59 protein-coding genes, 2 tRNA genes and 1 pseudogene (1 of these 62 only partly in view) are annotated in these 56,646 nt (G+C 64.0%); 23 read left to right on the plus strand and 39 right to left on the minus strand.

Annotated features, from left to right (window positions below; all coding sequences use genetic code 11):
• The 3 genes in view from PT931_RS13395 to PT931_RS13405 are tightly spaced (at most 40 nt apart) and all read left to right on the plus strand, a layout consistent with a single transcriptional unit that may run on beyond the window.
• Positions 1-320 carry the 3' portion of a hypothetical protein gene (locus PT931_RS13395; RefSeq protein ID WP_456246047.1) on the plus strand. 19 nt of this gene lie to the left of the window's left edge, so only the last 320 of its 339 coding nucleotides appear in the window; the start codon falls outside the window, past its left edge; the stop codon is at positions 318-320.
• The gene (locus tag PT931_RS13400) at positions 317-994 is read left to right on the plus strand and encodes a response regulator transcription factor (RefSeq protein WP_456246048.1); all 678 of its coding nucleotides are present in this window, start codon (positions 317-319) and stop codon (positions 992-994) included. The genes PT931_RS13395 and PT931_RS13400 overlap by 4 nt, the downstream gene beginning before the upstream one ends.
• A gap of 40 nt (positions 995-1,034) precedes the next feature.
• Entirely contained in the window at positions 1,035-2,261 is a 1,227-nt protein-coding gene (locus tag PT931_RS13405) for a sensor histidine kinase (protein WP_456246049.1), read from the plus strand.
• Positions 2,262-2,392: 131 nt separating this feature from the next.
• On the opposite strand, the gene PT931_RS13410 is transcribed toward PT931_RS13405, so the two are convergent.
• Entirely contained in the window at positions 2,393-4,618 is a 2,226-nt protein-coding gene (locus tag PT931_RS13410) for a S8 family serine peptidase (protein WP_456246050.1), read from the minus strand.
• Between the two features lie 117 nt (positions 4,619-4,735).
• On the opposite strand from PT931_RS13410, the gene PT931_RS13415 reads away from it, so the two are divergent.
• Positions 4,736-6,403 carry a glycerol-3-phosphate dehydrogenase/oxidase gene (locus PT931_RS13415; protein WP_456246170.1) on the plus strand — a complete coding sequence of 556 codons (1,668 nt, stop codon included), beginning with the start codon at positions 4,736-4,738 and terminating at the stop codon, positions 6,401-6,403.
• A gap of 733 nt (positions 6,404-7,136) precedes the next feature.
• Here the strand turns inward: PT931_RS13415 and PT931_RS13420 are convergent.
• The gene (locus PT931_RS13420) at positions 7,137-8,489 is read right to left on the minus strand and encodes an FAD-binding oxidoreductase (protein ID WP_456246051.1); all 1,353 of its coding nucleotides are present in this window, start codon (positions 8,487-8,489) and stop codon (positions 7,137-7,139) included.
• Between the two features lie 31 nt (positions 8,490-8,520).
• Here PT931_RS13420 and PT931_RS13425 point away from each other — a divergent pair, with 31 nt between their 5' ends.
• On the plus strand, positions 8,521-9,015 hold the full coding sequence (locus PT931_RS13425) for a hypothetical protein (protein WP_456246052.1): 495 nt from the start codon (positions 8,521-8,523) through the stop codon (positions 9,013-9,015).
• Positions 9,016-9,026: 11 nt separating this feature from the next.
• On the plus strand, positions 9,027-9,545 hold the full coding sequence (locus PT931_RS13430; protein ID WP_456246053.1) for a hypothetical protein: 519 nt from the start codon (positions 9,027-9,029) through the stop codon (positions 9,543-9,545).
• 129 nt (positions 9,546-9,674) lie between these two features.
• Here the strand turns inward: PT931_RS13430 and PT931_RS13435 are convergent, their stop codons facing one another.
• On the minus strand, positions 9,675-11,093 hold the full coding sequence (locus tag PT931_RS13435; RefSeq protein WP_456246054.1) for a DUF4153 domain-containing protein: 1,419 nt from the start codon (positions 11,091-11,093) through the stop codon (positions 9,675-9,677).
• 39 nt (positions 11,094-11,132) lie between these two features.
• On the minus strand, positions 11,133-12,785 hold the full coding sequence (locus tag PT931_RS13440; protein ID WP_456246055.1) for a DNA repair helicase XPB: 1,653 nt from the start codon (positions 12,783-12,785) through the stop codon (positions 11,133-11,135).
• A gap of 99 nt (positions 12,786-12,884) precedes the next feature.
• Here PT931_RS13440 and PT931_RS13445 point away from each other — a divergent pair, with 99 nt between their 5' ends.
• Both PT931_RS13445 and PT931_RS13450 read left to right on the plus strand, forming a co-directional pair.
• Positions 12,885-15,167, plus strand: coding sequence for a helicase-associated domain-containing protein (locus PT931_RS13445; RefSeq protein WP_456246056.1), 2,283 nt, complete (start codon positions 12,885-12,887; stop codon positions 15,165-15,167).
• A 295-nt stretch (positions 15,168-15,462) separates the two neighbouring features.
• On the plus strand, positions 15,463-16,452 hold the full coding sequence (locus PT931_RS13450) for a hypothetical protein (protein WP_456246057.1): 990 nt from the start codon (positions 15,463-15,465) through the stop codon (positions 16,450-16,452).
• 27 nt (positions 16,453-16,479) lie between these two features.
• On the opposite strand, the gene PT931_RS13455 is transcribed toward PT931_RS13450, so the two are convergent.
• From PT931_RS13455 to PT931_RS13545, 19 genes are all read right to left on the minus strand, one after another.
• Entirely contained in the window at positions 16,480-16,878 is a 399-nt protein-coding gene (locus PT931_RS13455; RefSeq protein ID WP_456246058.1) for a peptidoglycan-binding domain-containing protein, read from the minus strand.
• A gap of 8 nt (positions 16,879-16,886) precedes the next feature.
• Positions 16,887-18,806: a hypothetical protein gene (locus tag PT931_RS13460; protein ID WP_456246059.1), complete on the minus strand. Its 1,920-nt coding sequence runs from the start codon at positions 18,804-18,806 to the stop codon at positions 16,887-16,889.
• On the minus strand, positions 18,790-19,449 hold the full coding sequence (locus PT931_RS13465; protein ID WP_456246060.1) for a hypothetical protein: 660 nt from the start codon (positions 19,447-19,449) through the stop codon (positions 18,790-18,792). Before PT931_RS13465 ends, PT931_RS13460 begins: the two co-directional genes overlap by 17 nt.
• A gap of 48 nt (positions 19,450-19,497) precedes the next feature.
• Entirely contained in the window at positions 19,498-20,913 is a 1,416-nt protein-coding gene (locus tag PT931_RS13470) for a hypothetical protein (RefSeq protein ID WP_456246061.1), read from the minus strand.
• A 2-nt stretch (positions 20,914-20,915) separates the two neighbouring features.
• Complete coding sequence (locus PT931_RS13475) at positions 20,916-21,815, minus strand: phage adaptor protein (protein WP_456246062.1); 900 nt, start codon at positions 21,813-21,815, stop codon at positions 20,916-20,918.
• A gap of 360 nt (positions 21,816-22,175) precedes the next feature.
• Positions 22,176-23,015, minus strand: a complete 840-nt coding sequence (locus PT931_RS13480) for an IPT/TIG domain-containing protein (RefSeq protein WP_456246063.1) — start codon at positions 23,013-23,015, stop codon at positions 22,176-22,178.
• A 177-nt stretch (positions 23,016-23,192) separates the two neighbouring features.
• Positions 23,193-23,453 carry a hypothetical protein gene (locus PT931_RS13485; RefSeq protein ID WP_456246064.1) on the minus strand — a complete coding sequence of 87 codons (261 nt, stop codon included), beginning with the start codon at positions 23,451-23,453 and terminating at the stop codon, positions 23,193-23,195.
• A 182-nt stretch (positions 23,454-23,635) separates the two neighbouring features.
• Positions 23,636-24,598: a N4-gp56 family major capsid protein gene (locus PT931_RS13490; protein WP_456246065.1), complete on the minus strand. Its 963-nt coding sequence runs from the start codon at positions 24,596-24,598 to the stop codon at positions 23,636-23,638.
• Positions 24,599-24,625: 27 nt separating this feature from the next.
• On the minus strand, positions 24,626-25,150 hold the full coding sequence (locus tag PT931_RS13495; protein WP_456246066.1) for a hypothetical protein: 525 nt from the start codon (positions 25,148-25,150) through the stop codon (positions 24,626-24,628).
• A 118-nt stretch (positions 25,151-25,268) separates the two neighbouring features.
• Positions 25,269-25,339 (minus strand) — tRNA-Trp (locus tag PT931_RS13500).
• Positions 25,340-25,343: 4 nt separating this feature from the next.
• A tRNA-OTHER gene (locus PT931_RS13505) sits at positions 25,344-25,417 on the minus strand.
• Between the two features lie 8 nt (positions 25,418-25,425).
• A complete protein-coding gene (locus PT931_RS13510; protein ID WP_456246067.1) occupies positions 25,426-26,274 on the minus strand; it encodes a hypothetical protein in 849 nt (282 codons plus the stop codon).
• Positions 26,271-27,137 carry a hypothetical protein gene (locus PT931_RS13515; RefSeq protein ID WP_456246068.1) on the minus strand — a complete coding sequence of 289 codons (867 nt, stop codon included), beginning with the start codon at positions 27,135-27,137 and terminating at the stop codon, positions 26,271-26,273. Before PT931_RS13515 ends, PT931_RS13510 begins: the two co-directional genes overlap by 4 nt.
• A gap of 4 nt (positions 27,138-27,141) precedes the next feature.
• Positions 27,142-28,065: a hypothetical protein gene (locus tag PT931_RS13520; RefSeq protein WP_456246069.1), complete on the minus strand. Its 924-nt coding sequence runs from the start codon at positions 28,063-28,065 to the stop codon at positions 27,142-27,144.
• A gap of 348 nt (positions 28,066-28,413) precedes the next feature.
• Positions 28,414-34,110, minus strand: coding sequence for a hypothetical protein (locus PT931_RS13525; protein ID WP_456246070.1), 5,697 nt, complete (start codon positions 34,108-34,110; stop codon positions 28,414-28,416).
• A complete protein-coding gene (locus PT931_RS13530) occupies positions 34,111-34,395 on the minus strand; it encodes a hypothetical protein (protein ID WP_456246071.1) in 285 nt (94 codons plus the stop codon).
• A 472-nt stretch (positions 34,396-34,867) separates the two neighbouring features.
• Positions 34,868-35,059 (minus strand): holin, encoded by a 192-nt coding sequence (locus PT931_RS13535; RefSeq protein WP_456246072.1) that lies wholly within the window; start codon positions 35,057-35,059, stop codon positions 34,868-34,870.
• A 241-nt stretch (positions 35,060-35,300) separates the two neighbouring features.
• Positions 35,301-37,151: a hypothetical protein gene (locus PT931_RS13540; RefSeq protein WP_456246073.1), complete on the minus strand. Its 1,851-nt coding sequence runs from the start codon at positions 37,149-37,151 to the stop codon at positions 35,301-35,303.
• Positions 37,152-37,155: 4 nt separating this feature from the next.
• On the minus strand, positions 37,156-39,012 hold the full coding sequence (locus PT931_RS13545) for a hypothetical protein (protein WP_456246074.1): 1,857 nt from the start codon (positions 39,010-39,012) through the stop codon (positions 37,156-37,158).
• A 2,037-nt stretch (positions 39,013-41,049) separates the two neighbouring features.
• Here PT931_RS13545 and PT931_RS13550 point away from each other — a divergent pair.
• From PT931_RS13550 to PT931_RS13605, 12 genes are all read left to right on the plus strand, one after another.
• A complete protein-coding gene (locus PT931_RS13550; protein ID WP_456246075.1) occupies positions 41,050-41,340 on the plus strand; it encodes a hypothetical protein in 291 nt (96 codons plus the stop codon).
• Between the two features lie 93 nt (positions 41,341-41,433).
• On the plus strand, positions 41,434-42,093 hold the full coding sequence (locus PT931_RS13555; RefSeq protein ID WP_456246076.1) for a hypothetical protein: 660 nt from the start codon (positions 41,434-41,436) through the stop codon (positions 42,091-42,093).
• 340 nt (positions 42,094-42,433) lie between these two features.
• Positions 42,434-42,670 (plus strand): hypothetical protein, encoded by a 237-nt coding sequence (locus PT931_RS13560; protein ID WP_456246077.1) that lies wholly within the window; start codon positions 42,434-42,436, stop codon positions 42,668-42,670.
• Positions 42,671-42,765: 95 nt separating this feature from the next.
• On the plus strand, positions 42,766-43,080 hold the full coding sequence (locus PT931_RS13565; protein ID WP_456246078.1) for a hypothetical protein: 315 nt from the start codon (positions 42,766-42,768) through the stop codon (positions 43,078-43,080).
• Positions 43,081-43,154: 74 nt separating this feature from the next.
• The gene (locus PT931_RS13570; protein WP_456246079.1) at positions 43,155-43,424 is read left to right on the plus strand and encodes a hypothetical protein; all 270 of its coding nucleotides are present in this window, start codon (positions 43,155-43,157) and stop codon (positions 43,422-43,424) included.
• Positions 43,421-43,663, plus strand: coding sequence for a hypothetical protein (locus tag PT931_RS13575; protein ID WP_456246080.1), 243 nt, complete (start codon positions 43,421-43,423; stop codon positions 43,661-43,663). The genes PT931_RS13570 and PT931_RS13575 overlap by 4 nt, the downstream gene beginning before the upstream one ends.
• 75 nt (positions 43,664-43,738) lie before the next feature.
• Positions 43,739-44,071 carry a hypothetical protein gene (locus PT931_RS13580; protein ID WP_456246081.1) on the plus strand — a complete coding sequence of 111 codons (333 nt, stop codon included), beginning with the start codon at positions 43,739-43,741 and terminating at the stop codon, positions 44,069-44,071.
• Positions 44,068-44,445, plus strand: coding sequence for a hypothetical protein (locus tag PT931_RS13585; protein ID WP_456246082.1), 378 nt, complete (start codon positions 44,068-44,070; stop codon positions 44,443-44,445). Before PT931_RS13580 ends, PT931_RS13585 begins: the two co-directional genes overlap by 4 nt.
• A gap of 3 nt (positions 44,446-44,448) precedes the next feature.
• Positions 44,449-44,640, plus strand: a complete 192-nt coding sequence (locus PT931_RS13590; protein ID WP_456246083.1) for a hypothetical protein — start codon at positions 44,449-44,451, stop codon at positions 44,638-44,640.
• An 82-nt stretch (positions 44,641-44,722) separates the two neighbouring features.
• Positions 44,723-44,980, plus strand: coding sequence for a hypothetical protein (locus PT931_RS13595; protein WP_456246084.1), 258 nt, complete (start codon positions 44,723-44,725; stop codon positions 44,978-44,980).
• Positions 44,980-45,204: a hypothetical protein gene (locus PT931_RS13600; RefSeq protein WP_456246085.1), complete on the plus strand. Its 225-nt coding sequence runs from the start codon at positions 44,980-44,982 to the stop codon at positions 45,202-45,204. The genes PT931_RS13595 and PT931_RS13600 overlap by 1 nt, the downstream gene beginning before the upstream one ends.
• A gap of 82 nt (positions 45,205-45,286) precedes the next feature.
• Positions 45,287-45,508, plus strand: coding sequence for a hypothetical protein (locus tag PT931_RS13605; protein WP_456246086.1), 222 nt, complete (start codon positions 45,287-45,289; stop codon positions 45,506-45,508).
• 46 nt (positions 45,509-45,554) lie between these two features.
• Here PT931_RS13605 and PT931_RS13610 read toward each other — a convergent pair whose 3' ends face one another.
• A complete protein-coding gene (locus PT931_RS13610; RefSeq protein ID WP_456246087.1) occupies positions 45,555-45,740 on the minus strand; it encodes a DUF397 domain-containing protein in 186 nt (61 codons plus the stop codon).
• Positions 45,733-46,566, minus strand: a complete 834-nt coding sequence (locus PT931_RS13615; protein ID WP_456246088.1) for a helix-turn-helix domain-containing protein — start codon at positions 46,564-46,566, stop codon at positions 45,733-45,735. Before PT931_RS13615 ends, PT931_RS13610 begins: the two co-directional genes overlap by 8 nt.
• An 836-nt stretch (positions 46,567-47,402) precedes the next feature.
• Here PT931_RS13615 and PT931_RS13620 point away from each other — a divergent pair.
• The 3 genes from PT931_RS13620 (at position 47,403) to PT931_RS13630 (ending at position 49,482) form a co-directional block, all read left to right on the plus strand.
• Positions 47,403-48,260 (plus strand): hypothetical protein, encoded by an 858-nt coding sequence (locus PT931_RS13620; RefSeq protein ID WP_456246089.1) that lies wholly within the window; start codon positions 47,403-47,405, stop codon positions 48,258-48,260.
• A 228-nt stretch (positions 48,261-48,488) separates the two neighbouring features.
• A complete protein-coding gene (locus PT931_RS13625) occupies positions 48,489-48,890 on the plus strand; it encodes a hypothetical protein (RefSeq protein WP_456246090.1) in 402 nt (133 codons plus the stop codon).
• Positions 48,891-49,251: 361 nt separating this feature from the next.
• Positions 49,252-49,482 carry a hypothetical protein gene (locus tag PT931_RS13630; RefSeq protein ID WP_456246091.1) on the plus strand — a complete coding sequence of 77 codons (231 nt, stop codon included), beginning with the start codon at positions 49,252-49,254 and terminating at the stop codon, positions 49,480-49,482.
• On the opposite strand, the gene PT931_RS13635 is transcribed toward PT931_RS13630, so the two are convergent.
• From PT931_RS13635 to PT931_RS13700, 14 genes and pseudogenes are all read right to left on the minus strand, one after another.
• Positions 49,451-50,035, minus strand: coding sequence for a hypothetical protein (locus tag PT931_RS13635; RefSeq protein ID WP_456246092.1), 585 nt, complete (start codon positions 50,033-50,035; stop codon positions 49,451-49,453). The genes PT931_RS13630 and PT931_RS13635 overlap by 32 nt on opposite strands.
• Positions 49,992-50,375 carry a hypothetical protein gene (locus PT931_RS13640; RefSeq protein WP_456246093.1) on the minus strand — a complete coding sequence of 128 codons (384 nt, stop codon included), beginning with the start codon at positions 50,373-50,375 and terminating at the stop codon, positions 49,992-49,994. The genes PT931_RS13635 and PT931_RS13640 overlap by 44 nt, the downstream gene beginning before the upstream one ends.
• The gene (locus tag PT931_RS13645) at positions 50,357-50,860 is read right to left on the minus strand and encodes a DUF7695 domain-containing protein (RefSeq protein WP_456246094.1); all 504 of its coding nucleotides are present in this window, start codon (positions 50,858-50,860) and stop codon (positions 50,357-50,359) included. Before PT931_RS13645 ends, PT931_RS13640 begins: the two co-directional genes overlap by 19 nt.
• Entirely contained in the window at positions 50,857-51,519 is a 663-nt protein-coding gene (locus PT931_RS13650; protein ID WP_456246095.1) for a toprim domain-containing protein, read from the minus strand. The genes PT931_RS13645 and PT931_RS13650 overlap by 4 nt, the downstream gene beginning before the upstream one ends.
• Positions 51,520-51,547: 28 nt before the next feature.
• Positions 51,548-51,721, minus strand: a pseudogene (locus tag PT931_RS13655) (CHC2 zinc finger domain-containing protein); the annotation flags it as partial.
• The gene (locus PT931_RS13660; RefSeq protein ID WP_456246096.1) at positions 51,718-51,969 is read right to left on the minus strand and encodes a hypothetical protein; all 252 of its coding nucleotides are present in this window, start codon (positions 51,967-51,969) and stop codon (positions 51,718-51,720) included. The gene PT931_RS13660 and the pseudogene PT931_RS13655, both read right to left, overlap by 4 nt.
• Positions 51,959-52,378, minus strand: coding sequence for a hypothetical protein (locus PT931_RS13665; protein WP_456246097.1), 420 nt, complete (start codon positions 52,376-52,378; stop codon positions 51,959-51,961). Before PT931_RS13665 ends, PT931_RS13660 begins: the two co-directional genes overlap by 11 nt.
• Before the next feature lie 17 nt (positions 52,379-52,395).
• A complete protein-coding gene (locus PT931_RS13670) occupies positions 52,396-52,893 on the minus strand; it encodes a hypothetical protein (RefSeq protein WP_456246098.1) in 498 nt (165 codons plus the stop codon).
• Positions 52,893-53,135 carry a hypothetical protein gene (locus tag PT931_RS13675; RefSeq protein ID WP_456246099.1) on the minus strand — a complete coding sequence of 81 codons (243 nt, stop codon included), beginning with the start codon at positions 53,133-53,135 and terminating at the stop codon, positions 52,893-52,895. The genes PT931_RS13670 and PT931_RS13675 overlap by 1 nt, the downstream gene beginning before the upstream one ends.
• Positions 53,132-53,359 (minus strand): hypothetical protein, encoded by a 228-nt coding sequence (locus PT931_RS13680; protein ID WP_456246100.1) that lies wholly within the window; start codon positions 53,357-53,359, stop codon positions 53,132-53,134. Before PT931_RS13680 ends, PT931_RS13675 begins: the two co-directional genes overlap by 4 nt.
• A complete protein-coding gene (locus tag PT931_RS13685) occupies positions 53,352-54,083 on the minus strand; it encodes an AAA family ATPase (protein ID WP_456246101.1) in 732 nt (243 codons plus the stop codon). The genes PT931_RS13680 and PT931_RS13685 overlap by 8 nt, the downstream gene beginning before the upstream one ends.
• Positions 54,084-54,178: 95 nt before the next feature.
• The gene (locus PT931_RS13690) at positions 54,179-54,793 is read right to left on the minus strand and encodes a hypothetical protein (protein WP_456246102.1); all 615 of its coding nucleotides are present in this window, start codon (positions 54,791-54,793) and stop codon (positions 54,179-54,181) included.
• A gap of 45 nt (positions 54,794-54,838) precedes the next feature.
• Complete coding sequence (locus tag PT931_RS13695) at positions 54,839-55,345, minus strand: hypothetical protein (RefSeq protein WP_456246103.1); 507 nt, start codon at positions 55,343-55,345, stop codon at positions 54,839-54,841.
• Position 55,346: 1 nt separating this feature from the next.
• A complete protein-coding gene (locus PT931_RS13700; RefSeq protein ID WP_456246104.1) occupies positions 55,347-56,063 on the minus strand; it encodes a PD-(D/E)XK nuclease family protein in 717 nt (238 codons plus the stop codon).
• Between the last annotated feature and the right edge of the window lie 583 nt (positions 56,064-56,646).

The raw sequence follows: 56,646 nt of genomic DNA on the forward strand, positions 1-56,646 counted from the left end.
CCCAGCTCGCGGACGCGGTCGCGCGACGACGCCGGAGCTGGCGGCTGCCGAGGAGTACGGCGATCCTGCTCGGGTTGGTGCTGCTCGTCGCGGGGTTCGTCGCCGGGGCGTACACGACCCGGCAGGTGGGGACCCCGGCCACGCCCACGGTGACGAACCCGCAGCAGCAGTTCCCCGGCGGCGGGAACTTCCCGGGGTTCACCCGGCCGAGCGGCGGCAACCCGGGCGGGGCCGGCAACCCGGGCGGGGCTGGTAACCCCGGTGGGGCCGGCAACCCGGGTGGGGGCGGCGGTAACCCGGGCACCGGCGGCGCCCGGTGACCGCCCGGCTGCTCGTCGTCGAGGACGAGCCCGACATCCGCGAACTGCTCACCGGCGGACTGCGGTACGCGGGCTTCGACGTCACCGCCGTCGGCACCGGGGGCGACGCGCTGCGGCACGCCGCCGGGAACCCGCCCGACCTGGTCGTCCTCGACGTGATGCTGCCCGACCTCGACGGGTTCGCGGTGCTCCGGCAGCTCCGGACCCTCGTGGACGCCCCGGTCGTGTTCCTCACCGCGCGCAGCGACGTCGACGACCGGGTCGCGGGCCTCACGCTCGGCGGCGACGACTACGTCACCAAACCGTTCGCGCTGGAGGAGCTGATCGCCCGGATCGGGGCGGTACTGCGCCGGACCGCCGAGGCCGCCACCGGCCGGATCCGGGTCGGCGACCTGGAGCTCGACGAGGGCAGCCACGAGGTGCGCCGCGCCGGGTGCCTCGTCGCGTTGTCGCCCACCGAGTTCCGGCTGCTGCGGTACCTGATGCTCAACGCGGGGCGGGTGGTGTCCAAGTCGCAGATCCTCGACCGGGTGTGGAGCCACGACTACGACGGGGAGGCGAACATCGTGGAACTGTACGTGTCGTACCTGCGGAAGAAGGTCGACAACCACGGGCCGCGCCTGATCAACACCCTGCGGGGCGTCGGGTACGTGCTCCGGGTGCCCCGGCCGTGACGGGCGCCCCGAGCCTGCCGGGCGCTACCACGGTGCACCGTTGAGGCTGGCCTGGCCGGGCGTGCGCCGGGCCCCGCTCTGGCTCCGGCTGGTGGCCGGCGTGCTGGCGCTGGTGTCGGCGACCCTGCTGGTCACCGGCTTCGCGGGTACCCGTCTGCTCCGGCACTATCTGATGGCGCAGACCGAGAAGCGCCTGGTCGCGACGGCCGAGCGGGTCCGGCACTTTCCCCGGTTGACCGTGCCCCGCCCCGGCGGCGGCCGGCAGGAACTGCCCAGCGACTACGTGGTGCAGAGCTACGCCCAGGACGGCACGCTCGTGCAGACCCTCGACTCCGGCGACCAGGCCCCGCCGAGGGTCCGGCCCGGCCCGGTCGACCGGCCGTTCGTGGCCGGGGACTGGTTGATCGTCCGGGTCGCCGACCAGCGCGAACCCGGGTACCTGACGGTCGCCACCCGGCTGACCGACGTCGACGACACCGTGGACCGACTGGCCACCATCAACCTCGGCGTCGCGGGCTTCGCGCTGCTCGCGCTCGGGGTGGCCTGCTGGGGACTGGCCCGCACGCTGGGCCGGATCGAGGCCGCGCTGCTCAGCCGGGAGGCCTCCGAACGGGCGGCGCTGTCCGCCGCCGAGCAGATGCGCCGGTTCGTCGGGGAGGCCTCCCACGAGCTGCGCACCCCGGTCACGACCATCCGGGGGTACGCCGACGTCCACCGCCAGCAGCGCGGCACCCTGGAACCCGCCGACGCCGACCGGATCATCGACCGGATCTCCGCGCAGGCGGTCCGGATGACGGGACTCGTGGACGATCTGCTGCTCCTGGCCCAGCTCGACCAGCACCGCCCGCTCGCCGCCGAACAGGTGGACCTGCTGGACATCGCGGCGGACGTGGTCCTCGACGACCTGACGGACCGGGTGACCCTGACCGGGGAGTCCGCGCCGGTCGTGGGGGACCCGGTCCGGTTGCGCCAGGCCGTGGCGAACCTGGTGGACAACGCGTTGCGGCACACCGCCGGGCCGGTGTCCGTGCACGTCGGGCCCGGATCCGTGGACGTGACCGACGAGGGGCCGGGCATCCCCGCCGGGCACGCGGAACGGATCTTCGAACGGTTCCACCGGGCGGGGACCACCCGGGCGGCGGCGTCGTCGGGCGCCGGACTGGGGCTGGCGATCGTCGCGGCCGTCGCCGCGGCGCACGGGGGAGCGGCGACCCTGGTGGGGTCCGAGCACGGCGCGCACTTCCGCCTGACCCTGCCGACGGCCTGACCGGTCCGGACGCCGGGACGCATGGCCTGGCGCGCGCCGGTCACCATGCTCCGATGCCCGGCCCGCGCCGGTCACCAGGTTCCGATACCCGGCCCGCGCCGGACCGCCCCGGCGCGTCTCCCGCGCCCGCCTCAGCCCGCCGCCCGCGCCGCCGCCACCGCTGCCGCCGCGTCCACCAGCCCCGCGCCCCGCACGTTCTCCGGGTTCCCGTCGCACCCGTCGATCGGCAGGCTGTCCTTGTCGACCTTCGTCACCGGGGTCGCCGTGGACCGCAGGATCGCCGTCGTCCGGTCGATGTCCCCGACCAGCGCCGGGTTCGCCGACCACATCAGCGCCACCACCCCGGCGACGTGCGGGGTGGCCATGGACGTGCCGTCGAGGGCCGCGTACCCGCCGCCCGGCATCGCCGACACCACCCCCGCCCCGGGCGCGACGACGTCGGGCTTGACCCGTCCGCCGGCCGGCCCCCGGCTGGAGAACGACGCGACCTCCGAGTTCCGGTTGACGGCCCCGACGGTGAGGCTCTCGGGGTACAGGGCCGGGACGTCGCCAGCGGTGCCGCAGCCGGGGCCGCTGTTGCCGGCGGCGGCGACGAAGAAGATCCCGGCGGCCTTGATGCCCCGGAGCGCCTGGGTCAGCGCGTCGGCGTCGCAGCCCTCCGAGGCGGGGCAGCCCCACGAGTTGGTGAGGACGTTCGGGGCCCGGGTCGGGTCGCCGCCGGGGGCGAGCATGAACTGGAGGCAGTCGAGGTAGTACGCCGGGTTGGCCATGTTCCGGTCGAGGTTCACGCAGCCGATCCACCGGGCCTCGGGGGCCACGCCGATCCCGCCCCGGCCGAGCGCGCTGCCCAGGGTGTGGGTGCCGTGCCCGCCGTGGTCCTGGGGCGTCCTGGAGCCGTTCCAGGGGTCGTACCAGGAGTCGGCGCCGCCCCGGTAGCCGTCCGCCACCGCCGGCACCATGCCCACCCCGGAGTCGGACGTGCCGATGACGACGCCCTGGCCCTTGGCGCCCGCGGCCCACGCGGTCGGCGCCCCGATCAGTTCCAGGTTCCACCCCGGCCCGGTCGGCGCGGGCAGAGCACCCTTGGCGACGGCGAGCGGCTCGGGGAGCGGGCGCAGGCGGGGGCTGTGCAGGATCCGGTCGACCTCCTTCCGGTCAGACAGCCAGGACCGGGTCACCGGGTCGCTGGCGTCGACCTCGACGGCGTTGACCAGGTAGTACGACCGGTAGCCGAGGCCGCGGCCCTTCAGCGCGGCGAGCAGGTCGTGCTGGGTCTCCTCGGCGTGCCCCTTCAGCAGGGGGTGCACGGCCGCGCCCCGGACGCCGTCGAGGTTCGCCTGGGACTTGAGGATCACGAACAGCCGGTCGCCGTGGAAGCCGGGCCGGCCCGCTCCGAAGTAGACGCCGACGCCGGCGACGAGCAGCAGGGTGGCGAGAACACCGGCGACGAGCGGGCGGCCGGCGTCGCGCGGGACCGCCAGGCCGTAGAGGAGGAAGAGGAGCAGTGCGACGGCCAGGGAGGCGGCGGTGGCGATCAGGGCCCAGTACCCGATGTCGCGGGTTTCGAGGTTGAGCAGCAGGGACAGTTCCTCCGGGTCGACGAAGGCCAGCGGGCCGAGGGCGGCGGCGCCGATCAGGGCCGCGATCCCCGTCGGCCGGTGCAGCGCGGCGGCGGCGAACCCGAGCGGCGGCAGCAGGGCCATCAGGAGCAGGTTCTGCCCGGCGGCACCCGCCGACGCGCCGACCAGCAGGAACGCGACCCCCGCGACGAGGCCCCCGCACCACAGCCGCCGGGCGGTGCCGAGCGCCCGGAACGGGGCCCAGTCCAGCAGCGAGCCGGCGCACACGCCCACCGCGACGGCGACCAGAACCGCGAGGAACGTCTCGAACCAGCCGCCGAGCGATCCGGCCCACGCCCACGGCAGCGCCACCGCGAGCCCGGCCGCGAGCCCCCAGAGCCGCCCGCCGGGCTCCCGCCTGCGCCGCCGGAGGACGAGGTCGCACACCCCGAGGAGCACGAGCTGACAGAACAGCAGCCATTCGTGGTACGCGACCGGGACCGCCCGGCTGCCGGCCAGCACCCCGATCAGCCCGGCCCCCAGCAGCCAGGCCGTCCCGGCGGCCCGCACGGCCGGCCGCCCCGACAGCAGCAGCAACGCGGCCGGCACGGCGACGAACAGCGCGTTGACCAGCCCGACCGCCACGCCGACGGCCGGCGGCGCGTCCAGCCCGAAGCTGGGCAGCAGGTCCGCGACGAGCCACCAGCCGCTCTGGGTGAGCCAGGTGACCCCGACCGCCCACAGGCCGACGAACACGGCCGCGACGACGGACCAGGGCGAGGGTGATTCAGGCTGCATAACCGGACGATATCCGTGGTCAACCGATACCGTGGGCATGTGCGCCGTGATCCGAGTGACTCCCGCTACGCCCGCAGCCGCCTGTCCCCGGAACGGCGGGCCGCCGACCTCGACCGGATGCGGACCGAGACGTTCGACGTGCTGGTCATCGGCGGTGGCGTGACCGGGGTCGGCGCGGCGCTGGACGCGGCCAGCCGGGGTCTGTCGGTGGCCCTGGTGGAGGCGCGGGACTTCGCGTCGGGCACCTCCTCGCGCTCCTCGAAGCTGATCCACGGCGGCCTGCGCTACCTGGAGCAGTTGGAGTTCCCGCTGGTCTACGAGGCGTTGCGGGAACGCGGCCTGCTGCTCACCCGGCTCGCCCCGCACCTGGTCCGCCCGGTGCCGTTCCTGGTGCCGCTCACCTCCCGGGTCTGGCAGCGCGCCTACTACGGCGCCGGCGTGGCCCTGTACGACTCGATGGCCTCCGTGCTCGGCTTCGGCCGGGGCATCCCCTGGCACCGGCACCTGTCCCGCACGGCCGCCAAGCGCCGGTTCCCGTCCCTGCGCGACGACCAGCTGATCGGCGCGATCAAGTTCTACGACGGCCAGGTCGACGACGCCCGGTTCGTGGCCACCATCGCCCGGACCGCCGCCTCCCTGGGTGCGGCCGTGGCCACGTCCACCCGGGTCGTGGACGTGCTCCGCGACGCGCGCGAGGTCGTCGGCGTCCGGGTCCGCGACATGGAGTCCGGCGACGAGTTCGACGTGCGCGCCCGGACCGTGATCGCCGCGACCGGGGTGTGGTCCGACGACATCGCCGAGATGCTGGGCACCAAGAAGCGCGGCCTGCGGGTCCGGGCCTCCAAGGGCATCCACCTCGTCGTGCCCCGTTCGGCGATCTCCGGCGACGACGGCCTGATCCTGCGGACCGAGAAGTCGGTCCTGTTCGTCATCCCGTGGGGCGGGCACTGGATCATCGGCACCACCGACACCGACTGGCAGCTCGACCGCTCGCACCCGGCCGCGTCGGGCCGCGACATCGCCTACCTGCTCGAACACGTCAACGCCGTCCTCGACCGCCCGATCGCGGCGTCCGACATCGAGGGCGTGTACGCGGGCCTGCGCCCCCTGCTGTCCGGCGAGTCCGACGAGACCTCGAAGCTGTCCCGCGAACACGCCGTCGTCGAGCCGATGCTGGGCCTGATGGTGGTGGCCGGCGGCAAGTACACGACGTACCGGGTGATGGCCGCCGACGTGGTCGACAAGGCCGCCTCCCGGCTGCCCGGCACCCCGGAGTCGCGCACCCAGGACATCCCGCTGATCGGCGCCGACGGGTACGAGCACGCGTGGCAGAACCGCGCCGACATCGCCCGGCGGCACGCGGTGTCCGTGGGCGTCCTCGAACACCTCCTCGAACGGTACGGCGCGCTGTACACCGAGATCCTCGACGTCGCCGACGAGTACCCGGGCCCGCTGGACGGCGCGCCGGAGTACCTGGCCGCCGAGGTCGTGTACGCGGCCCGGGCCGAGGGCGCGCTGCACCTCGACGACGTGCTCACCCGGCGGACCCGGATCTCGATCGAGACCTCGCACCGGGGCGTGGAGTCCGCCCCGCACGCGGCCCGGCTGATGGCCGACGTGCTCGGCTGGTCCCCGGAGACGCTGACGAACGAGATCACCCACTACCTGGCCCGGGTGCAGGCGGAGCGGGAGTCCCAGCGGATGCCCGACGACCAGACGGCGGACGCGGCCCGGTTGGGCGCGCCGGACGTGCGCGGCTACGCCCCGGACCCGGCCTCGGCCTGACGCCCCGGTAGCCACGTCGGGGGCGTTACCGCCGGTTGAGTCGGGAATCCGACGGAACCTGTCCGCGCCGGAAAGTTGGCGGTGTCCGACGTGGATTTCCGGCAGGATTACGGCCCGGGAGCCCCGTGGGCGGAGGACCTCGCGCAGGCCCCCACTCCCCACGCCCGCCGGCCACATCGACCGCGGCGAGTGATACGCACTTGTGACGAAAATTCGACGTGCCCGGAGCCCCGGACTCCGTAATGTGGCGATATGACATCCACCGTTCGGCCCACTGGCACCCTGATCGTTGGGTTGATTTCCGGTGCCATCCTGGGTGCCGTGCTGCCGGTGTTCGGTGCGGTGGCCGGCGTCCTGCCGTGGCCCGGCGGGCACGGTGCCGAGGCGCATCTCGGCTGGCGGTTCGGTCTGGCCGCCGCCGCCGTGATCCTCGCGGCGGCGTTCACCCGGTTCCGGACGGGCGGCCCCGACCTGCGCGCGGTGCTCAGCGCCGGCGCGGGCGCCCTGGTCGCCGTGCCGCTCGCGGCGGCCGCCGCCTCGTGGAGCCGGCTCTACGGCGGGGCCACCGGCCTGGCCGAGGCCGCGACGTGGGCGCTCGGCGGGGTGTTCGTGGGCGGGGTGGTCGCGATGGCGCTGTTCACCGACCGGCTGCCGAAGCTCTCCGCCCGGGACGAGTGGCGATTTCAGGGTGACCGGTCGGCTGTGGAGTGGGCGGAACTCGACCTCCAGTGGGTCAGGAGCCCGGAATCACTTTCCCCGGGTTCAGCAGTCCTCGCGGATCGAGGGCGGCTTTTATCGCGTGATGGACGCGCACGCCGACGGGGCCGAGCTCCCGGGCCAGCCAGTCGCGTTTGAGCAGTCCGACCCCGTGCTCGCCGGAGCAGGTGCCGCCGAGCGCCAGCCCCAGGGCCATGATCTCGTCGAACGCAGCCTGACACGCCGCGACGTTGTCCTCGGTGACGACGATGTTCGGATGCATGTTCCCGTCACCGGCGTGCCCGACGACCCCGATCGTCACGCCGTGCTTCTCGGCGACCCGGTCGACGCCGTCGAGTAGCTCGGCCAGCCGAGAGACCGGCACCGCCACGTCGTCGATGATCAGTTTGCCGAGCCGCTCCATCGCCGGGTGCGCGTTGCGGCGCGCGGCCAGCAGGCCCGCCGTCTCCGCCTCGTCCGTGGCGACGTGCACCTCGGTGGCCCCCGCGGCCCGGCACAGGTCGGCCAGGGCCTCCAGTTCGGGCCCGGCGGTGTCCACGGCGGCGAGCAGCAGGGCGGCGGCGTCGGTGGGCAGACCCATCGGCCGGTACGCCTCCAGGGCGCGCAGGTGGGTCCGGTCGATCAGTTCCAGCAGGCTCGGGTTGTGCCCGCCGGCCACGATCGCGGTCACGGCGGCCCCCGCCGCGGCGGTGCCCGGGAAGATCGCCGCGAGGCCGAGGGCCGGGCCCGGGGTCGGGCGCAGGCTCAGGGTGATCTCGGTGATCACGCCCAGGGTGCCCTCGGAGCCGACGAACAGCTTCGTCAGGTCGTAGCCGGCGACGCCCTTCGCGGTCCGCCGGCCGGTGCGCAGCACCTCCCCGTCGGCGAGCACCACCTCCAGGCCGAGCACGTACCGGCTGGTCACGCCGTACTTCACGCAGCACATGCCGCCCGCGTCCGTGGACACGTTGCCGCCGATGGTCGAGGACTCCCACGAGCCGGGATCAGGCGGGTACGTCAGCCCGTGCGCCAGGACCGCCGCGCTGATCGCCGAGTTGACGACCCCGGGCTGCACGACGGCCAGCCGGTTCACCGGGTCGATCTCCAGGATGTCGGCCATCGCGGTCATGCTGAGCACCACGCAGCCGTCGATCGCGTTCGCGCCGCCCGCCAGCCCCGTACGGGCGCCCTGGGGGACGATCGGGACCCCGTACCCCCCGACGATCCTGACAACCTCGACCACCTCCGCCGTCGAACGGGGCCGCACCACCGCGAGCGGCACCCCGGCCGGGCAGAGGTCCGCCTTGTCCCGCCGGTAGGTCTCCAGCACGTCGGGGTCGGTCAGCACCCGGTCGCCGAGGGCGGCCCGGAGGTCGGCAGTCAGTCCCATACGGGAACCGTAGCGCCATGGCGGACGTCACATGGGTATGCGTGCGTCCCGTGCCCTCGTCGTCCTGGCCCTGCTGGCCCTGCCGGCCTGCACGTCCACGCCCGCCGCCAGGCCCACCCCGGCGGTCACCGCCTCGCCGTCCGTGGGCGGCACGGCTCCGTCGCCGACCGGATTCGGCACCCAGATGACCCTGGTCCGCACCGGCGGCCTCAAGGGCGGATCGGACATGTGGACCATCACGGCCGACGGCGGCTGGCGGCGCACCGACCCGGCCGGCAAGCAGGTCAAGGCCACCGGCACCCTCACCAGGGAGCAGCTCGGCGACCTGACCCGGAAACTGAACGACCCGGCCCTCGCGGCCGAACTCAGAGCCGACGCCCGCCCGGAGACCTGTCCGGACGGCATCGACTACATCCTGAACTCGGGTCCGGCCTCGGGAATCGTCCCGAGCTGTGGCCTGGAGTCCCCGACCCCCCATATCGTCGAGCTGGCGGAATTCGTCGGCCGTGTGACGGCGACCAACTAGGAGAACCCAAGATGCGCACCCTTCGTGTACTGACGATCGCCGGCCTCGCGGCCCTGGCCCTGGCCGCGTGCGGCGCGGAGCCCTCCGCGTCCCCGACCGCCGACACCCAGGTCACCACGTCTCCGTCGGCGTCCGCACAGCCAAGCCCCTCGGCCACCGGCCAGGCCACGGCCAACCCGCCCAAGGTCCCCAACACCACCGACGCCGTGACCCTGGTCCGGACCGGTGGGTTCGCCGGGGTCCGGGACACGTGGACGATCCAGCCCGACGGCTCGTGGGCCAGCGACAACCGCTCCGCGCAGAAGAAGTCCGGCAAGCTGACGGACGCGCAGCGCACCGAGCTGACCGGGCTGCTCAAGGACCCGGTTCTGGTCAAGGAGCTCAAGACGCCGGGTACGGCGAAGTGTGCGGACACGTTCTCGTACACGCTGACCTTCGGCCAGGAGAGCTACACCGTGGAGAACTGCGGGGAGCCGCGGCCCACGTTCGGCAAGCTGGTCGGCCTGGTGCAGGGGCTGACCGGCTCCTGATGGACTCGGGCCGGCCCAGGTTGCTCCGGGCCGGCCCGCCCCCGTCCGCCCCACGGGGCCGGAGCGGCCCGCCGCATTCCGTCCCCGTGGGGCGCCCCACCGCCGCCCGTCCGTCCACGGGCGGGGCCGTCAGCGCAGTTCCCGCCAGGTGCAGGGCCCGGGCTCGCCGCGCACGCTTTCCGCGGCCCGGTGCCGCCCCAGGTTGAACCCCCGCCACGACTCGTCATTTGGCAGGTCCCGCAGTTCCTCCCGGACGAACCGCAGCGCGCACGCCCGCCGGTCCGGGGGCAGCTCGGCCAGGGCCGGGGCGGCGTCGGCCGACAGGTTGGCCAGGTACTCCACGTCGATGTCCCCGGTCGCCGCGTACCGGGTGACGTTGCGCTCCGCGATGAACCCGTCCGGGTTGAGTGCCGCGAGCCCGACCAGCGCCAGCAGCCCGGTGGCGAGCATCGCGCGGGGCAGCCAGCCGCCGCGCAGCCGCACCAGGGACCCCAGCACGAGGACGAACACCAGGCCCAGCCACAGTTCGCAGGCGGAGACCAGGAGCCGGAGCCGGGTGAAGCCGTAGGCCTCCTGGTACAGCGACATCCGGTGCAGCGCCGAGGCCACGATCACGAGGGTGAGCCCGGCGAGCCCGCCGAGGAGCAACCGCAGCAACACCCCGTCGGTGCGCGGCGCGAGCCGGAACACGGCCCCGATGAGCGCGAGCGTCAGCACCGTCACGGCGGACAACTGCCAGAAGCCGCCGCGCGCGTTGTCCGCGAAGCTCACCCCCGCCGGCTGGTCGCCGAACAGCGCGGAGAGCTGCACGGCCACGAACGCGGCGAACAGCACGACGAGCAGCCCGACCGGTACGGCCCATTCGCCGGTGCGGAGCCGTGCGGCCCTGGGCGGGGCGGCCACGGCGTCGGCCGGCTCCGGCCCGATCAGGTCCCCGGCCTCCCGACCGACCAGGTACCCGGCGCAGGCCAGGGCCACCAGCGCGCCCCAGAACACGATCCCCATCCGGAGGACCGGTCCGACCTCCAGGGCGGGCAGCCAGCCGGTGAGCAGCTCGCCGAACTGGGCGTCGGCGCTGGCCAACAGTGCCCCGAACACCACCAGCAGGCCGGCCGAGGCCCCGATGACCGCCAGCGGTCGGCCGTTCGGCCGGAACGCCGCGCGCCCGAAGCCCCGGGCCAGCCACGCGAGGCCGAGCGGGGTGAAGGCGAACGGGCTCAGGGCCGCGAGCCCCAGGCGGTGGAGCCGGCCGTCCGCCACGGCGAGGATGCCGGCGAGCAGCGCGCCCAGGACACACAGGGTGAACAGCCAGCCGGCGGCCCGGAAGCCGCCGACGGCCAGCAGGGCCAGGCAGATCAGCGCCCACCCGGCCCGCAACCGGCCCGGCAGCCAGCGGCCGCTCGCGTACCGGACGAAGCCGGCCGCCAGCATGCCGCCGACCAGCCAACCGGCACCGGGCCGGTCGAGCGGCACGGCGACGGAGACGGCGAAGGCGGTGCCGAGCAACGCCCACACCAGGTTTCTCGATGCTCCTTGCGATCCGGTCATGCGGCCGACGCTACGGAGCGTTCTTGGGGAAACAGCCGGTCAGTTGTGAAGATCCGGTGGAGCCAGCACGTCGTCGGCGTCCACAATGGTGTACGCGTAACCCTGCTCCGCGAGGAACCGCTGCCGGTGCGCCGCGTACTCCGCGTCGACCGTGTCCCGGGACACCACCGTGTAGAAGTGCGCCTGGCGGCCGTCCTGCTTGGGCCGCAGCACCCGGCCGAGCCGCTGCGCCTCCTCCTGCCGGGAACCGAACGTGCCCGACACCTGGATCGCGATCGACGCCTCGGGCAGGTCGATGGAGAAGTTCGCCACCTTCGACACCACCAGCACCTTCAGCTCGCCCCTGCGGAACAGGTCGAACAGCCGCTCGCGTTCCTTGTTGGACGTCTTGCCCTCGATCACCGGGGCCTCCAACTCGGCCGCCAGGTGGTCCAACTGGTCGAGGTACGCGCCGATCACGAGGACCGGCTCACCCGCGTGCTTCTCGATCAGCTTGCGCACCACGGGCAGCTTCGTCTTGGCGGTTGCCGCCATCCGGTACCGCTCCTCGGCCTCCGCCGTCGCGTACGTCATCCGCTCGTGGTCGGTGAGCGTCACCCGGACCTCGCAGCAGTCGGCCGGCGCGATCCAGCCTTGGTTCTCGATGTCCCGCCACGGCGCGTCGTACCGCTTCGGGCCGATCAGACTGAACACGTCCCCCTCGCGGCCGTCCTCGCGGACCAGGGTGGCGGTCAGCCCGAGCCTCCTGCGCGCCTGGAGATCGGCGGTGAACCGGAACATCGGCGCGGGCAGCAGGTGCACCTCGTCGTAGATGACCAGGCCCCAGTCGCGGGCGGAGAACAGGTCGAGGTGCGAGAACGCGCCGTTGCGGCGGGTCGTCAGCACCTGGTACGTCGCGATGGTGACCGGGCGGATCTCCTTCTTCTCGCCCGAGTACTCCCCGATCTCGTCCTCGGTGAGCGACGTGCGCGCGATCAGCTCCCGCTTCCACTGCCGGCCGGCCACCGTGTTCGTGACCAGGATCAGGGTGGTCGCCGACGCGTGCGCCATGGCGGCCGCGCCCACGATCGTCTTGCCCGCGCCACAGGGCAGCACCACGACCCCGGAACCGCCGGCCCAGAACCCGTCGACCGCCTCCTGCTGGTACGGCCGGAGGTGCCAGCCGTCCTCCGCGAGCGTGATCTCGTGCGACTCGCCGTCCACGTACCCCGCGAGGTCCTCGGCCGGCCAGCCCAGCTTCAGGAGCGCCTGCTTGATGTTGCCCCGCTCGGAGCCGTGCACCGCGAGGGTGTCGTCGTCGATCCGCGCCCCGAGCATGCCCGCGAGCCGCTTGGCCTTGGCCACCTCGACCAGCACCGCCCGGTCCGTGGTCCGCAGCACCAGGCCGTGGGCGGGGTCGTTGAGCAGCTGGAGCCGCCCGTACCTCGACATGGTCTCGGCGATGTCCACCAGCAGCGCGTGCGGCACCGGATAGCGGCTGTACTTCAGGAGCGCGTCGACCACCGACTCGGCGTCGTGGCCGGCGGCGCGGGCGTTCCACAGGCCCAGCGGGGTCACCCGGTAGGTGTGCACGTGCTCGGGGGCACGCTCCAGCTCGGCGAACGGCGCGATGGCCAGCCGGCACGCCTGCGCGTCCGGATGGTCGACTTCGAGAAGCAGCGTCTTGTCGCTCTGCACGATCAGGCAGGACATACGGGGACCTCCAACAAGGCAGACCCTCAAGTATGCCTCGCCGGAGGGCTGGCGTCGCCGGGCCGCGTTTTGGCCAGGGGACAGGTAACTTAGGAAACGATGTCTATGAGCCTGGCTGACCACCTGCGAGCGTTGCCCGATGAGGCCCTCGCGGAACTGCTTCGTGCCCGTCCGGACCTGACCGTCCCCCTTCCTGGTGACCTGTCCGCCCTGGCCAACCGGGCACAGACCCGGCTCTCGGTCGCCCGCGCCCTGGAGGCCCTCGACCTGTTCACCCTCGAGGTGCTCGACGCGCTCCGGCTGCTCGGCGCGGGCCCGGCCGGCACCCCGGCGGCCTCGCTCGACGCTGTGCTCACCGTCACCGCGCCGTACGTGGCGGAGACCCGGGCCGCCGTCGACCGGCTCCGCGCGCTGCTCCTCGTCCACGGCCCGGACACCGCCCTGCGACCGGTGTCGGTGCTCGACGAGGTCTGCTCGGCGTACCCGGCCGGGCTCGGCCGCCCGGCCGCCGACCTGGGCGACTCCGCCGCCACCGAACTGGCCGCCGACCCGGCCGCCCTCCGCCGGACGATCATGTCCGCGCCGCCCGAGGCGCGCGCCGTGCTCGACACCCTCGCCGCAGGCCCGCCCGTCGGCTCGCTCACCGAGGCCCGGACGGCGAAGACCGACGACTCCCCGGTCCGCTGGCTGCTCAACCGCCGGCTCCTCGTGCCCATCTCCGACGACGCCGTCGAGCTGCCCCGCGAGGTGGGCCTGCTGCTCCGCCGCGACGACGGCCCGCTCGGCCAGCTGCACCCGGCCCCGCCGACCCTGCCCACGAAGAAGCGCGGCGCGGCCGTCGACCAGGCCGGCGCCGGACAGGCCATCGAGGTCGTCCGGCTGGTGGAGGTGCTGGTCAACGACCTGCCCGCCCCGATCCTCAAGGCCGGCGGCCTCAGCGCGCGCGACCTCAAACGGGTCGCCCGGACGGCCGGCGTCGAGGAGAACACGGCCGGGCTGCTGCTCGAGGTGGCGTACTCGGCCGGCCTGATCGGCGTCCTGGACGGCGGGGGCACCGGCGGGGCGCACTGGCTGCCGACCGCCGTGTTCGACACCTGGCTCGCGGCAGGGCTCGCCGAGCGCTGGCAGATCCTCGCCGACGCCTGGCTGCGGATGCCCCGGCAGGCGGCCCTGATCGGCACCCGGGACGAGCGCGACCGCCCCATGAACGCCCTGTCCGGCGAGCTGGCCCGCTCCGGTGCCCCGGCCCTGCGCGCGGCCGTCCTCGCCATGCTCACCGAGCTGCCCGCCGGCACCGGGGCCGAGGCCGCCGACGTGCTGGCCGTGCTGCGCTGGCGCTCGCCGCGCCGGTTCACCCGCCCGACCCTGCTCGGCGCGGCGCTCGCGGAGGCCGCGACCCTGGGCCTGACCGCGATGGGCGCCCTGACCAGCTACGGCCGGGCACTGCTCGCCCCCGAGTCGGTCGACGACCCGCTCGGCGTGCTCGACCGGGCCCCCGGCTCCGTGACGATCCTCGCCGCCCTGCTGCCGGCCCCCGTCGACCAGGTGCTGCTCCAGGCCGACCTGACGATCGTGGTGCCCGGCCCCGCCTCGGCCGGGCTGGCCGCCGAGCTGGCGTCCGTCGCCGTCCCCGAGTCCCCGAGCGTGTACCGGGTGAGCGTCGACAGCCTCCGCGGCGCCCTCGACTCCGGGTACGCGTCGACGGACCTGCACGCCCTCTTCGCCCGCCGGTCCACCACCCCGGTGCCCCAGGCGCTCACCTACCTGATCGACGACGTGTCCCGCAGACACGGCGGCCTGCGCGCGGGGAGCGCCTCGGCCTACCTGCGCAGCGAGGACGAGGCGCTGCTCGCCGAGATCGCCGCCGACCGCAGGCTGTCCGGGCTGGCCTTCCGCCGGCTGGCCCCGACGGTGCTGGTGTCGCCGTACCCGATCGCGCGGGTGGTCGACGCGCTCCGGGACACCGGCTACAGCCCCGTGCCCGAGGACGCCACCGGGGTGGTGCTGCTCACCCGGGCCACGCCGCGCCGGGCGCCCACCGCCGGGTTCGACCGGTCCTCGGGGCAGCCGCTGGAGCTGCCGGAGGCGTACCTGGCCGGCATCGTCGAGGAGCTCCGGATCAGCGACGCCCGGGCCCGCGCTGCCCGCAAGGCCCCGGTGATGGTGAGCGGCAGCATCGACGACGCGCTCGCCGTGCTCCGGGACGCGATCCGCGACCGGGTACCGGTCTGGGTCGGCTACATCGACCCGCACGGCTCGACCATCTCCCGCCTCGTGCGGCCGATGTCGATCGGGGCCGGTTACCTGCGGGCGGAGGACGAACGCAGCGAGACCCTGCACACATTCGCCCTGGCCCGGATCACCTCGGCCACCCTGGCCTGAGTGGGTGGGGCCCGCTGAGGGCGACGATGCGCGCGTTGTCGGCATTCCCGCATACAACACCGTTTATCGACGTTAGCCCGAGATGCCCGCTTATGGATGGGTATGCTTGGACGTGGTACCTGTGGCGACGTAGCCACACCCTCCCGGGAGGTACCACATGGCGCGCAAGGGGAAGTGTAGGCACTCGCTAGACCCCGACAAGTGCCTTCGTCTGTCGGAGGCGCTAGAAGGTTGGCTGAAGGACGGCAAGGCCAGGTTTGCCAAGGCGGACGGGACCCTAGTTGGGAACCGCAACGTGATCGTCTCCCTCATCAGGGACTTCGGGGACATGTACACGCATGAGTTCACTCTCAAGCCGTACACCGAACGTCTGTACGAACGTCAGCACCTGGCCTTGTCGTCTGCGAACAGCCTGCGGGCGGCAATGAAATCCTTCTGGAAGCACCTCGTGTACGGGGAGCTTCTGAACGCATCCATGATGAAGATCGACATTGATCGGGAAATCCCGAGCCTGAAGAAGAAGCAACACCGGACGGACGCCAAGGACAAGAGATTCTTTCTCGACGCGGCCAGGTTCCGGGAAGCGCTGGAAGTGGCGAACCAGATTCACCCCTCACACGGGGCGTTCACCACCGTAGGCCTCTTCTTCGTGGCGCGCGGGGCTGCCATCGAGGACATGCGCGTGAAAGATCTCGACCGGGAAAAGCGGAAGATTCACATCTTCGAGACCAAGACGGGCTACTCTGCGAGCCTGCCCGCTAAGCGCATCTGGTCAAGGTTGCAGCCGTGGTTGGACTACTACGAGAACGAACACGGCGCACTTGACCCCGACTGGTACCTGTTCCCCCGCATCAGCAACGGCGGGCTGCGTCGAGGCGACAAGTTCCGTCCTCTCATTCCCACCCAGCGCCGTTCGACCGAAGCCCGCTTCGTGGAACAGACCCTACTGGGCATGGGGTACCAGAAGGAGCACCTTCACCGGATCGGCACTCACACCCTGCGGCGGTCTGGGGTCACGTGGTGGTACATGAAGGTAGAGGAGCTGTACGACACGGATCAGGCCGTCAGGTTCATCATGCAACTCTGCGGTTGGGCCACTGAGCGGGAAGCCATGAACTACATCAACCCGAACATCCGCTACCGGTGGCGGGATCGGGTCATGGAAGAGATTGACTTCTTCGGTGACGATGACCTGATTGACGACGGCAGCAGTACCGGGGCGATCGTGCTGCCCTTCCGTACTCCGCATGCCTCGCCTGCGTCGCCATTGCGCAAGGCAGCGTAGCCCGGACACGGGGAAAGCCCCCCAGCCCTATACAGGCTGGGGGGCTTTCTTTGGCCGTCCTCTTCCCCTCTTCACCGGGGTCGGAGGCGGTTCCGAAACAACCACAGGTTCGGGCTCGGGCTCCTCAACAAGGGCCGGCACGATCTCACCCGGGTCGTCAACCATCCAGAGCGCATCCCAAGTTTCCTTGGTCAGGTATCCGGTGGCGGGGATGTTGTGCTTGTCCTGCAATCCCATGATGGCCCTCTGGGTGGGGCCATCATACTGGCCGTTGAGCGGCAGTGGTTCGTGCAGGCGGGAATAGGTCCGCTTCCACTCCATCAACATAAGCCACTCTCGGACATCGTCCCGGCCGTCGTGGCATTGCAGATCAGACTTTGGGTGTGGCCCGTAGTAGTGGCCGGCACCCAGCGGGAAAGGCAACATCAAGGCTCCTAGTCGATGGTCCGTAGCGTCACAGTGACGAGACCGCCGTCACCTCTGAACCTTGCCGGGGGTGCTACCTGCTTGTAGGCAACCGACTCGATGACCACCTGGCGGGAAATGCCCGTGTCGTACTCCTGCCAGATGACGCTATTGCCGGTGAACTCCAGGGCCTCAAGGGCGCGAAGCCGCTTCCAGGCCTGCTGGTTACCGCCGCGCCTCTGCCCGTTGCGGTCAATCTCCCAGTCGTAGCAGAGCATCGGCAGTTGGATGAGTCGCTGCCTGGGGGAAGCCGGCAAGGCCTTCACCTGATACGCGCTGAGGCTGGCCCCATCGGTCTGGGCGTCGTTGCTGTTGAACGTGAATTTGATACTGACGTAGTCCTGAGGCTCCGTCGGGCTCGTAATGGCCGCGTCGTAGAGACCCGGGGTCAAGGTCGTGGGGTACGAGTGGCTAATGGACTCGTGGTCCCCCTGGTCCAGTACCGACACTGTGAGTACGCCGGCCTGCACGGGGCCGCGTACTCGAATGAGCTTAAAGATTTTCGGCTCAAGGGTGCTGAACCTGATTCGTGCCGTGAGGAGAAACCCTGTTCGGCACACCTTGACCGCGTCCTCACGGTAGACGTTGGCCGAGGTGGCGAAACAGATCAAGTCCGAACCACCGAAGTGCGCACAGGCAACCGCATTGGAAGTGTCCTGCACGGCTACAAGGTCCGTCGCGTAGGCGTACCGTCCGGGCTGCACTTGAGTGGACAAGTCGATGCGGTACAGGCCTGAGTCCCCCTGGTTGCCCTGCGAAACGGTGCACCAAAGGAAACGGTCCCGAGCTGTCCAGTCAGAAATGTGCAGGGTCAAGGAACCCGCCGAATTGTTGAACAGCAGAGGCCCATAGGACAGGTCACCGTTAGCCGAAGCTGTTGCGATCCGGACGCCCTTGTTGGTGCCGATCCCCACGTACGTGCCGAGGTAGCCAAATATCGAGTTGGCTATTTCACCGGCTGGGAGCTGTAGGGCCACCCCAGCCCCCGTAAGGGTGGGGATGGCCCCCGTGGCGTCAAGGAGGAACTTCAACACAGCCGAGGAAGTGCCGTAGGTGCCGCAGACGTAAATGGCCGATGTGGTCTCCGTGACCGAGGTCCAGGTGATCGGGTTAATGCTCGTGTACAGCGGGGTCCCCGGGAGGGCCACCGCGTTGGGGGCAACCTCGTAGATTTTCCCGTTGACCGCCATGATGAGCCGCTGTTTGACCCACCCGAGTTCACCCGAGCCGGTGACCGCGTTAGCAAACATCAGGGTCCAGGTGATGGGACCGGCCACTGTGGCGGGGATAGGCCCCTTGTACAGGCCTGTCGAGGACAGGACGTAGAGGTTCACACCATCGGTGACACAGCTCAATGCGGTGCCCGTCGACCAGTTAGCCAAGGTCGTTACGGTCGGGGTGCACAGCAAAGTCTTGGCCCCGGTGATGCCGAACACCGCCGGACTACCGTCGATCTGGATCGAAACCATTTCGACAATGCCCGGGATAGGGACAGGGCCAACCCCCGTGGTGTCCTCGTTGACGTCATGAAGCAGGGACACAATGCCTTGGTTCCAGACGTTCACGGAACGGCTCGACGCGAAACGGATATCGGCCAGCGGGTCAGTCTGGGACGGGTCGTTGAAAACCTGCCCGGCACCACCATGGAACGACAACTGCGACCGCAGCCACCACCCGGAAAGGCTGTGCTCCCCGGGGTTTTGCGCATTGTCGTACTGTTCTTTTCGGAGCGGTGCCGTCTGGCGGATGATGGGCAACTGCCTGTCGGCGGCGGACAGGAACTGTAGCCCACCGATCGCATAGGCGTAGGCGGCATTGCCCTTCAACGCGAGATTGCCGCCGCCCTTGCGTGCGGCAAGGGAGCCGGGCAACTTATTGGGAATCTTCACGCCCAAGCTCCATTCGACGTAGCAGTATCCAAGCGGTCACCCCGAGGGCAGCGATGCCGGACAGGGGGTAGAGGGCGAGCCATTCCGAATCGTGCGGCCTGGTCGAGGCCCCCTGAAAGGGCCTCTCCTGCCACGCCTGTACCGGAGCCGGATTAGGTGTCGGGGCCGGCACCACTGGGGCCTTGACGGCGGCCTGAGGGGGCTCGAAGTAGTGCCGCAACACTGCCGTCTGGTCACGGTCCGCTGCATCCCTGTAGAAGCTGATGTGCGTGTGCCACAGGTGAGTCAGGTCCCCCCGGCCAGGCTCGGACAGCCAATGATTCTCGGCATCCCAGCCAATGACCCGTTCTCCGTCAAGGGTGCCGATGATTTCCCGGATGTCGGGGAAGTTGCCCTTGCGGCATTCCGAGATGAGCCACATGAGCCAGTCGCGGTGATCCGGCCAATCGTTGCCTATGTCGATGGCACAGGCCCGATCGGAAAGGCCGGTCAGGTCGCGCAGGGTTTGAACGCTGTAGTCGCTCCAACCCTGCCCCGAGAAAGAGAAAATGCGATCCTTGCCGAGGTGGTACCCATACAGGTGTTCGCCGTCTCCGATGACACCCCCGTACCGCCTTGACCCCAGGGTTTGCTTCAGGTACACGACTAGTGGCGTGAGACCCGGAGCCTCGCGGGACACATCAGGCCCCCGTCACGTCGTGGAGATGTACAGGGCCTGGAAACGGGTCTCGTTGGTGCCCGTGTTCAGGCCACCGCCGGACGTCTGGTAGCCGACCACTTCCACGTACTGGCCAGCGGCAAGCAGGACCATTCCACTGGTGGTGAGGGTCGTGGCGGAGCCGCCGGTTGTGACTGTCGGGAGCTGCTGGGCGTAGTGAACAACCCCGTCCGCGTTGAGCATGAACCCGACGATCCGCAGGCCGGTCGAGTTGGCAGCGTAGGAAAGGGTGGCCTGCACCAAATACCAGCCGGCCGTGACGGCAGTGAACCGCGACGGGTTAACCGCCGGGTTGTGCATCCCATCCGTGTCTTTGATGTCCGTACCGGTGAACGTGATGCCGGTGAAAGTCGCGTTCGGGACCGACTGGGCAACCGACTGCTGTACCAGTACAAGAGGCGGGGCGTTCTTGAAGTCCAACTCAGTTTTCACGGACCGGTCGGGCGAGCCCGCAATGGTGAAGTCGGTGCCCTTAACGGTGGTGGCGAACACGCCCTTACCGGAGGACAGGACATCCCGGCCGACGATGATGTCCCGGGGAACGGTTACGTCGTTGCTGGCACCGGTTACGGTCAGCGTTCCAGCGATCGAGGTGTTGCCCGTGATAGCGGTTGTGCCAGCGACCTGAAGCCCACCGGCCGACACGGTGATTTTGCCGCCAGAGGTCAGGGTCCCCAGGTTGGTGACAACGCCGTCTTTCGTGGCCTCGAACCCGACAGTGCCGCCGTTCTGAGTGACTAGGCTTGAGTCCTGAGCCCTGACGTTGCCGGCCAGGCCCACCACGACACCATCAACACCGATCAGCAGACCCTTGCCGTCAGCGTTGACGATCTGCGCGAGGTTCTGTGTCCGGCCCGGTTCGGCACCAACAATGTCCAGCACGGTCAAAGCCCCATCGGCACCCACCGCAGCGAGCCGGGCGAACGGCTGAACGATTTTCGAAGCCGGCAGGCTGACGATGCTCGACCCGGTGATACCGGTGATCGTGTTGTCCGCACCATTGATGGTCTTGTTGGTGAGAGTCTGAATGGTGGCTGTACCCACCACAGAAGACGAAACGCCAATCCCGTGAACGTTAGTTGAGCCCTCGATGTGCAGGCGCATGTCGACAAAGTCACGACGGACAGCACCATGCACCACCCGAACTCCAGCCGCGTGCGACTGGGCTGAAGTGCCATCCTCGCCACGGGTCACGGTGACCGTGGAGCCGACAAGGTTAGTCACGGTCACGACTTCAACCGCAGGTCCCTCATAGTCGAGGATCAACGTGTACGGAAAAGACGGGGGAAGGCCCGAGGTGCTACCGATAGTGATGCTGACATCGGAAGGCCCACACGGTGCACTGAGAGTTGTTTCTACGGACGTGTTGCTGTAGTTGTAGGCAACCATGTCTACTCCTCTCTGTGCATCTGGAGCGGGTACCGGGTCTGGAGCTGAAGCCGCTCATCCGCAAGCCGCTCCTTGTACAGCTTCCGGAGATAGTTGGCGGCGTTCGTCGCGCTTCCGGGGGGCGTGACTTCACCCCGGGAATTGCTCACCATGGACTGAGTGGCGATACGAGACGCCTCAGTGGCAAGCAGAAGCCGGTAAGAGGCCCCGTAGATAAGCACGTCCATAAGCTCTGACGTGTAGCCCAGATCCTGAAGGGAACCGGCTGTTCCCCAGTCAGTAGGCGGGTTCTTGACGTACAGGTACCTGACCCTCTGCGGGCCGGGCCATACTCGGGAAAGGATTTCAATCTCTTCCGTCGTCGGCGTCTTGTTCATCCGCCACGACTTGACCGGAGCCCACTGCAAAGTTGGGCCGGGCACGAACCATTCAACCTGGCGGACCTGGTAGCAGTCAGAAGGCAGCGGGTAGTTCGTCCGGGCAGGGTTGATATCGATGTAGGCCTGGCTCACGGCGAACACGTCCGGAAAGGATTCCCGCAGGCATTCATACAGGGCCGTCATGACACGCTGACGGGGGAACAGGGGCGACATTGTGACCCTCGCACCACCCGCATGGGAGGCAGCCACAGAGCCCGAATAGCCCCGACCCCACGGGGGAACAGTCACAACCGTCGAGGTGCCGTCAGAGTCCAGGATGTACAACATCTCATTGTCGATCTCAATGAGGCCCCGGGAAAGCTGGTCCGGCTCCGTCACAGTCAACGTGAGGTCGGAACTGGTAATCGGCTGATCGAGGGTGGTCACCTGTTCCTGGTCTCGAACGAAACCATGCACCAGGTCAAGGACACGCTCTGTCAGCGTGTTGATTAGTAGTGTCCCCTCAGGCACCGGGCTACTCATCGAGCATCACCCCACCAGCCCCGTCAGAGGCGTTGAAAGCACGTCCCTGCTCATCGGAAATGCGCATGGCCATTCGCGTGTCATACAGGCCCGTACTTGAAGGCTGTACGCCTTGACGCCGGGCTGACTCGTACTCGTCCAGGGCGGCGTGCTTCTTGTCCTCCTCGGACTTGTCCCAGCCGTAAGCCGAGCGGCAATACCCGATGGAAATTGACTTGGCGCGGAGACAAGCCCCGAAAGTCTTGTGTCCCGCGCCACAGGTGCAAGTGGTGCCCATGCGTCCCCCCGTCAGGTCAGCCCAGGAATAGGAAGAAGGTGGAGCGCAGAAACGCCCCACCTTCAACAGAGAAAAGGAAACCGCTACGCGTACTCGAAACTTGCCGGCTTGGTCACATTCCCATTCGGATGGAAAACCGTGACGTCGACAGTTCCCGAGCCAGCCGGGGACGTGCACGTGATCGAGGTAGCCGAAGCAACGTTGAAAGCTGTCGCATCGGTGGTCCCGAACTGCACCTTCGTAGCGCCCGTGAAACCCGTACCAGTCAGGGTCATCGAAGTGCCACCCGCCGGGGCACCCGTACCGGGAGCAACAGTGGTCAGGGTCGGAACAAGCAGGTAGGTGAAACCACTCGGCAGGGTGCCCGAGGAACCCGTTACCGCCACGGCCACAGTTACAGCGCCGGCAGCATGAGCCGGGGTAACGCAGGTGATCTGAGTGTCCGAGTCGATGACAACCCCAGTGGCGGGAGTCCCACCAAACGTGACGCCGGTAGCGTCAGTGAAGTTGGTACCGGTGACGACAACGGAGGTGCCCCCCAGGGTTGTACCCGAGGAAGGGGCAACACCCGTGACGGTCGGAGTCAGCGGGGCCAGGCCGGCAGCCGCCGCCGTAAATGCTGCGGCCTCAGCGGTAGCCGCAGTGGCCTGCTGAGTCAGAGCTAGGGCCTGCGACCTGAGTGCGCTTGCCGAGTTGTTCTTCCCGTCGATCTGACCCATGAGGTAGTCAATGGGCTCGACAAACAACGGGTTGTTGGCTGACACCAGGCGGGCGCGACAGGTCGAGGTGACAGCGGCAGCGGCCTCTAGCGTGGAAGCCTGGCTATTGAGGGCAGCGGCATCAGTGGTGGCCTTCGTCGCGGCTGCGGTCAGAGTCGCAGCCCTAGCGGTCAGGTCAGTCTGAGTGACATCACAGGTAGCCATTAGCAACCCCCAGGGGCTACCGGAGTCGGAACCTGCTCAGTCCGGGGCGGGTTCAGCATTGCGTACGGCTCAACCGGACACGGGGCTTCAGCGCCAATGCTCTCGTCCAGGGAACGCCAGGTTGCACCCGAAGAAGGGTCACCGTTTGAAGTGGCGGGCTCGTCCATGAGACACCTCTTAGTCTGGGGTGATGTAGTCGGCGTAACCCGCCGCTATGAGAACGTCGGCTTCGGCCTGAGTAATGGTGTGGATGTGCCCACCCTCATAAATGACGTCGTAACTGCCATCGAAGTAGACCCCGTTGTACGGGTAGACGAGTTGAGTAACCACGGAGCCCTTGACCGCGAGGGTGATACCCCTCAGGTACTTGTAACGGCGAAAGAGCATGTCCATATCGGTGAAGCCCTCTTCATATTTGGGGCCGTCGAGTACAGGCATTCACCCCTCCTGGTCAAAGAAGGAAGATGAACGTAGGTCTGAAACCTACGTTCATCTTCCTAATTAACTTCCTAAAGCCGGGCGACATGAGGAAGAACCTCAGGGGTGACCCGGGCCTTCGCCTAACCCGGGCTATGTGACCTGCCATGAATGGCTATCAGGGATAGTTCCCGGGCCTACGATCACGGGTTGGAAGCAACACCCAGGGAAGAAGCCGTCTCCATGCGGAAGATGGCCTCCTGCCGGTAAATGCTCCACCCGAGAACGGCGTACCAGCCGACCTTACGGAGTCGCATCAGGGCATCGGTGTACGGCCCCATTCGGAGCGAACCTTCCTCTGCCACAGCCTCAGCAAGTGCCTGCTGGCCAACCATGATGTTCTGGTAAACGTCCGGCTTTCCAGTGACCTTACTGACATTGACTCGCGGCGATTCGATAACCGCCGTGCCCTCGTACGAACCGACAAAGCCAGCCCAGATGTTGCCCGCCGCAGAATAGACGTGCGGAGGACGCCAACCGGCCGCGTCCGATTCCTTGCGGAGATCAAACGCAACATCCGGGTGGATGTAGCTTGTGAACAGGTCGCCCATACGCGGAAGGGCGTTGTTAGTGCGGAGCTTAGTCACCGCAGTACGAATGACGTCGGACTCCATGATGTCAGTCGGAACAATGGCACCCTGGGTGCCACCGATGACGACAGCACCAGCGTTGACCCGAATGACGTTGGTGCCTCCAACAAGGACATTGCTGATCACCTTGTCGAGGCTATTCGTCATGTCGTAAGAGACGACGTTCATCAGCGCCGGGTCCAGGTCGGACAGGCTGAAGAGCCGCAGCTTACGGGTCGTGATGGTCGACCGACCATACTCGTTGAGCGTGATCGAAACCGTCGAAGTCGCCGGCAGGGCAACCGATTCCGGGTCCGTGATCTCGTTCAGAGGAGTGATGGACGGAGCCAGGTCCTGGTAGATCTGGAGGACCACCGAAGAGCCAGGCATTGCCTGGTCGGCCGGGTGCTTATCCACGATCTCGCGGAAGCACGGCATGGAACGAAGCTGGAATTCGACGTACTTGTCATAAGCCGTCTGAACCAGGTTCTTCGACACCGAGCTAGCGTTGGAAATCGCATTGTATTCGTTAGCCATGAAAGTGCCCCTCTAGTGAGTAGGGGGTCAGTTGAAACGACCAGCCGGGCCGGAATTGCGAATGAGAGCGTCAAGCTCCCTCTGATCCTTAGCGCCGGAAAGCTTGGCCATGAGGTCCGCCTCAGGGGAAACCGCACCAGCCGTGTTGGCAATGGCGTTGTTCATGCGGTCCATCTGAGTCTGAAACACATCAAAAGCCGGGTCCGCCTGCGGAGGTGCAGGGGGCTGTGCCGCATCAGCGACAGGGGCCGGCTCAGCCGGCTTCCCGAAAAGGCTCCCGTACTCCTCTACCCACTTACCAAGAGCCTCCGGGGTCGGCTCAATGTCCTTAGGGACAAGGCCGCCAACCTTAGGGTCAAGGCCCTTTTCCTTGAGGATGTTGGCAAGGTTGGTGTTACGAACCTCAGTCTTGAGGGCTGCGATCTCGGCTAGGTGAGCCTTGTTGGCCTCTTCCAACTTTGACGCGTGGGCACGAAGCCCCGACGGCTTCTTGCCCTGGCCCTCATTCTCGTCGTCATCGTCCTGGTCGTTGCTGACCCACGTGGTTGACATATCTACTCCCAGAGGAAATGTGGACATGACCCGCGTACACGTGTGGGGGCACGGAGTACGGCTGTCACTACCGGTCTTAGATACGCGCAACCCCGGCCGGTCGAGGGATTGCGGAAAGCACAGGCGGAAGGGATCGAACCCCCGTCTAAGGTTTTGGAGACCTTCGCTCTACCACTGAGCTACGCCCGCGTTGGGTGGACGGCTGGGGTTGAACCAGCACTTCATAGGGCGTGAATGCCCCTGCCTCTGCCTTTGGGCTACGTCCACCAAACTTGCTAATACGAAGTGTCTTGAGAAAGCGAGCTCTTGCCGGCCCCGCCAGCCCCACCAAATTCAGCTTCTTCTCGCTTACCGAGTCGACGCCTCTTCTCCTTTGCCGCCGCATCCCCACCTAGGGTGTCCGCTGCGGCGTCATCCATCGTGTACTGGTCCTGATACACCCCGGACAGGAACTGGCCCGAGCTGGCCGCCTGGGCGAACTGCTGCGTCAACTGGCCCATGTACTGAGGGTTGACACCCGAGGTTCCCAGATAGCCCGCGTACCGGGTCGCCTGGTCCTCCGTGATGGTCCCGCCGGTTCCCTTGACCGCCGCGCCCAGGGTGACACCCCGGGAGAGCCGTTCCAGTTCCGGCAAGTGCCGGTTCTGGTCGAGGAAGTAGGCGGTCATGTCACTGGGGCCGACCCCATGCCACTGCTGCCACAACTCTTTAGTCGCAGGGTTGAGCGTCGCAACCGCGTAGGAGGCTTCGTCAACACGTGACTTGATCTCAGTCGGAGAAACGTCCTTACCGATCCACCCGGAAAAGTCCTCAGGCTGATCGTAGAAATTCGGAGGCAACCCGGCCGCTGACATGATCTGCCGGTACGAGCGTTCAACATCCAGATACTCCCTAGGTGACAAGACAGGGAGCCCAGCCTTGCGGCGATCCTCGTTGCCCGCAAACCGCTTCTTGTACTCGTCCGTCTGCTGAAGTAGAACGCTCACTTGGTCCTGGGTATGACCCTGACGAAGGAAGTCCATAAGCTTAGGCCCGAGGCTTTCTAGCCCATAGTCACGCAGCGTCTGAATCATGACGTCGTAAGCGTTCTGCTCCGACTGGGTAGGGCCGGTTGGTGCGGTCACGTCACCAGCCCCCAATCCCGCAGTACCGCGTTAGTAGCCGTCTGAGCTTCCTCTTTCGCATTGCCCGTCTTCAGCCACTGCGGAGTCTGCCGGATAGAGTTTTCGAAGTCGTACAGGGACTGCTTGGCCCACTGCCCGTCTTTGTTCTTATTGCCCTGCAATGCTTTCTGAATCATCGGGTCATTCAGATCCACCGAGGCAGCATCGACTTCCAGGAGCTTCGAATAGCTTGAGGTGTACGGCGAGGCCACCTGACGCACGGACAGCCCCTGGTCGATCCATTCCGTCATCCCCGGGTATTTCGACCGCGCCTGATCGCGGACGAAATCCAAAAGGTTGTCCTGATTGAACCTGCCAGACATGACGCCCTGCACCATGGACCCCACATCCTGATCGGACAGGGTAACCCCGTAGTCCCCGGCGAGGCGTTTCATGTCCGCTTCAGTGCTCGCTGCACCGCCGGTTGTACCCCCGGGCTGGTAGTGGAACTCGGCGGCAACGGCGTTCTTCAACACCTCTTCGGAGTAGCCACCCGACAAGGTTTCCAACGCCATCTGACGCAGCCGGTCATCGGTGATGATGACACCCGCCTGAGTGGCCATGTTACGAATTTTCAACGTCTGGTCCTGCAACCGCCGTTCAGCCGTTGCCGGGTCAGTGGTCTGCAAAACGTTCCACTGCCGTTTAGCGTCCGAGGTCGTGCGGTACCAGGCGGACTTCATGAACTCGCCCTGGAAACGGGCCGGGGTCCACTTCTGAGCAAGCGCCTGATTCAACAGGTTGTTCAGCTCGGGAATGGACTGGAAGAAGCTGGCCGCGTAGCCGTACTGGGCTGCAAGCTCGGTAGGGGTCGGATCAGCCATCTAGTCACCTCGCAGCCGGCCCCATGAGGCTCATAATGGAATCCATGTAGTTGGTCGTCGCCGTCGAGGACGACTCGGCCCCCAGGTTGCCCCGGGTCCAGTCAATAGCCATCTGGGACGGGTCGGGCTGTGCGCCAGAGTCCCAATCAGCTTGCAGCTTGGCCCTGAACGAAGAGACTTCAGCATTGGTCGGCTCACGGCCAGCGATCTTCATCATGCCAGCCGACAAAGCAGCCTTGGCGTAGCTGTCCGAGATGACAGCCTTAGGAGCCCCGCCATAGCCACCGCCGCCATACCCGCCCGAACCGGAGCGGTAATTCGATTCCGCCTTGGCCCTGATGTTGCTTAGGAACAGCTCCCGTACCGTGACGGGCTGCCCGGTGGCCGCGAAACGCTGCGCCAACTTCACCGCATCATCCCAAGCTTTCAGAATGTCAGCGTCCGGCCTACCGGTGACAGGATTGTTCAACACGATCTGAAGCTGCGCCGTCTCCTGCGGGGACAGCTCAACGACGCGCATGTTCGCGTCCTTGGACAGCATCATCACCCGGCGCTTAACGCCCGGCAACATCGGATCGTCTTCCTCACCCCACACCACATACTGGCCGGGCTGGAGAACATCCGAAGTTGACACCCCGATAGGAACACCCGCGTCAGCCGCAGCGTCAAGGGTCGCCTGAGACAACTCCGGAGAGTCCGGGGTCGAACCGCCAATAGTGGGGGGGTTCTTCAGCGGCCTGCCGAACGAGTCGACCCATTTCGTTTCCCGCTTGCGACGGGCCACGAAATCCTTATCCAGAATCTCGGCTGTCTGCCGCTGAGTCAGGGTAAGCTGGCCGGCTTCAAGCTTCTTCTTGTAGTCCTTGAACGTCAGATACTGGACTGTGCCGCCCGGTTCCGCATAGGCGATGTAGTCGCCCTCGTTCAAAGCCCGCTCCGTGGGGTCACCCATGGACCCCTGGCGGCGGCGTTCCCCGTAGAGGCCCGCTAGGAGCCTCTTCTTTTCGTAGTCGGACAGCGGCCCCTTGGCCAGGTCCACGGGCGTGTTCGGCTTGGGTTCGTCGTCGAGGAGACCACGGGGCCTCTGCCAGCCCGGGGCCTGCGGCGGGGGCTCGTCCTGGACGATGGGCGGAGGGACTGGCGGGGCCTGTCGCTTCCGGTTGAGTACGTCCTGAGCTGTCTCCTCCGCCGCGTCGGGCGGGGGTGGGGGTGGCGGTTTGACCGGGCCTGGCTTTTCTAGGCCCTTGTCTAGCGCTTCGCGCATACGCCACCCCCCTTAGTCCACTGTCAGATCGTCGTGTGAAAGCCACCGGTGATACAGGGCACCGAAAGCCGTGTTGGCTTCCACAATGCCGAAGCGGGTAACTTCCCACTCCTGCCGCAGCCAAGCCGCCTTTTTCGAATCCAAAGCCTTGTAGCCGTAGGCGTTCATCTGGTCCCGCACCGACTGGCGGGCCTGCAAGTAGTCAGAGAGACCACGGATGTCGTCCCGCTGAAGTAGGGTCGTGTCCGAGGCAATGCCCTTCATGGCAAGCATCGTTGAGAGCTGCTTGCTGCGGTCCGAGGTCGAGTAGTCCTTGAACCAGGGCGACACTTCCTCAGCGCCCGTACTCGGGTTAACCCAGGTGTTGAACTTCATCACCCAGTTATCCCTAAGGCCCTTCAAGTCCTCAGCGCCCTTAGCGTTGACCGTCTTCAAACCCCGGACAGCCAACTCATTCGTCAGAGCGTCCTGAAGCTTGCCGTACCGCATCCACGTCTGACGTACCTGCAAATCCTCTACCGACTCCGACAGGGTCATTGCCTGCCGCATCCGGACGTCGGAGCCCTTCGTCATGGGCTGGCCGAGCTGCCAGTTATAGACGCTCCGGTTGAACTCTCCAGCACCATCGGCCCCCACAATCAGGGGGGCGAACTCCGGGTACTTTCCAACCAGATCCGCGTACTTCTGGTAGCCCTTGAAAGAGTTCATCGTTGCTGGGCTTCCGGCAATGTTTCTGCTCGCAGCCATCGTCAATCCGAAGAACTCTTTGCCGTAGTCCTGGTAGAACCGGGCATCGGCCTCACGGCCATACGACGCCTGGTAGTGACGGTAGGAGTCAATGTACGGCTGGTAAGGCGACTTGAACTGAGTCGAGGCCGGAGAAGCGAAAGCGACCATGAACCGCAGCCATTTCATGTGAGCCGAAAGGGCCGTGGCTTCCTGAATGGTCGGAGGCTTGTTCCTGGTACCCCGCGAGTACTCGACCAACTCCGCCTGATAGATGGCAAGAGCCTGCATCTTGTTCGACTGGTCGTCATCTTCACTGAAGGCGTTCCAAGCCGTCCGCACCGTTGAAGGGGCAACCGACGTCCACGGACTAGCGGTAGGCCCCATCGGGAGGATGAACTTGTTAATCATCACGTTGTCGCTGAACTCCGGGTTGGAGTTCAGGAACAACGCCGTGGGCAAAGCCACCATCGGGCCAGCCGTCGGCAAATTCAGGAACACGTTCAGGTTGTCCTTGTTGATGAGCACCGGGGTTTTGACGTCCACCCCGTACAGCCATTTGCCCATCTGCCTACCGAGCGAGTCGGGCAGGTTGATGTGCACATAGCGGGACTCGCCAACCAGGCCCTTGTCGATCTCGACCTGCTGCCCGTTCTCCATGGCGTACCAATGCTCTTCACCATCCTTGACGATGAGCAGGTTTCCATGCTCGTCCTGAATCATGCCGTTGCGTTCCGGTGCCTGCCAGAAGTTGTAAATCTGGATGGCCTTCAGCGGGTTGTTCAACGCCAATTCCCCATAGGTCTTGGCACTGTCCAGAATGGCTGAGGAGAACGGCATGATGAACCGAGTCGAGGAAGCAAGGTCACTGCGGAACGTCGTGTCATAGAACAAGTGCCTGACGTCCGCCATCGCCATATCCCGAGCATGGGCCTGAATCTTCGTAACAGCCTCAGCCGAATACGTCTCGCCCTTGGTCGAAGCCCAGAAGTCGGCGTTGTCGACGCCTTCCTTCAGGTGGTACTGATACCGCTCCGACGCCGCAGGGAAACGACTGATTCGGTCCATGGGCTTGTCCATGAACTCACTAGTGAACTTGTCCGCGAACTTGCGCAGCATCTCAACAAAGGGGCCGTTGCCCATCGAGTAGTCAATAGACGCACCATGCACCTGCGGCATGGGCTCACCCTCTGGGATCACCTTGACGAAGTCACGGTATTCAGCCGTACCGTCAAGAGCCTTAGCCCTCAGGGCCTGGCCCTCCGGGGTGTCGGCCGCCGGGAAGTACCGGTCAACCATGGCCTTCACGGTCGAGGGACGCTGAGTGTAGTTCGACTCCTCATGCCCCATGCGGTCCACGTAGGCCCGCCCGGCTGGGGTGCGTTCCATCCAGTCAATAGCGTCGTCAACGGTCTGCAACTCGCCCCGCAAGAACTTCTTCCCCAAGGTGTCATTGGCGATCTGACGATTCATAGCCCGTTCCAGCGCGGCAGAGTACCCGGTCATTTCCGGGGTGTACGTCTGCCACCCGTCACCAGCCATAGTGACCATGCGCTGAACCTGGGTGTTGGCCAACTCCGAGGCGTAGTTGTCGTCACGACCCCGGGCCTGCATACGAGCCCGGAACTGCTGGCCGTCCTGCCCTTCGAAAGCGCCCTCGAACTTGACCGGCCCCTCAGCGGTGTGAAGGGTCACTCCGGTTGAACCCGTCGTCTGCCAGTCCTTGGTACGAGTCGCATACCTGTGCGACGCGGATGGCTTAATGGCGTGCTTCTCGTCCAGGAGCTTGCGCTTAGCGGTAGCAATGGACAGGGAAACTGACCCGTCCGGAGAGTGCCGCATGTAGAGAAGCGTGTCCGGCCGTAGCAGGTCATCGGCGTTCGCAACCACATAGTCATACAGGTTGTCGGTGGACAGGTGATTGCCCTCCGGATGAAGCCTGAACCGCCGAGACTTCGAAAGGGTGAAGTTATCGGTCGGCTGCCCGTCAAACTTGGGCTCATGGCCGGTGAACGGGTCCACAATGTTTGAGCCCCGCAGATCCGAACCGGTCTTTCCCTGCTGGCCCTTGATGGTCCGGTTAGTCAGGTCATCCAAGATTTCCTGCTGCCACTGCGGCTGACGGTACTTGTCTTTACCCATGCGCCACATGGCAAGGTCCGTCATCGCGTGCACATAGGTGCGGGAAATCTGCTTGGCCTTCGCCACGTCCGTGGTAGCGGACATGGCATCCTGGTAGGCCTGCAAGAAGGTGGCTTCCTCGAAAGGCAGATCCCCGATGTGGACCCCGTGGAACTCGACAGAGTTCAGGTACACGTCTAGAGGCATGGCGCCATCCGCAAACGCCGCCGTGTACGTCTTGTATTGCGTCGTCGGCTGGGAGGTGCCCTTCGTCATCGTCGGAGCCCCAACATGCTGGGCGCCACCAATCGGGGGAGCTTCACGCCTGGGAGCCTTGTTGTACGAAAGGTCACCACCGAGAATCACGTTACCGGGAGCCGCTGCAACCGCATTGGCCGGCACGTTCTCGATCGTGGACCAATCATTGTCCTTGGCCCTGATAGCCTTCCGTTCCTGCCGACGCTCCCCGAGAGTCTTCAAGTCCCGGGTTCGATTCAGGGCAGCGTTCTTAACACCGGTAACCCCGTCGGCCAGCAACCGCCAGCCAGACCACTTGAAAGACGCCCTCAGAAGGTCGTCGGAAAGGTTGCGCGGCAACTGAGCGAACCGGGTCAAGGCAAGGTTCTTCCACACCTGAGTAACACGGTCCGCATTGTTGACGAGTCCCGTCGTGACGGTGCCGACAGCCCGGTTGCCGGTAGCAAGTGCCTTGTCCCCAAGGGTGTCCCACGGCTGCGCGGGCGTACCCCGACGCAGCCAACCGAGCTGGGCGGAGAAGCCCCGCCAGTCCGTCATCGGAACCTGTTCGGTGAGCTGAGATTCCAGCACGGGCCGGTTGGCTTCCCCAACATCAAGCTTGAGCTTGCGGGTCGGCATCAACAGCGGGTTCATGTCCGGGTCATTTGCCACCAGGTAGCTATGCGGCAGGTCTCCGGAGGCAATCTTGTCTTCCACGTCCTGGGCGTACTTCTTCGCCAACTCGGCCTTCGCGTAGTTGCCTTCCCTGACATACTGCTGCGCGATTTTGCGCAGCTCGGCCGGCAGGTACTTCCGCGACGAGTTCAGAGCCGACGACAGGGAAGCCCTGCGGGCCGCAATCTGGGGAATGACCTCTTCAACCTGAGCTTTGGTCCAACCGTGCTTAGCGGCGATGGACTGGAGGGCTGCGCCCTCGCCCATCTCAATGGCCTCTTTACGGGCCAGCGGGCTCCCGGCTTCCGCGTACTTCTTCACCCAGAAGTCAACCTGTTCCGGGGACATGCCACTTCTCTGCCAGTTGGACCGGACGTAGTTGACTGTGTTGGTCTCGTCGTACAGGTCAACCATTTTCGCATAGCCCTGACTGGGCATGCCGAGCTTGACGGCCTTGACAGCGATCTTCCCAGCCACGTTCAGGCCCGCTGTAATGGCCTTAGCGCCGAGTTCAACGCCCGGGGCTACAGCCTTACCCACTGGGCCGAGTTTGCCCGTCACAACCTGACTCAGGGCCTTCGCGTCATCAGCCCCCAGGTAAGACACGTCCATAACGGAGTACTGGAAGCCTGCACGGAGCTGGCCCCACTTACCCGGGTCCGGCATGTACTGGCCAACAAGGGCACCCTGAACCTTCGCCGGCACATACCCGTCCTGCACCATCGAGTCGAGGAGAGCCCGAGTAGCGGTGTCCGCCTGGGCAAGGCTCATGTCCGTAGCGGCCTGCGAAAGGCCATTGCGGAGAGTCGCTTCATTCAAAGCGCTCTGTCCGTACTTGCGGGACATGGCGTAGCCATACCGGGAAGACTCAGAAGCCAACCGGGCAAGAGCATCGGGGTCACCCACCGACGCCATCAGAATATTGTGAAAGTCGCTGTAGGTGCCGTTCTTCGCAGCGTCCGTCAGGAGCACAGACAGCGGGGCACCCTTAGTAGTGGCCGGCATCGTCGCAAGGCGGAAATGCTCAGAGCTGGGCGCAGCGGCGGCAACGGCGTGAAGCCGGTCCACGTACGAACCGGAGCCAGCCGAGGCTTCCCGCATAGCGATGCCCTCTGCCGAGTTGAGGAACTTCGCCCCAACCTTCAGCTTCCCGACATTCTTCAACTGGCCGCCGGGGGCAAGGTTCAACGGGTCTAGGGCGATATTGCCCACGAAGTCGATCGAGCCCGACATCCACTTTTCCCAACCCGCGCCTTCAGCCGTCTGCGGGTTACCCACATACCTCATCTTGCCCTCGATGGTGCGAGGATCAGCACCACCCAGAAGATACGTTGTCGCCTGGCCCCAAGAGGCCTTACGCGTGTCATTCCAGGCCTGGCGCCACGTCTCCCAGTCCGTAGTAGCCACAAGCGACGGCAGAGCAAACGGGTTACCCGAGTCCCAACCGGCCTTAGCCGCGAACGCGTACGTCCCGAGAGCCCGCGAGAAAACGTCATGGTAGAGCCAGTTGTCTGCTTCGATGATTTCGTTACCGCCCGGAATCAGCGTCGTTCCAGCCTCAAAAAATCCACCAGCCGAACCGGCCAGCTCGCCCACACCCCGCGAGAACGAATCCCAGCCGGAGTCAACACGGCGCATCTCGCCAGTACGGGAATCCCGGAACATAGGCTGCGACGCACCAGCCGACATGGTAGACAGCATTCCCACGCTGCCAAGAATGTCCCGGTACGCCGCCAGGCCCGACAGGAAACCATTCTCCACACCCGCAGCGATCTTCGGGGCGGCCTTCTCCGCGTTGGTCCGGGAGTAGCCGCCGAAGTCGAAACCGCCAGCGGAGATACCGGCAAAGTCAGTGACACCGCCGATGCCCTGCTGCTGCTCTTGCGGCTTGAACTCCGCCTTCTCATCGAAGTAGTTCCACATGTCCGAGAACCAGCTACCGATCCCCACCTAGACCACCGCCCGCAGAGCGCGCACATAGATGCGCAGAGCCGGCGAACTGCCGGGCATGTTGGCAAGGAGCTCCATCGTCTGGAGCTGGTTGCGGTACCGGGCCAAGGTCGCCGGGTCATCGATAGCGAGGGAAGCCATGTCCGGGCCGGGGCCTGCATCGGCCCCAGAGGTGATCGGCTCCCCTGGTCGCTGACTGGGTGCGTCGAGGCCGACCACCCGGGACAGCTCGGCCGACATCATCGCCGGGTCTCCACCGCCGCCAGGCGCGGCGGCCTGAGCCATGGGTGCACCCTGCTGGTCGGACCTGAAAGTCTGCTGTTCCCCGTATTCGGCGTTCGGTATTGACCGAACAGGCTGCCCGGGTCCGCCGTCAGTGCGCTGGGACAGAGCACCGGGCGGGGAGACGGGGGCAGGGTGAGCCGGGGCCTGATATCCGCCGCGTCCAGCCATCACGACCACCCCCGATAAAGTCTTTCGCTAAAGTCTTTTTCAGTGAGGCACCCCCGAAAAGGTGCCTCACTCTCGCTAAGGGAGAGCTTCGATATCCGCTCTAGTGCGATCAGCAAAAGCTGTGCGGTCGGCCTCCCAGCGTGCATGAGCCCCACAGAGGAGGCCCAAATCAGAAAAGAAGTCCTCGACGGTAGCGGCCAGATTCTCAGCGAAACTGCAAACAATCCAGGCCGCGTTCCACGGGGAGAACTTCACAGGCAGAGGCGTGACGGAATCCTCGTCCTCGTCAGTCATCGGCATACCCCTAACCCTCAGCCTCCGGGTCGAGCTTCTTGATAGCCGCCAGGACCGACAGGAGGGCGGCAAAACCCGAGACGGAAAGAGCCATCTTCCAATCAACATTGAAAAGGCCCGTCGCGTTGGCAGTCAGGAAAGACGCCAGGGACGCGGAAAAGGTTGTGACGGCCTTCAGGAAGGCCCGCTTGGCGAAAGTCATCACGCCCCCGCATTCCCCTGAGGATGCGCAACCTTGTTCGCTGCGCCACTGTTCCCGGGGGTGCCCGGGGTGTTCTTGGTCGTAATGCCGTAGTCGACACGGCCCGGAATGGTCACGTTGTCGGTCGGGTCGCCACTACCCGGGGAAGTGCCACGGAAAGGGGCCGGAGTCGGGGCCGAAGAAGCACAAGTGCCCTCCTTGGACTTACCCGGGAGGGGATTCATGTCGGACATGGTTACTCCTATCCAGTACCCCGACGACGGAGCACAGACGCAGACATTGAAGGCTTACCGGCACCCGTTAGTCCGGCTGCCATGACTTGGAGATCAGGACGCCCACCAGGTGCCATGCCAGCCTGCCCCTGGGGGACTCCACGCATGAGACCAGAAGGAGAAAGCCCACCAGCAAGGCCACCCATAGAATCGCCGCCAGGGCCAGTACCAGGAGGCCCGCCCGGACCCATTTCGCCCCCTGGGGGTGGCGCAGGAGCCAGGCTTGTATCGACCTGTGGAGCGAACGCAGACGAGACCACATCCTCAATCGCCTTACCCTTCTGAAGCCCGTGGATGATCGCAGCGAGTTTCATAACGGCTTCTGAGGGGTCCATGCCGCTTTGTGCCATGGCCGGAATAGCCTGCACATACGCGTAAACACCCTGCATCAGGGCTTCACGGGTATTTTCAAGAGTGATGCGGTTCAGCTCGCTCGTGACGTCCATTTCGAACGGGAGCTGCCGCATGAAAAAGTCTTTAGAAATAGCACCAGCACCAAGAAGCTGGAGGAGAAGCACAGCGGCACGGTTCGGGTCGAGGCCGGCAGCAAAACCGTACATGACCGAAGAATGATACTCACCCTTGATATCCTTAGCGGGGGAATAGTCAATCTCAAACGGGGTGCCGTTCTGCGTACCACGGACGTTCTTGACCGTGTCCGGCCAATACAGCTCATCCATTTTGAAACACATCGCAATGATGCGCTCAAAGGCCTCAGCAAAGCACTGCTGCGCCGCCTTCACCTGCGTGTCCATGGTTCCGGTCAGAGCCTCAACGCCCTTACCGGTAATGATGGAAGCCTTCAGGTTTCCCTGCCGAGCTGCCGGGTAACGCGCACCCTGCTGCATTTCATTAAGTAGGAGCTGCTCTTCCTGGAACGCGGACGGGGGGATATTCAAATCCACCCGGTGAATGTCCTTGGCGTTGTTGCTCCGAATACGAGCATCGGGCCCCATGGCGAACTCCTGCACATCGGCAGGAATAGCGATGGGAGCCTGCACGGCCTTAGTGATCGCTTCCAGGTTCAACTTGCTGAGAATGTCGCGGGCCTGCTGGACATAAATCACGCTGTCGAACTGGCCCTGATAGTCCTCGTTGTCCAGGCCCCAGCGACGGGCCAGAACAACCGGGCATTCCTTCAGTCTGTTCTCAGCCGAGGTCAGAAACACGGGTTCGCCGGCCACCATCATGAGACTGACCTGGTCGGCATCCATGTAGCGGATCAGCTCGACCTGGCCCCGGGCACCAAACTGGCCCGACTTTCCCACACGCATGATCTGATCCGCGTACTCCGGGAACTGAACGGCCAACTTATCGGCCTCGCTGAAGTAGCGCCGCGTGTAAGAAATGATCCGGTTGTACCGGTCAACTTCCGCGTAGCCGCCCATCGCATCCTCTACGGTGATGCGGGGCAGCTTGTTCTTAAAGTCAGGCTCGATGATGAACACACCGACGCCGTAAGTAATGTGCTGGTCGGCAGCCATAAACATTTGCACATCAAGGCGGGAATGCTGGAAATAGTTCCGAGCAATCTTCGACCTCTTATCGGCAAACCTCTTAGCCGAGTCCGAAGACATAGACGCAGACGACGTATTGATTGCCGGAAGAGGGGCAATCAGCTCCGCCAAGTCGCGGGCGCATACGTCCACGAAATTAGCAATGATCGGCTTTTCAAGCCCCTCGACCGCCAAGTCAGGGAAAAGGAGATGCATGTTTCCCTGGCGAACCGTCTTTACGTCCCGCCACACCTGATCGGTTGCGGCATAGCGCCGCTGGAGGTCACGGCACTTCTTCAAAACACCCGTTGGGCCTAGTGCCATGGGATCACCTCTGCATCTGGACCGCCGCAAAGTCATTCAAGTTCACGACGATTTGCTGAGCCTTCCCGCGATTAGTGAGGAAGCGGTTAGGTGCAAAATTGTGCTCACGCTTATTACCTGCCGCAATGACCAACTCTCGTGCACGGATCTCAGCGAACCAGAGAGCCATAACCGCATCCGTTTTACCCTTGGTCTGCGGCTGCCACGTAATCAGCTGGTCCACGAGCATTCGAACGGGCTCGGCACGCGTAGACGGAAGGTTAATCAGCTTCTGACTGAATAGCGGGGCCATTGAGGCAACGCCCCATTCAACGTCCATTTTGTTTCGGCCTGTGAAGTGCTCCGCGAGGATAATGCCCCTTGACCCCAGCCATTTGTTCAATTCGGGGTCTTGGGTGAGGAAGATCTGAAACGCGTTCTTCTCAACTCGCCATTCGTGAATGCCGTAGGAGTCGCTGAGGGTTTTAACTGTTTCGCGTATCCACGTGGGGGTTGGGGCTGTGCGGATCTGCACGTCGAGGACCCAGCGTTGAGACGTTTGCCGGTCGATGGCGAGGACCACCATGGCCGTGTCCCCCGTCATGGCGGGGTCCAGGCCCCCAATGACGTAGAGGCCTTCCATGCCGCGCTCACGGATTCCGGGAACACCAGTGTCGGGGCTCATTTTGCCGCAGAAACGCATTCCGTTGACTGCGGCACGAACATGCTCCGGGGAGAAGATGGCGTCCTCGCTGACGGCCATCTGCTGGTAGCACATGGACCACGTTTTGGCGTCGAGGGCGTTCCGGCGCTTGGCCAGGTATTTCCCGTCCCAGCGGGGGTAGAGCCCATCTTCCCCGGGGACGTCTTTCGAGCCGAGCCACGGAACCGAGTTCTTCGGCCAGAGGGTTACCCAGTCGGCCGGGTCGTCCGCGAACTCAAGCACGGCCGGCGACTTCATGTAGGTCCAGGGCGAGACGCCGAGGGGGTAGCGTTCCCCGTCGAGCAGCTCCCGGTAAAGGTCGATCGAATCAACTCGGGTTCCGACGACTAGGAGTTTCTGGGACGGCCCGAGTCGGGTCATGACTTCCTGCTGCACCCAGCGGAGTTGCTTTTCATACTCGGCGGCGTTTGAAAGAACGACGCAGTCGTCAAGAATGATCAAGTCGGATCGGGCCCCGTACAGGTGCCCGCCAATACCCAGGGCCTGTACTGTGGGGTCCTTCTCGCCGGAGTCGCGTTCGTCTCCACCGAGGTAGATTTGATCCGATGACCAGATGGCGGCATTTTCTTTCCAGCCGCCGACTGGTCCAATGTCCTGGGCAAGCCGGTTGTACTTGGGGTGGTCTAGCCGCGTTTTGATCGAGTACAGGAACTGCTTGGCCATGTCTGCGGACTTGCTGACCACGACCACGCGAATGTTCGGGTCCTTCGCAATGCGCCAGGTGACGTAATTGACGGTTATCGATGTCGACTTCGCATGCTCAGGCGGGGTGTTGATCAGGAGATAGTTCGGCTCACCCTCTTCGTACGTCTGCGCCGGGTGCAAATCCCGGGGCGGGCGTCCTTCAAGCATGTCGAACCACTGCAACTGATGCCACCACAGTTTCTGGCCCAGATACTTCTCGCAGAATTCGGGGAAGTCGGGGACTTCTTTCTTGACGCCCTTACGGAGGGCGTCAACCCGGGCAGCAAACTCAGGGTCATTTCCGCGCCAGAGAGCGTAGGCCTGCATTGTCCGGCCGACACGCTGAACGGCGGCAGACACCGACTCGCCCTTAGCGATGTACATCAGCACGGCCTTTTTCAGATCACCGACTGGTGTTCTCTTGCCGGCGGTTTTGCCGTTCTGCGTTATGCGGACCTGCACCATGTGCACCACACACCCTCCATGCGCGAGGTCACCGCGACGGGTGACCAGAACTCGCGCTGCAACAATCTGCCCTTGACCCGGCCGACTTCGGGGAGTAATCCGTGGAGTGATCCCCACTCGGCCAGCCGGGTTCCCTATGGTGTGATGCGCAATTCTCAGCTCCCTTGACCGCCAACTATTCGGGGCGGAGGAGCGCAACCTAAGAGTGGAGCTTCGTAGCCCCCTGGCTTATTCCACTGAACAAACCCGCTCGGTCAAGGCTCTCACTCAATTAGCCCGCGTCGCCCACAAAGCGACGACGGGCCATTAGTGTTTTCAGCGGCACTCCCTTTACTAACCGACCGAAGGGAGGTTAGTAATACCAGGAGTAAGAATTGGCCGGAATCGCTTCTAGGCTCTTCCGGCCAATTGGGCCAGGAGGAAGGGCCGGAGCCCCACCCCCCTTTATCCCCCCTCCCCGTCGCGCTTGTCGGCGACCCACGGGGAGAAAAATACCCTTCTACCCTTACGCGTTTCACACGGGGATTTTCGCCAAAATAGAACACGCACCCCTCGTGTGATCCTCGTCACACTCCAGAGGCGCAGCCCAGGGGCCATCTCACATCAGGGGCGTCTATGTCCGAATCGGAGCTCAACGGCCACCAGGGGCACGCGTAGACGGGTACACGCATCCACAACGCTCGATCAGAATTATAGGAAATTTACGAGTCGATATATTATACTGTGATGTCCGATTTGTTAAAAGGGTCGGGTCGGTCCGCATGTGTCCACATTTCATTGGGTACCCCCCAAGAATCAGCTTACGATGTGGTACGCACCCATTCAGAAATGTGGAGCTTGCCCCATTTGGGTCGGGTATGTGAATAATGCATATATGTGCCCACGCAATACATGCAGTTGTATCGGCATTAACGCGCGTTCAGTCATATATCACTGATCACAGCCGGATCACGGGCACCTTGTGAATTCCTTCACAAGCGCAGACTAATCCTCTTAGCTTGGGTGCGCCGGGGTGCCTGGCTTGGGTGGCGTGACGTTACTGCTACGTATTGTCGATATGGGCTCTGTGGGCCACGTGGACGGCCTTTCTGGGGTTGCTGCTTCCCTTCCCTCTCGGGTTTTGTTTTAGGCCCTCATTTTGCTTGTCCTAGCATTCTGGACATCGCCCGCTGTGCCCGTATTGAGGTGGTTGCCTTTCCGGGTTGATCATGTATCGGCTGACCGTTCGGCTATTTCCGTATCGGATCTTTGGCCTATTGACGGATCAGGGTCTGTGCCGTACCGCGCGCGTCTTCCTTCTACCTCCGCACCGTCACCCTTGAAAATCTGTGGCCACAAGTGTTGCCACAACCGGACCACGTGTGTTCTCATATTGATGTGCCGCTGAACAAGCGACACGGGGAAATCGAAAGGCCCGGAAGCGCTCCGCTAAGCCACTCAGGCAAGCGTCAGAGCCACCGGAGATCAGGGAGAAGGAGGAAGGCACTACGGCAAGGCCCGGGAGATAGCTCGAAAGGCAACCCGACCGGGGCACTAGTTCTTTGAGAACTCAATAGCGGATAGAGCCAAATCCCCCGGGGGAGAAAACGCGTCGGGATGACGTAGCCACTTCTCACGGGGATGACCTAAAGCGCGACTCAGTGGCAAGAGTGCGTGGCGGGGCTAAGCGGGTTGACTGTGCGATGACATAGCGCAGCTCCGGTTTAGTCGCATTGTTGTTCTTTGGTGGGGCATATCTAATTTGCTCGTGTGCGCTTCCCTTACGTAGCTCCCACTCCCAAATCTTGGGGTGCGTTTCTGAGCTTGGTTGATGCGTACGGCGCGAAAAGTCTGGGCTGACCTATACGGCGGTCCCATATTGGATGTGTCCCACAATGGGGCTGCAATGTCTCAATGTAAAGCAAGTGGAGGAGTGGTTTAAATGCTCGGCAAGATGATTGACGCCTTCGACAGGATGCTGTCTCGCCGTTTCGTGCAATTGGCTGGTCAGCTCGCAGTCTCCGCTTACTGCACGTGTGGGCTGTTCCTTGTGCTGGTGGTGCGGTAGTGGACGTTCAGATGATGCATTCGGACAAGGTCATCCTGGGCATGACTGTGGCAATGATGACCGGTGGCGAGTACACCGACACGTTCGTGGTCAATGACAAGGTGACTGAGAGGGGAACTGTGCGCCTATTCGACGGGCGTGGGGTCGGCTACGTGTACTGGCTCGATGCGGTACCGGTGTGTTGGGTGGCTTGCTGGGCCTGCGAAACGCCCTACCTCGACCCGACGGGGCATGACGACAACTGCCCGAACAACTCGATAGCTGCCCGCATTGGTGGGCTAATTGACTGAAGGGGACACAAGAGGGCTCACTTTCCCTGATGGGACGTGAGCCTTCTTTGATCTGTTCAGCAGTTGAACGGACAAGGGTAAAGGAGAAATGAAATGCTCATCAAGGTTCCCGGTGGCAAGCGTCTCCAGTACATCACGACCACCGTTCGGGACACGTTCGACGGGCCGATCGTGAGCACCAAGGAAACGACCCGCGAGGTGTACGCCAAGCACGTTACGAACGTTAAGTGCGACAAGTGCACGCTCCCCATGGAGGTCGAGGAGGGCTACGTGTCGCCCCGTAGCGGCAGCAAGGCCAAGGGCTGGACGGAAATCGACTTGCACGAGGAGTGCGCCGACGAGATGACCATGAAGGAGTTCCGGGAGCTGTCCCGCGAGGTGACCCCGGCCGTCGTCGGCAACAACAAGCCCGTCAGTGCGCCCCCGGCGGGTACGGGCGGCACGTGGAACAACGCGGAGTTGCGGGCCATCCTGAAGGAGCTGGGGCACAAGGTGAAGGCAACGGGCAGGCTCGCGGAGGACATGGTCGAGATCGGGCGCAAGGCTCTTGACGAGCGGTTGGCGGCGACGAAGCTCCGTGAGTCCCTCATGGCCGGGGGACAGGGACAGGTCTCGGTCGACAGGGACACGACGCACGCCCCCCTGTCGTTGGTCCAGGCCGCCCTGGGCGTGGAGTCGGTGGAGTCCGTCAAGCCGTCCAGCTCCATCCCGGCGAGCGTGGCCGACCCGTTCGCTACCGCCAAGGCGGCCTAGGTAGGCCCGGACCTGAACCGGACACAAGAGGGCTCATCCTTCCGGGGGATGAGTCTTCTTTGATCTGTTCAGATCAAGGGAGGTGTAATGAAAGAGAAGCCGTTTGTGTACTGCCCCTCAGGGGGATGCCAGCGCAAGACCTTCATTCTGCGTAACGGTGCAATGGGTGCCCACAATTGGGCAGGCAGCTCGAAATGCTGGGCTTCCGGGTTGACCCCTGACCAGGCACGGCAGGCTAAGCGCTTCTTCGGCCCCGGTGGGGACACCCTTTACCGGCGTCCCATTCACGAGTCGAAGCGTTTCATCGACAAGTTCGGGCCGAGAGGGCGGGAGTAGGGCCATGTATCAAGTGCAGGCTATTGCATCGTGGCGCTATGAAGACACGTGGGAAGTGAACGGTCATCAGTTGCCCACATTCCACATTGAGGCTGCCTCGCACGTCGAGGCTGCGAAAAAGGCGTACCTGCTGGCCTTCACTACCGGTCGGGACCTGACGCACAAGCGTCTCTCGTGTGGAGTGGTGGACGGGGACGATGTCTACCGGTCCGTCAACATCATAGACGGGGAAGAGGCGTAACCCGCTAGTTCTGTCTGTGCATTCTTCGGCTCAACAATACCCGCAAGGGCTTGTTGGGCCTTTGGTTTGTCCAGCCAATGGAAAGAGGAACAGAAATGGCGATGAACAAGCAGCAGGCTAAGGACGCGATCCTGTCCATGGTCGGCATCGGACAGAACGCGTACGCCGCAATGGCTCAGGTCGAGGAGCGGTCGGGAACGCACAACGAATCCTACCGGGAGGTTTACCGCCAGTACTTGGCCGAGAGGTACCGCCTGGCGGGTTTCCTGTGGGACCACTACGGGTGGGAGGACGAGAACGGTTTCAAGATGTTCGGTACGGCATCCGACATGGCTGCGAAGCTGTGCGTGGGGGACGAGACGTTGGAGAACTTCTGGCCCGTGTTCGAAACGTGGTTCGATTGCGCCTGAGCGGGACTCGGGAGGGCTCACCTTTGTGGGTGAGCCTTGCCAGACTTGTTTAGTCAAAGGAAAGGAATACGAAAATGTACACGGACCTTCGTGATTTCGAACCCGACTTCGTTTTTCAGTACGACAGCAGGGTTTACGGCGAGGTGTGGATCGAGGTGGAAAAGGTTGGGGGCGGGTACGTGGGTGACGAGTACCCCGGCCTTTGGGGGTACCGCATCTGGGACAACCCGGCGGGTGAGGGTGAGCCCTTGACGCAGGGCCGGGACCTGGAGGCCGGTTCGCCCATCAACCACATGGCGGCCGGCAAGACGGCCCTGAACATGTTCGAGGAGGGGGAAGAGTGAACGCGCTTATTGTCGTCACAGACATGCACGGTGCCGACCATGAAGTAGGCCTGTTCCTGGAAAAGGATGGGGTGTGGTGGCACTGCAACACGTGCAAAGTGGAGGTCAACCGGGGTAAGAAGTCGCCGGTGCCCTTCACTGTAGAGAATGCACAGACGTGGCATAATGAGGCCACCGTCAAGGTAACGGCAAAGGCCTGGGTTCTGGGCGAGTGGGTTGAAGTCGAACCGGGTGCCTGAACAAGACACGGGAGGGCTAATCGTGGGGGGCGATTAGCTTTGCCTGACCTGTTCAGTCAAAAGAAAGGCAGGTTAGTGGAGAAGCACGAATTCTCGGCGCATTCCCGTAGGCCGTGGCAGTGCAGGCACTGCGGAGACAGCGAGGACGGGCACCGTGAAAAGCCCGTCACAGTCAGCGGTCGCACTGTGGTCATCGCCGTGCCCCTTCCGGAACAGTTTTCCATGGCCCCTAACCGGTGGATGGTCGTCTGTAACGACTTTTCCGAGTACCAGTGGAAGTACATGGTGACCGAGACCAGCCCAGACCCGGACGGGGTTTGGCGCAACGCTCAGGGGTATTACGATCTGACCCTGACGCAGGCACTCGAAAAGTGCGTGGTCAAGGCCAGGGAGAAGGGGGCCAGGTGAACCAGCCGAAAACGCTCCGCATTGGCGGGGACTGGGAAGAGGGCGCCAACCTGATTGCCCTTGAGGGCCGACCTGTCGCGTTCATGATGCACAACGGCAACATGGTGCACGGGGTGAGCGTCGACCGAGTCGACGTGAAGGACGGGAAGCCCGGCATGGGTTACCGGCTGCGCCTTGAAGCGGGAAGCTCGTGGGTCCCGTTCGAGGCCATTGCTTTCCTGTACGTGTGGTATCCGATGCTCGTCGGGGAAGGTTTCAAGCCGTCGACCCTGCACATGGGTCCACTTCCGGGGAGTATAAATCCCGAGCTGCCGCAGTTCCCGGCAATGCGGGGACGGGTGATGCGCAAGCCAAGAGAAGATTCGGGAGCCTGAACAATGGCCAACTACGTCCGGGTTCAGAAAGCCGACATGGCCGATGTCATCAGCAACGCTGATGAGGTGCAGTTGTCTGAACTCGCCGCACAGCTAGAAATGTACGTGGAAGCCCGCAACGGGGACAGCGGGGACTTCCGGCTGGAATGCCTCGTGGAAGAACTGTGGCGATTCCTCGAAGACCTAGAGGGCTAGTACTGACATGATTTGGTGAGGCACGGACACCCAATAGGTCCGTGCCGACCCATGTCCTGTCAGGACGCAGAAAGGGGAACAGGTGGAACCCGACTGGGATCTGCACAACGAGTACGGCCAGCGCATGGAAGTGGGTGACCCCGCGAACATGCTCATTCTTCCCGAGGATCACTGTGGGTTCGTCATCCGGGAGGTTCGGTTGCCCGGGGGTGACGCCAACCCGGGCGTGGTGGTCGAACTGATGGGCGACGATGACGCCAAGGGTCAGCGGTTGCTTGAGGTGTTCGACCCCGACGTGTTCGGCTACCAGTGGGTGGACCTGAACAAGGAAGAGGACTAGTGCCGTTCAGCGAGGACGATCACGCGGAAGTCATGTTCCTGGCCGAACAGTGGGTGAACGCCAGCGAGACCTACCACGACTGGCAGGCCCGGTTCACGGCGGCAGCCAAGACGGAAGAAGGTCACCGCGAGTTCCTGACTCGCCGGGTCGAGGAGTCCGTAAGCAAGGTTCGGGAAGCAAAGCAGGCCCTCAGCAACTACTTGGACGGCCTGAAAGACAAATAGCACTGCCCTGATTCATTGAGGCCCATCCCGCAAGCCGGGGGTGGGCCTTTTCGTGTCTCGGCAGACAGAAAGAGGTAACACGATGAGGGAAATCAAGGCTGATATTCAGCCCACGCCACCCAACACGATGTTCATCCGGCTGCGGTTCAGTAGGGACGGCCAGGAGCCACAGACAACGGCCAGTCTTTACGATGAAGACGCGGTTCGGAGCAATGCCCTCCTGGCGCTGTCCAGCGGCGTCGTGGACAAGGTGGAGGTACTGACAGCGGATCGGGAGGTGTTCGAGACGTACACCCGTGCCTAGACCGCAAAGAGGCCCCACCCCGTGAAGGGTGGGGCCTCAGCCGGGCTTAGATCTGGTTTGCCTTGAGCCCGGACGTGAAGGTACGGAAGTCGGCGGCGGTGAACACCAAGACCGGGCCGGTAACGTCCTTGCTGTCCCGGACATGCGCCCTGCCCGTGTCATTGGTGGCAACCTCCACGCAGTTGGCACCATCCCCATTCGTGCTCTTGCTGGACCTGCGGAACTCAAGCATGGTAGTGCCTTTCCATTGTGCTGCTGATTAGCTGTCGGGAATCGGTTGCCGAGTGTGCGCATTTCAACAGGTGGTTGAAGGTCGCCTGCGCGGACTCTATTTGGTCCGCACGTTCGTAGTAAATCGCAGCAATGGAACTGTCTTCCGATGCTGTTACTTCGCCGTCGATCTCAAATAGCGCGAATCCGATGCCTCCCGTAATTGATGGGTTGTTAAGAGGAATGATCCTTACATCCACCCATTCGGGCAAGTGCAGCATGTGCGAGAGTTGGCCATGCATTGCTACTGGCCCGCCGAACGGACGGAGTAGTGCGGATTCGTCAATGACGGTGACTATGTCGGGTGGGGTGACCCGGTTTCGTACCGCGTTCCACCGTGCAAGTCTGAATTCTATCCGGTCCTGCAACGTAGCCGGGTCGCTCAGGGGACCGCCCGTTACCGCCGTTGCGTACTCGCGGGTTTGGAATAGGCCGTAAATCATGTTCGGGCTGTACCGCAGAATCCGATGTGACTCTAATTCGTAACTGCATTGCAACTCGTGTGCTGGCGAAACGAGCCCGGACCAAGGCTCAGCAGCCCACCAACCTTTTTCTTTCCCGCGTAACCGGAGGCTTTCGAGTAGCCTTCGCCGTTCTTCAGTGACTTGATAGAGGTCGCAGAGTTCTCTCAATACCCTCGCGCTACCTACGCCACCACCATTCTCATATTTGACTAGCGTTGTCTGCGAGATGCCAGTTTCGTTACTGACGTCGAGCTGGGAAAGGCCTATGGCCTCGCGGTCGCTTCGGAGAAGCCACCCGAGCCGCCTGGCATTCACGGTTGCCATGACCTGAGGCTACCGCCCCTCACCTTGCATGTCTCTGCTGATCGTGCCGAGCCGGGCGGGCTGACTCTGGCGCGTGTTGACCCTTGACACCCTAGTCTGTAGTCCTACAGTCTGGAGTCCTACAGTTGTGACCTAGCGCACTACCAAGATCACAAGCGGTGAAGCGGCCAGGTTGACCGGAGGCACACCCCGGGCAGTCAGGTTGAAACCGAACGAGCTTGGCCAGCCTAGGTCATACCACCGAAGGAGGTGACACAACCATGAGACCCATCTACCTGACCACGGGTGAGGACGAAGACGACGCCGACCTGCCCGACGTGAAGCCCGAGGTCTGCGAGCCCGGGGCCTGCACGTGCCTCATCTCGCTCTGAGGCAACCCCCGCAAGAAGCTGACCCCCGGGGTTGGGCCTAGCGGGCCGAAGAGGGCGGTTCCAGCGGCGAATGCCACCCGAAGATGTAAGCCCGCCAGGTCACCCGGGGGTCCCTCCCCCGCAGGAGTACGGCCATGCGTCCTACGTACATGTGGCTAGCCGTCAAGTACTCGCTTGACGATCCGACCAAGACCCCCACCGATACCCGTTTCTTCGGCACTAAGCCCGAAGCGGTTGCTAAAGCCGCCGAGCTGCGTCAGGGCTGCGGAGATCGGTTCGGGGTCGAGGTAAGACCACCAACCCTCAGGGCTCGCTAGGAGATCCACGCTCGTGCACTTGCAGTACGTACTTCATGTCAGTCGTTCACTGTTCCTCTTCTCTCTCGGCATGGCGGCAGGGTGCTTCATCACCTTGTCCGTCGTCGCGTATCTCTCCTACTGACCAAGATCGATCGTTGAAGGAGGTATGACCAAGTTGTTAAAGACCCTCATCGGAGCCGTAAGCACCGCCGCTGTCATCGCGGCTAGTGCCATCGGCTTCAGCGTCCTGCCCACAGGCGGAGACGCCAGCCCTGGCACCCCGGCGGCCTGTTCCGTCCCGGCAGCTCCGTCGACGAGCGGACCGGCCGAGCCCCCCAGGCCCGCGCCCACGGTCACCACCAGGCCCACCAACCGGCCCACGGAGGTGCCCCCGACCAACCAGCCCACCGCTGGACCGGCCCCAACCACCGCGTACAACGGTCGGGCGTACAGCACCCTTCCCGACGTCACCCCCTCGCCGGTCAAGCCGGTACCGGCGACCACCGGCACCCCGGATAACCCGAAGCCGGCACCCAGCGGGAAGCCCAAGCCCGAGTGGTACGGGCACGACAAGAATCCGTGTGGTTCCGGGCTCATGGCCTACCCCGACCCGGGCCAGACGCACTGCTACAACACGAACTGGAACCTGTACGGCTGGTTCGGCGTCAACGGGTGGTCCACGAACAACACGTTCACGGCCTCCGGCGGCTCGACGTGCCTGTTCAACAACGGGTTCCAGAAGCTCGTCATGCAGCAGGACGGCAACCTTGTTCTGTACGCCACCAGTGACAACTACGTCTACTGGGCGAGCGGCACCAACGGCAATGTCGGCGCCCGCTGGGAGAAACAGTCCAACGGCAACTTGGTGATTTACAAGTTCGGGACCAATACGGTCCTGTGGCAGTCGTACACGGCCGGGGTTCAGAACCCCTACTTCACCTTGCAGGATGACCACAATGTGGTCCTGTACGGCACCAACTGTGGCGGCTGGTGCGCCTACTGGACTACCAACACAGGGTTCTAGGTTTACATGAACTGAGAGGCCCCGAACCCAATGCGGGGCCTCTCTTCATATCCGGGGGGCAAAAGATGAGTAACGACAGTGAATGTGGGGAATGCAGCGACGGAACGGTTTTAACGCAGGATCTGAAATTGCCAGACGGCAAGCCGGTTTTACTATGCGACCCGTGCTTGAAAAGGATTCTTGAAGCCTCCACCAAGAAAGGGGCGAACAGTGCCCACTGACCTTGACGTGACACAGGCAATCCCCATCGTCACCGACACCCCCGAAACCCCGACCGACCCGTTCGCGGACGATGCGGACTTCTGGGCAATCGTTGATCCCAAACCGGAGCCCAAGCGGCACGTGTCCACCAGGGCGACCCGCAAGGCCGCCAGGAAGAAGGTGAAGGCCTCGAACAAGGCCCGCAACGCGGCCACCCGGGAGGCCGCCAAGGCGCTGAAGGCCCTGGAGAAGGCGCGGGAGACTGCCCCCGTCGAGGAGCTGCGCCCCCGGCCCGGCTGGGAGAAGGTGGACGACCCCCGCATGAACGCCTTCATGTCCCTGGGCCTGGCTGGCATGACGGGCTGCGTCCTGTTCTCCCTGGGCTGGGCCGTGGTTGACCGGTTCGTGGGTGGCGGCATCTTCGGCTAGGGCAGGCGCACCGGAACGCCTACTGCACCCCCACGCAGCAGGACCAACGGAAGAGCACCCCCCGACAGGTACGGAGCCCCCCATGGCGATACTGTGCAAGCACTGTGCTAAACCCGTGTACGCCCAGGGCACCCGCTGGGTACACGTGGACAAGAACCTACTGAACTGCACTAAGGCACTGGCACCATGGAACGACGCTACGGCCGAGCCGGAACAGCAGGAGGTCAAGGCGAACTGATCACCTACCCGACCGGCCACAGTGGAACAATAAAAAATTCTTTAGGCCCCCCACCCGGATAAGGTGGGGGGCCTCGTGGCTGGAAAGGGTAAAGAAATGGCCGTACCGAGTAGGGACGCGTACGTGAAGGTCCGCACAACCCTTGACGAAAAAACTGCCTGGGAACTCCAAGCGACGGAGCTAGGGCTTACCGTCTCCGACATGGTTCGTAAGCAGAGGAGTTTGCACGGTCGGTTGACGGAGGAACTCGACAACGGCCCCGTCACCCTTGAAGTCAACGACAAGGACGAACTTGTCATTACCCGACCCAACGGGGAGAAGCTCATCTTGGATACCGGGCTGTTCCGCCATTGAGATGGGCACAGATGGCCTTGACCGCCCGCTCTACTACCGCGTCAACCGCCCTCACCGTGCACTGCGCTTCCGCTGCCAGCTCGGCGGAGCTCCTCTTCATCACTACTTTGAAGAACAGGTGCCGGCGCTGGTAGAAGGTCAGGCTTTTGAATGCCCTTCGCACGTCCATGACTGCGGCAATGTAATTCCCACTTACGGCGGGGTCTCCACCACCCCGGCCCGTGGATGTCGCCGCCTGGTTGGTCCATGTCGGGTCGGCCGCGTCGTGAAGCAGCTCCCGTACCATGCCGGGGGTGTATTTTACTTGGTCATTCTCGGCTCGGCGGATTCCCTGGGCTTTGGCTAGTGCGGCACGCTTGTGGGCGTACCGCACCAACCCGATGAATGAAATGCTTGGCTTGTCGTCATCAACGACACCCGTGCACATGGCGTACTGCCACACGAATTCTCGTAGTTGCTTGTAGCTGACCCACTCACTGTACTTCCGGTATCCGGAGTATGCGGCGGTGTCAATCAGGGTTGCTACTTCCGGATTCCCCAGCGCGTGATTCATTCCCATGGGTTAGCCTGTCTCGGAAGAGGAACGCCCCTATGGCGATTCCGGCTCCCATAAACAGCATACCTGTGAAGAGCAGTGCTACTTGGACAGTTGGGGAACTTGCCAGGCCCATTAGCACCAGGCCCAAGAATGCACCGAAACCCATGGCACATGCGCCCAGCAATGCGTACCGGTACCGGGTCAGTGTCTTCTCTAGTTTCGCCTCGGCTTTCGCGTCGGCTTTTGCCTGCAATTTTTCCACGTCGGGGCTGAACCCCTTCTGTTCAACCACGGCCCTGGCGTAGCCGTCCCCGAACCCCTTTAGGTAGCCGTCGTTTAGTCCCCCGTCGACCATGACGCCATCTCCTTGGCCTCGCTGGGGTCCAGGTCCGGAACCGGCGTGTACACGTAAGCGGGCTGGCCGGCGGCCGGCGGGGGTTCCGGGTTTGGATCGTCCAGGATGAGCAGGTTGGCCCCGGGGGTGTTGGGGGGCCAGGCCCGCAGCTCCTCCGTGTCCAAGTCCTGCTCTGGGGGTGCCCAATGACTCCAGGGCACTGCCGGTAGGGGCTCCACGGGCACCACAGGGGGCTCTTCTGGCAGGAGATCCGGAATGGTCTCGTAGTAGTGCTCCGGCTCATCCGGTACCGCGTCCGGGTCGAGGACGCTCCGATCTTCCCATTCGCTCATGGCCTGGAACCCCAACCGCTGATAGTCCTTGCCGCCATCGACAAAGAGGCGCCCACACTTGCAGGACTTGAAGTCGTGACGAGACACCGACTCAACCTCTTCGTCGCACACCTTGCAGTAGGCCGCGTTCTTCAAAATCTTCGGGCGCTTCATGACTCAACCTCCGTGTCGTCGTCAAGGCCAGCGAGTTCCTTCAACTTGTCCGGGCCGTACTCGGCATAGATGGACCCCACGTCATGACCTGGGGGCATAGTGATGACGTCCATGTCTTGCAACTGTTTGCGCCACTTAGCGGCCATGTCCCTGCCGGCCTTATCGCCGTCAGGCCACAAAATGACCCGCTCGTACTCCTGAAAGTGGAAAGGCCAATGGTCCTCCCACGCTGTACTCCCGGCGATGCCTACGACCGGTTCGCCCAGTACCTCCTGTAGTACAAGGCAGTCCATTTCTCCCTCGCAAATGTGGATGATGGCTGAGGGGGAATCCAAAGCCCGCACATTGAACAAGGAACAGTCTTGGGATGTGGGACACAGGTACTTCGCGCACCCGTCGTCCTTACAGTCGTGCTCGGCCATGCACCTGAACTTGAGCCCATACACGCCCAAGTCATCGACGTAGGGAATAGCAAGACGGCCCCGAAAAGCCTCATGCCCCGTCTCCGTCGAGTCGACCACGCCAAGACCCCACCGACTTGCTGTTGCCAGATCTATTCCGCGTCTCGCCAAATAGCGCTCTGCCAGTGGGAGAGCTGCCGCGTACGTCGTCGCAGCTCTCCCCAGAGATTTCCTCAACCGCTTTCCGGGCTTCTTCATAACCCATCCCCGGTTCCATGAGGCGGACAATGCCGATCGAGTCTTCCGAGATGTCACACACGAAGCATTTGAAACGCTGGTCCGTGTAGTTGACTACCGCGCTCGGGTGGCTGTCGTTGTGGAAAGGGCACAGGATCTTCTTGTACCCGGAGGTGCCGCCCGGATTGGCGGCACCATAATGGGAGAGGACTTCACCGATCACGGCAGCCCGCCTTGCGTCCGTCGAATCGTCAACAGGACACTCAGAACCGCGTCAGCCTTTTCGCAGGCCGCCAGGATTTCCCGCCCTAGAGGAGACCGCAACGTCTCGGCGCAGTTGCTGGCCGCGTTCATCTGATCCTTGGCCCAGAAGTAGCGGTGAGCGTCCTCCAGCACGCGAACCACTTCACGAACCCGATCGGTCATGTCCCGGAATGCTTCGGGGTTGAACTCGATAGCCTTACCAGTCATGCTGTGCCACCCATTCTTCATCCGTGAGTGAGTACGTGATCAGATGCACGCCACGAGCCCGACCAGGATCAACCCGCAGATCAGGGCCAACCAGTCGGGTATTGTCGTCATCGTCCAAAACTCCCGCATCGATCGCCCCGTCCACGATTGCCTTGACCGTGGGCATGTAGTTGTGTGCGTCCCTACGCCTGCGGTCACCGAAAGAAAGAACAGCCACCATCCAAGCCCGATCCAGTCGCGGAATCTCTGCGTCAAGGGCCCGTTCGTACCCGGAAGAACGGAAGTACTTTTTCAGTACCCCGTTCTTCGTCCAATGGGCACGGTCATTCAGCGACAACCACAGCGGCTGGTTGATAGCCCGCTCGGGCAGTGGCACATGAAATTGGAAGATGCGTGGAGCGATGGTCATTTTGGCCGGGGGAACCATTACTCATCCCACGCGATGTGCTGACCCCGAGCCCCAACCGCCTGCTTGGCTTTCTTGGCCGACGGGAAGGCCTCGATCGTGTCTCGGTCCAGGGCCTGAAAGTCAGTGGGCCGGACCATGCACACCCCGGACGTGTATTCCCAGCCGGTGGCTTTCACCGTGTGCGGGGGTTCGTTCTCCCGCACCTGAAAGGGCCTCGGTAGATTCCTCTGCACAGCGAACCTCCTAACGATGGGTGCGAACCAGACCGGGGGTTGGACATAGGCCCGCAAGTTCAGCTCGTAATGCCATTCGACAAACTCAGAGAGCGTCTTGAAACAGCCCAACGGACGGAATCGGGGATCGAGATTGATGTCGTAGCGGACTAGACAAACCCCGCTCGGGTAAAGCCAACCCGCCGCAATCTTCTTGACGGTGCCGCCGAACCGGTCGAGCACCCCCAGCCGGGCGAACCTGCCGCCCGTTTCGTAACGGATCTCGTGCCAGGTTCGGCGCATCACACACCCCACACCAGAGACCAGCCGTCAGGGGAGATGCCTTCCAACAGGGTGTCCACCGTGAGGTAAGCCGTCAGGGTGCCGCCGTTAGGGTCGGCACCCGCAACCCCCTCGTCCCACCAGACAACAACTACGCCGTTGGAGAACTGATAGCCCTCACCAACTTCGGTTTCTCTGTTGTCTTCCAACGGCTTGCGCACGCTGAACGTGCGCAAGCTCCGGGACTCCACTGCGGTGGTCACAGGTCCAGCCAAACAAGCTCGGTGGCCCCGTTGTGGCCGTGAATCTGCATGGCCTCGTCAACGCTGCCCCATAGGACTGTCGACTTCGGCTGACCGGGGACGAGCCACTGAACCACGACGCGGCGGTCAGAGAACTGAACCCCTTCAGCTACCCGCCCGGTTCCGGATACACCGGAGACGTCAACCTTGCGGTGCAGGAAGAACCTGCGGAATGCCTCATCCATTGTCGTAGCTCCTTTGTGTGCAGTCGTCCGTGATTTGCATCCGGGAATAGTCCACGTACATGCGGAAAGGGAAGCGGGCCATCAGGTCCGAAGCGCGGTGCCTGTTCTTGACTGTCGCAACCCACAGGCTGGATGTCGCCGGCTCGTGAGCGATGGTCACAATGACTTCCGGCATCTGATCGACTTTGCCTTGAATCTGCGACCGCTTGGGGGCCTGCTCTATCTCGTCCTCGTTCTTGGGAACCGAAGTGTGGTGCAGGACGACGATTGCGGCTTCAGTTTTGCGGGCCAGGTAGTGCAGGTCCTTTGAGGCCCGTCGCATTGCTTGCCACTCGTCCCCGCCATCCCCGGTGATGTTCATCAAGTTGTCGAGAACGAGCAGAGTTGGGTAGACGCCCATGATCTCTTTACGGCACGTCATCGCATAAACGATGTCCTCAACCGTGGGGTCAGTCGGGTCGAACTGAAACCGTATGGGCAGGCTCTCTAGAAGCTGCCCATACTCCTCATTGAACATGCCGGCCGAGAGCACTTCCTTGACCAGAGACTGAGGATGTTTCGTCAGGGCTGCGACTGACCGAATGCGCATTGTGTTGGCGTCTGAATCGGCCGAGTAGTACAGGGTCGGGACCCTCATTTTGAGCGCTGACACCAGAGCGAAAGCTGTCTTGCCGGAGGAGGCAGGCCCGGCCACCATGTGGACCTGCCCCCGAGCGAAATCCATTCCGTAGTCGTATGCCGCGAACTTAGGGAATGGTGCCGGCAAAGCCTCAGCCATTTTCCCTGATGCCCCACGCCCCAACGGCGCGGGCATCCCGCCTAGTCCCTGTAGACCGCAGCGCCCTTGACGCCGTCGTCGTACAGCCGGCCCGCCGCGTCCGACAGGTCGAGGGCCTTCTCTGCCGTTTCCAGCTTGCTCTTCCCCAGCATGAAGCCAGTGATGGCGAGAGTTGCGGCGCCCTCCATGCAGTTCTTGATGGCGAGCAGATCCCTGCTGCGACTGGGCTTCGGAGCCTTGGCCTCCGTGTTACTGGGCTCGCTGGCCGTGTTCTTCTCCGTGGCCTTCTGCTCTTCGCCCTTGTCGATGTAGCGGAGGCGGGTGAAAAGGCCCGCCTTTCGCAGCCACCTCAGGAACTCCACCTTGGTGATGAAGTGGCTTGCCACTCCGTCAAGTCGCCGGTAGTCCACAGTGCCGTCTGGCCAGACGCAGCCGTAGCCACGTCGGACGTCGGACGCGTTCTCCAGCACTTCGAACCGCACCGGAAGCCCGTACAGCTCTTCCGCCCTGGCGTCTTCCAGGTAGCCCGGGTCGTCCTTTTCCCGCAGCTTGTTGTTCATGTCCTTGAACGAGATGGGCGGCATCGTCGGCTCCGGCTTGTCCTTGCACCAGATGCACGTCGGGTCAAAGCACTTCTTCATGTTGGTACCGAGCATGGGAATTCTCCTTAGGACGTAGCGGCTTCGGTCAAGGCGGGAGAGCTACTTGGGGTCGAACTGAAGCCCCGTTGTGCAGCCCTGGTTCTTGGGTGCCGGGCACCCAAAGGCCGTCCATGCCTTACCGTTCGTCTCCTTGGAGATCCTCTTCATTGGGCCGTACTGCCCCGTGTGCTGACACGTCTTGACCCAGGTCGGCAGCGGGTTGCCCTCGTGGTCCAGGGGGACACTGCCGTTGTGCACCTGGACGGCCGGCTGAGTTGGCCCCTGAGAAACCCACGTCGGTGCGCCGCCCTGCGGGTTGGAGTAGGCCACCTGCGGCTGTGCCTGCTGAATGTGCTGCGCCGGCGGCTGGCTGTACCCGGGAGCTGTGTTTCCCTCGACCGGGGCCTGTCCGGACTTGATGGCGTAGACGAACTTGTGGATTTCGGGGCCGAACGCGGCCATGTCCGCGAGATGGCCCACCAGGTCAGCGGCGCTGTTCGCGTAGATGTTGAACAGGTCGTCACCGATCTTGAAATTTGCCTGCACTACGGCGGTCTGGTTCGACATATCAAGCTGCCTTTCGTTCGGTGATCTGGAATAGCGGTGGCTCGTAGTCGGGGTCCATGTAGGCCTTCTCCCCGCCGTAAGCCGCGCAGAATCGATTCATGTCGCACGCTCGACACATGTTCGTCACGTGCGGGAGATAAAGCCCCTGGTCCACGATCGCCCAGTAACGTTCCAGCCATTTCGACACCATCCCTTCGCTGTATTTCCCGAGGTCTACCCTGTCTGACAACTGACCGGTGCGGGCCATCCAGTACGCCCCCCATTTGGGGCGTACTCCAAACGCTTTTTCAATGCCGATCGCGTACATGCCGAGCTGAAGGTCTGAGTCCGGGGTCCGTGAGCCTGACTTCAGGTCCACAATGCACAGGTCGCCGTTCGGCAACATGAAGATGCGGTCAATGAAGCCTTTGAACTGGGTTTCCCCGATCTGGATGAGGAGGCCAATTTCGATGGCCGGCTCTTTGTCGGGGGTGGTCCAGATGGCCCATGGCACACTTTTGCGCCACTCCATCCAGGACTGGACCATGTGGGGGCCTTCGTGGGCCCACCACTCCGCGCCCTCTCCCTTGCCACCCAAGGCCTTCTTTGACTTCCCTGCCGCCGACCACTTCTCGGGCGGGATGTCGGAGCCTTCCTTGAGCTTAGTTACCTCTCTTAAAAAGTGCCTATGGAATAGCTCGTCTGAGCTGGGGCCGGCAATGCTGGCAATTGTGGGCACACTTCACCCCCTGTAGGGAACGCAGGATTGAAGAAGCGACGCCTGTTAGACCCCGAGCAGGGCGAAAACAGCGCGGTCGAATTCTTCGGATGCAGAGTGCACGGCGCTACCGCCAGCAAGCCACCAAGCGGGCCTACCCGGTAGAGACATACCGCGCTTCAATTCGTGATACTTCCCGCACTTCAGCAAATCCGTGAAGGCGGAATAGCTCACGTGCCTTACCCGTATTACAGCTAGCTCTTTGTCCATCAGACAGCCCCCATATGTAGGGTGGTGGCCCGCAAGCCCCGGTGGTGGCCCTAAGGCCCCGTGTAGCTGTCTGTCCCTAACCATACGGGCCTAGATAACGTCGTGTGGGCGTTTCGGGAAACTGTCAACGCGTTGTGATCTGGATCACTTATGGTGTGTTTGACTCAAGATCTTTCGTTGTGCAAGTTAAAGGAATGACGACAGCGGAAGAGATACCCCCCGACACACCCACAATCAAAGAGCCCCAATGTGGAGACGGGCCAATTCGGTACTACATCCTTGACCGCAGGCGGCATCTACGCCGCTTCAAGGGTGGGCTGATCACCCACGTCAT

It is taken from the genome of Longispora urticae (assembly GCF_053902585.1).

Excerpts from the sequence above, each read along its gene's own strand:
- PT931_RS13410 (WP_456246050.1), bottom strand. The coding sequence starts at position 4,618 with ATGCAGCCTGAATCACCCTCGCCCTGGTCCGTCGTCGCGGCCGTGTTC.
- PT931_RS13415 (WP_456246170.1), top strand. The coding sequence starts at position 4,736 with ATGCGGACCGAGACGTTCGACGTGCTGGTCATCGGCGGTGGCGTGACC.
- PT931_RS13420 (WP_456246051.1), bottom strand. The coding sequence starts at position 8,489 with ATGGGACTGACTGCCGACCTCCGGGCCGCCCTCGGCGACCGGGTGCTG.
- PT931_RS13425 (WP_456246052.1), top strand. The coding sequence starts at position 8,521 with ATGGGTATGCGTGCGTCCCGTGCCCTCGTCGTCCTGGCCCTGCTGGCC.
- PT931_RS13430 (WP_456246053.1), top strand. The coding sequence starts at position 9,027 with ATGCGCACCCTTCGTGTACTGACGATCGCCGGCCTCGCGGCCCTGGCC.
- PT931_RS13435 (WP_456246054.1), bottom strand. The coding sequence starts at position 11,093 with ATGACCGGATCGCAAGGAGCATCGAGAAACCTGGTGTGGGCGTTGCTC.
- PT931_RS13440 (WP_456246055.1), bottom strand. The coding sequence starts at position 12,785 with ATGTCCTGCCTGATCGTGCAGAGCGACAAGACGCTGCTTCTCGAAGTC.
- PT931_RS13445 (WP_456246056.1), top strand. The coding sequence starts at position 12,885 with ATGTCTATGAGCCTGGCTGACCACCTGCGAGCGTTGCCCGATGAGGCC.
- PT931_RS13455 (WP_456246058.1), bottom strand. The coding sequence starts at position 16,878 with ATGTTGCCTTTCCCGCTGGGTGCCGGCCACTACTACGGGCCACACCCA.
- PT931_RS13470 (WP_456246061.1), bottom strand. The coding sequence starts at position 20,913 with ATGGTTGCCTACAACTACAGCAACACGTCCGTAGAAACAACTCTCAGT.
- PT931_RS13475 (WP_456246062.1), bottom strand. The coding sequence starts at position 21,815 with ATGAGTAGCCCGGTGCCTGAGGGGACACTACTAATCAACACGCTGACA.
- PT931_RS13480 (WP_456246063.1), bottom strand. The coding sequence starts at position 23,015 with ATGGCTACCTGTGATGTCACTCAGACTGACCTGACCGCTAGGGCTGCG.
- PT931_RS13485 (WP_456246064.1), bottom strand. The coding sequence starts at position 23,453 with ATGCCTGTACTCGACGGCCCCAAATATGAAGAGGGCTTCACCGATATG.
- PT931_RS13490 (WP_456246065.1), bottom strand. The coding sequence starts at position 24,598 with ATGGCTAACGAATACAATGCGATTTCCAACGCTAGCTCGGTGTCGAAG.
- PT931_RS13495 (WP_456246066.1), bottom strand. The coding sequence starts at position 25,150 with ATGTCAACCACGTGGGTCAGCAACGACCAGGACGATGACGACGAGAAT.
- PT931_RS13515 (WP_456246068.1), bottom strand. The coding sequence starts at position 27,137 with ATGGCTGATCCGACCCCTACCGAGCTTGCAGCCCAGTACGGCTACGCG.
- PT931_RS13530 (WP_456246071.1), bottom strand. The coding sequence starts at position 34,395 with ATGGCTCAGGCCGCCGCGCCTGGCGGCGGTGGAGACCCGGCGATGATG.
- PT931_RS13535 (WP_456246072.1), bottom strand. The coding sequence starts at position 35,059 with ATGACTTTCGCCAAGCGGGCCTTCCTGAAGGCCGTCACAACCTTTTCC.
- PT931_RS13540 (WP_456246073.1), bottom strand. The coding sequence starts at position 37,151 with ATGGCACTAGGCCCAACGGGTGTTTTGAAGAAGTGCCGTGACCTCCAG.
- PT931_RS13555 (WP_456246076.1), top strand. The coding sequence starts at position 41,434 with ATGCTCATCAAGGTTCCCGGTGGCAAGCGTCTCCAGTACATCACGACC.
- PT931_RS13560 (WP_456246077.1), top strand. The coding sequence starts at position 42,434 with ATGTATCAAGTGCAGGCTATTGCATCGTGGCGCTATGAAGACACGTGG.
- PT931_RS13565 (WP_456246078.1), top strand. The coding sequence starts at position 42,766 with ATGGCGATGAACAAGCAGCAGGCTAAGGACGCGATCCTGTCCATGGTC.
- PT931_RS13570 (WP_456246079.1), top strand. The coding sequence starts at position 43,155 with ATGTACACGGACCTTCGTGATTTCGAACCCGACTTCGTTTTTCAGTAC.
- PT931_RS13590 (WP_456246083.1), top strand. The coding sequence starts at position 44,449 with ATGGCCAACTACGTCCGGGTTCAGAAAGCCGACATGGCCGATGTCATC.
- PT931_RS13605 (WP_456246086.1), top strand. The coding sequence starts at position 45,287 with ATGAGGGAAATCAAGGCTGATATTCAGCCCACGCCACCCAACACGATG.
- PT931_RS13610 (WP_456246087.1), bottom strand. The coding sequence starts at position 45,740 with ATGCTTGAGTTCCGCAGGTCCAGCAAGAGCACGAATGGGGATGGTGCC.
- PT931_RS13615 (WP_456246088.1), bottom strand. The coding sequence starts at position 46,566 with ATGGCAACCGTGAATGCCAGGCGGCTCGGGTGGCTTCTCCGAAGCGAC.
- PT931_RS13620 (WP_456246089.1), top strand. The coding sequence starts at position 47,403 with ATGACCAAGTTGTTAAAGACCCTCATCGGAGCCGTAAGCACCGCCGCT.
- PT931_RS13635 (WP_456246092.1), bottom strand. The coding sequence starts at position 50,035 with ATGAATCACGCGCTGGGGAATCCGGAAGTAGCAACCCTGATTGACACC.
- PT931_RS13640 (WP_456246093.1), bottom strand. The coding sequence starts at position 50,375 with ATGGTCGACGGGGGACTAAACGACGGCTACCTAAAGGGGTTCGGGGAC.
- PT931_RS13645 (WP_456246094.1), bottom strand. The coding sequence starts at position 50,860 with ATGAAGCGCCCGAAGATTTTGAAGAACGCGGCCTACTGCAAGGTGTGC.
- PT931_RS13650 (WP_456246095.1), bottom strand. The coding sequence starts at position 51,519 with ATGAAGAAGCCCGGAAAGCGGTTGAGGAAATCTCTGGGGAGAGCTGCG.
- PT931_RS13660 (WP_456246096.1), bottom strand. The coding sequence starts at position 51,969 with ATGACTGGTAAGGCTATCGAGTTCAACCCCGAAGCATTCCGGGACATG.
- PT931_RS13665 (WP_456246097.1), bottom strand. The coding sequence starts at position 52,378 with ATGACCATCGCTCCACGCATCTTCCAATTTCATGTGCCACTGCCCGAG.
- PT931_RS13670 (WP_456246098.1), bottom strand. The coding sequence starts at position 52,893 with ATGCGCCGAACCTGGCACGAGATCCGTTACGAAACGGGCGGCAGGTTC.
- PT931_RS13680 (WP_456246100.1), bottom strand. The coding sequence starts at position 53,359 with ATGGATGAGGCATTCCGCAGGTTCTTCCTGCACCGCAAGGTTGACGTC.
- PT931_RS13685 (WP_456246101.1), bottom strand. The coding sequence starts at position 54,083 with ATGGATTTCGCTCGGGGGCAGGTCCACATGGTGGCCGGGCCTGCCTCC.
- PT931_RS13690 (WP_456246102.1), bottom strand. The coding sequence starts at position 54,793 with ATGCTCGGTACCAACATGAAGAAGTGCTTTGACCCGACGTGCATCTGG.
- PT931_RS13695 (WP_456246103.1), bottom strand. The coding sequence starts at position 55,345 with ATGTCGAACCAGACCGCCGTAGTGCAGGCAAATTTCAAGATCGGTGAC.